The following is a 56,858-nucleotide window of genomic DNA, read 5'->3' as shown; positions in this document are numbered from 1 at the left end:
CTTGGCGACACAAGAATCGTCATCTCCAACGTGCATAGCCACATTCAAACCTCCATAGGCTCCACTACTGTATCCGCCTTGCCGGACAGAGCAATAGGCGAAAACGCCCTTGGGAAACAGCAGGTCTGGGAAAACAACTGCCATAATTATACGTCATCCAAACCGTGCTCTGCAGTATCTTCACGGACCGCTGTGATCAACGACACCATATCCGCCGGCAACGGCGCTTGCCACGTCATCCACTCCTCCGTTTCAGGGTGAAATAACGACAACTGCGCAGCGTGAAGTGCTTGTCGCTGAAAACTGCGCAAAGCATTTACACAAGCATCCGATGCACCTTTGGGCAATCGGGGACGACCGCCGTAAACAGGATCACCAACTAAGGGGTGTTTAACATGGGCCATGTGAACACGGATCTGATGGGTGCGTCCCGTTTCCAACTTTAACCTCAGGTGAGTATGCGCCCGAAACTTTTCCATAACCCGATAGTGGGTCACCGCAGGCTTCCCAAATTCGCGAACCGCCATCAGTGTACGCTTAGTGGGATGTCGTCCAATAGGCGCGTCTACGATGCCTCCCGCAACCATTGTGCCATACGCAAGCGCCTCATACTCGCGACTCATCACCCGTCCCTGTAACTGATTGACCAAGTGAGTTTGCGCAGGTACTGTTTTCGCCACGACCATCAGCCCCGTCGTATCTTTATCAAGCCGGTGCACTATGCCCGCTCTGGGCACCACATCGATATCGGGAACATGAGAAAGTAACGCATTCAACACCGTGCCGTCCGGATTACCAGCCCCCGGATGTACCACAAGGTCGGCAGGTTTATTAATGACCAAAATCGCGTCGTCTTCGTAGACAATGTCTAACTCAATATTCTGAGGTTTACTGGAAATCTGAACTTCCATAATGGCGGCAATCTGTATGTACTCTTCACCCAACATTTTGTGCTTAGGGGTCGTCAACACATCGCCATCAACCATAACGTTACCGTCCAAAATCCAACTTTTTAACTTTGAACGTGAATATTCAGGGAACAAATCAGCCAAAACCTGATCTAACCTCATACCATAGTGATGTGGCCCGGTGTTCGCTTCAAGCTTGACAGTGTTTTCAGGCTGGGTCATAAAACTCTTTCGCTGTTACAAAAAGCGTATTATACCAACTTTACGGTAGCGGGAAGGAAACTTTCCTGTTTTTATGTGGAGTTTCCGTGTTTGAGTGCGCTAGAATGCCGCAACAAATGCAAAAATGCGTATCAGTCGGTTAAGCAGGAATAGACAAAGATATGAAATCAATTCGATTAATGATGCCTGTCGTCCTTGGTGTCATGGTGAGTGTGGCAGGATGCAGTTCTAATGAGGATACTCAGGAACGCGTTGCCCTTGCCAATATGGGTGCGCAACAAATGTACGACAGCGCAAAACGCAACATGCAAAACGGTAACTTCGGGTCTGCGTCTACCATGCTTAGTGAGCTGGACTCCCGCTATCCTTTTGGTCCCTTATCCAATCAGGTACAGTTGGATTTGATCTACAGCTACTACAAATCCGGACGTATTGATGAAACACTGGCGACAATCGACAGGTTTGTTCGCTTGAACCCCAATCACTCTGACGTCGATTACGCATTTTATATGCGCGGACTCACCAACATGGAAGCTGATTCCAATATGTTTCAGGAAATCATGCAAATAGATCGCTCCGATCGGGATCCGTCTAAATCCAGGGAGGCATTTGAAGATTTCCGTCGCTTGATCCAACAATTTCCAGACAGTAAGTATGCTGCTGACGCAAAAAAACGCATGCTCTTTATTAAAAACAGGTTGGCAAAATATGAAATTGCTATTGCCAGATTTTACATGCGCAGAGAAGCATACGTAGCCGCCGCAAACAGAGGGAGATATGTGCTCGAGCACTTCCCAGATTCTGAACATGTTCAGGAAGCACTGGAAATCATGGTATCCAGTTATGAGCAATTGGGTTTAACCGATCTAAAAAATAACGCTATGAAAACGTTGCAGCTGAATTTCCCGGAAAGTGATTTTCTCAGTTAACATTCAGGCACCGCTCGGTGCCTTTTTATTTGAAAAACAAGTGACTGAAGGGATTGAGCAAGCGAGCTATGCCCGATGTGAAGTGCAAAGGCTGATCGAGAACGCTAAATACCAGACACCCAGAGTGATAAGACGTCTGAGGCGCATGGGTATGCTCTCCATCCATTTTAATAAAATCGCCAGTGCGATAGTGGTGCAAGCCGTCGCCAAACTCGCCATCGAGGACTAAGGTGTATTCCACGCCCCGGTGAGTGTGTTCAGGCACGCTGCCTCCTTTGGCCATGTATATAAAATTGGCCGCTCCCGAATAACCCAGGTCAACAGGCGCCTGCCATAATTTACCAACCAGCCCGCTCCAGTTTCCAGTTTTACCAGCCAACACTTGCAATGTACGCGGGATGGTAAAAACCTTACCGTCTAACTCGATTTCCTCAGCGGAAGGGCGCGTTTCGACCTGGCCACCAATACCGACGCCTGAGGCAGCAGGAAGTTGCGTGATGTCAGCAAGCATAGCACCAAGGCATTCGTCAAAGACGACAGTCTGAGAAGGAAAGTCAAAGACCTGAGTAGCCAAACTTTCTGTGGCCTCATGCACAATCTTCCTGCATCGCGTGCACATGTCGCAATGCGCTGACACCATAATCGATTCAGCAGGAGATAAAGTCCCCTGAGCATACTGCGTTAACTGCTCAGTGCTCGGGTGAAACCTAATCATGGGTGTGAAGCATACCCTTAAGACGTTGTATTGCTAACCGCGTTCGAGATTTTACGGTACCAAGGGGGATACTGAATTCATCGGCCACTTCTTGTTGAGACTTTCCATCGATATAAATGGCTTCAATTACGGCTTTCTGTTTTAAAGGCAAGTCGTCAAACATAAATCCAATCTGCTCAAGTGTAATTTGCTCGTCGAGGGACGTTTCATTGGCATCTGCGGTTTGTTCGCAAAGCACCGGCCACAAATCGTCAGCACACACATCTTCTTTCCTGTTTTGAAGCTTGCGAAGCATGTCAAAACGAATGTTCCGTGCAATGGTAAAAATCCAAGTGGACGGGCTTCCTTTTTCAGCGTTGAACAAATGGGCTTTCTGCCACACGTTCGACATCGTATCCTGAACAAGCTCCATGGCCAGCGCCTCATTGCCCATCTGCTTCAATGCATACGAGCGCAGCCGGGGAGCAAAATAACCAAACACTCTGGCGAAAGAGCATTTACAACGGCTTTCGGCAACCTTTACGATATAGTCTGACATTTCTGTCGCACAATCTTTTGGTTTGGTAACGCTGTTCTTTTGGTCCACAGGAATTCCAACTAACATAAATATTGTCCATATCCTATCAGGTTAATAGTTACTACAGACCACGAAAGCAAGAAAATGACAGAAATGTAATCTTAACCAGCCCACCCTGTAAATTTTACACAATGGACTATTGAACCAGGGCAGCGAGATAATTCAACAACTTGTTGCAATCGCCCTGCTCCAGAAAATACTGTTTCTGTTTGGCATCTACCGGTAACAACTCAAGCCAGCGTTGCATAACCCAAATCGGGTCATCGTAATGAAGCTCATCATAAAGCTCAGCAAGCTCAGGGTAGCGCTCAAATATTTCCTTTAATCTGTCGTCTATAGGTGAAAGTTGTTGAGGTGACACGTGACACTGCCAAGGAGACAAGTTCTCGCAACACGCTGTGCGAAGACCGTCTTGCTGCGTTTCAATGTTACTCACCTCTACATTCACTAAACCAGCAACCTTTATGCCAAGCAATCCATCATCGAGTAAATCAAAGTCAATAACCGTCGCCAGGGTACCTATGGGATAGATATGTTGATTAGTTTCTTTGTCACCTTTCGCATTGAGCATGCACATCACCAAATGCCCACCACTGGCGCACACTTCCTTTACCATCCTGACATAGCGGGGCTCAAAGATGCGCAGCGCCATTCGGCCGCCGGGAAGCAGGTGAGCGGACAGCGGAAACAAGGGATATTTGTCGGTAGTCATAACTCAGTAATTCAGGCTAATTCTCAAATTCATTACGCAGGCCAAAACTTTTGGATCGAAGAAAATTGTTTGATGCTTAGGCCTGTCATTTTCTGTCTCTGATCCATGTATGGGTAAAATTGGTATACAACTGGGTCGATTTTACACAGTAGCTACCATGACTATTATTCAGCGTTTTTGTAATTTATACGAAGCACTCCACACCATTTCTCCAGATGATCTCGAAACTATCTATTCCAGTGATGTCACATTCATCGACCCCATAACCACCCATCACGGCATAGCAAACGTGAAAAATTACTTTTCACAACTACTGGCGGAAACAGAGTTTTGCCGCTTTTCCATTTTATCCATTACAGAAGCGGTGTCACACCAATCTGTAAATTACACCGTGACCTGGAACATGTCCTTGGTCCTAAAAGCCCGCAAACATCCTATTGTGTTAGAAGGGGCAACGCTTTTGAAAGTTGACAATGATCGCATTGTTTATCACCGGGACTACTATGACTTAGGCGCGATGGTATACGAAAACATCCCCATTCTTCGCTGGTTGATCTTGAAAATAAAACAGAGGTTAGCATCATGAAAACTATGTTAATTACCGGCGCGACTTCCGGTATTGGACAATCACTTACCATGCATGCTCTTGGAAGGGGTTACCGGGTCATTGCATGCGGCAGAAACGATGCAGCGCTAGCGTCTCTTGCTTCATACCGCAACGTTACCACGGCAAAGTTTGACCTCACTAACCGCAAAGAAACCTATCAAGCTCTGGCAGACCTCAATTTCGACATAGCGGTATTAAATGCAGGTAACTGTGAATACGTTGACGTTGACGCGTTCGATGCAGACCTGTTCAGACGCGTTTTTGAAATCAATTTTTTTGGTATCGTTCACAGTGTAGAAGCGCTGCTTCCCCATCTCCGCAGCGGTAACCAACTGGTTATCGTTGACAGTATGGTACGGCTTTTCCCCTTTACCCAGTCTCAGGCGTATGGTGCCAGTAAAGCAGCCGTTCATTATTTCACGAAAAGTCTGGAAGTGGATTTAGCCCACAAAGGTATCACCGTACAGGCTGTCTCTCCCGGCTTTGTCCAAACTCCCTTAACAGACAAAAACACCTTCGACATGCCAATGAAAATTTCAGCAGATGAAGCAGCAAAGTCTATGCTTAGGGGAATTGAGAAAAAGCAAAGCAACGTATTTTTCCCTATGAAATTTGGGTGGATCATGCGGGTGTTAAGCATCCTGCCAACCGGACTTCAAAAGTGGCTATCATTAAAAATGCGAAACCAGCAGTAAGGAAAAAACATGCAACGTAACATTGCAATTATTGGTACGGGGATCTCTGGCCTCACCTGTGGTTACTTGCTGAGCAAGGAGCACAATATTACCCTTTTTGAAGCCAACGATTACATTGGTGGACACACAGCAACTAAGCGCGTTGAAGTGAAAGGTCAGTCTTACGACGTGGACACGGGGTTTATTGTTTTTAATGACTGGACATATCCCAATTTTATTAAATTAATGGACATTCTGGGCGTGAGAAAACAGCCTACCGAAATGAGCTTTTCGGTGCGCAGCGAAAAAACAGGCCTAGAATACAACGGCAATAACCTAAACACCTTATTTGCTCAACGTCGCAATCTCCTCAGGCCTTCCTTCTGGCGGCTGGTAAGGGATATCCTTACTTTTAACAAAGCCTGTAAAGCCAGAGCAGCTGAAGCCCGAGACGAAGATTTTGACATGACTTTATTTGAGTACATCGAGTCACTTGGCTTAAGTGATACCTTCGCCAATTACTATATTCTACCGATGTGCGCTGCCATCTGGTCTGCCAGTCTTGAACAAACCAAGCGCTTTCCGCTGGCTTTTTTTCTACAATTTTTTGAAAACCATGGCTTATTAAGCGTGAGTAACCGCCCCCAATGGTACACATTGATAGGCGGCTCACACAGCTACATTCCCCCTATCACCAAAGGTTTTAAAGACCGTATTTTATTGTCGACGCCGGTTAAACAGGTATACCGGCAAAACGGAAAATGGCAGGTTGAAACTGAGCGCAAAGGTTTGACTGAGTTCGACGATGTTATATTTGCTTGCCATTCTGACCAAGCGTTGGCCATGCTAGCCTCGCCTACGACTGAACAACAAGCCATTCTTAGTGCCATTCCCTATGCGGGCAATGATGTGGTGTTGCACCTCGATACCACCCAGCTACCTGAGCGCAAACTGGCGTGGGCTAGCTGGAACTACAGATTAAAAGAAACGCCGGGGGAAAGCCTAGCGCCAGCTGCCGTAACCTACAACATGAACATTTTGCAGCGATTCGAGAACACGCCTGTGACATTTTGCGTCACGCTAAACAATACTGACGCCATTAACCCGACACGCGTACTTAGCAAATACCAGTACGCTCACCCGCAGTACAGTGCAAACATGGTAGCGGCACAACGCCGTCGACAGGAAATCTGCGGGGTGAGCAATGTACATTTCTGTGGCGCATACTGGTATAACGGTTTTCATGAAGATGGTGTGCGCAGTGCTCTGGATGTCTGTAAACGCTTTGGAGCCGTCTTATGAGTAAGCTCGAAAGCGCCTTGTATTACGGTCGGGTATTTCACCAACGATACTTGCCTGTTCAACACAAATTCAGCTACGACATTTATTTATTTTGGCTAAAGCTGTCCGAAATCCCTCAGTTGGAAGCATCGCTTTCCCGCTTTTCCGTCAATAAAGCCAACTATGTGTCGTTCAGACCAAAAGATTATTTGAACAACCCGGCACTCCCTCTTAACGAGGCAGTGATAAATAAAATGTCAGAACTTCATGGTGCTCCACTTCACGGAGAGATCTTTCTTTTGGGGCAGGTTCGCACGTTGGGAATTTACTTCTCACCAGTAAACTTTTTCTTTTTACGCACGGCTGAAGGGGCGTTCACCCATATGCTTGCTGAAGTGAGTAACACCCCTTGGAACGAGCGGCATTATTACCTGGTTGATCTCGCCGTGCAGGCAGATACTGCTAAAGCCTTTCACGTGTCGCCCTTCAATCCCATGGAAATGACTTATAAGTGGCATATCAAAATGCCTTGTGACAGTTTCACCATGACGCTGGATTGCCACCGCGAAAACAAAGAATTTCGCGCTGGGCTAAACATGAAAAGAATTTCATTAACCAACCGAAATCTCAACCGTATGTTAAAACGTATTCCTAGCATGACCATAAAAACAGTGGTCGGAATATACTGGCAAGCGTTAATACTATTCGTAAAACGCACGCCTGTATACGGTCATCCTAAAAGTCAGGGAAATCAGTAATGTCGCACGGTGAAACCACGTTTATTTTTAAGCACGGGGGCAACGCAATAGATCGCGCGTGTCGAAGTGCTTTTCTCAATGTTTTGGCCATGTTACCGGAAGGACACATGGTGATAAAAGAAAACGGCGCCCCCGTAGGAGAACTCGGTACTCCCGGACACCCATTAAGGGCGGATATCAACATCGTGGATATCAAAGCGTACCGTGCATTATTATTCGGCGGTAGTGTAGCAGCAGGCGAAACCTACACCAATGGTTTGTGGACCACCAGTGATTTAACTTCCGTCATTAGAATCTTTGCCAGAAATCTTCCCATGCTCGACAAGTGGGAAGAGAAGTTTCGCTGGCTACTCCTCCCCCTTCACAAATTGCAGCACTTTTTACGCAGAAATACAAAGAGTCAGGCCAAAAAGAATATCGAGGCTCATTATGATTTAGGAAATAAGCTCTACACGCGGTTTCTCGACCAAACCATGATGTATTCCTCTGCCATTTACCCTGATCCAAATGCTTCCTTGTCTGATGCTCAAACCCACAAGCTCAAAACCATTTGCGACAAACTTCAACTGACTGAACACGATCACCTCATTGAAATTGGTACCGGTTGGGGAGGCCTGGCCGTTTTTGCCGCCAAACACTACGGTTGTCGCGTTACCACAACAACTATTTCTGAAGAGCAGTTTGCTTACGCCGAGGCTTGGATCAAACGTGAAAACCTTGATGATCGGGTGACACTGTTGAAACAAGACTACCGATCATTGGAAGGTGAATACGACAAACTAGTATCGATAGAAATGATAGAAGCCGTTGGTAAACGTTATCTCGGCCAGTTTTTTACAAAATGTGCTTCACTGCTAAAACCCGACGGCCTCATGTTATTGCAATCCATAACTATTGATGATCGCCGCTTTGACACCTACAGCAACAGCGTGGATTTTATTCAAAAATACATTTTCCCTGGTGGTTTCCTTCCCTCGCAGTTAGTGATCAACGACTACCTCAAACGGTTCAGTGATTTGTCAATTCGCGACTTGCAGGATATTGGACTCGACTACGCAAAAACCTTGGATGACTGGTATAAAGCCTTCGTGAATGCCCGTGAACCACTCTTGCAAGACGGTTACGACGAGCATTTCATTCGCATGTGGACATACTACCTGAAGTATTGTGAAGGAGGCTTCCTTGAGCGTACGATTTCCACTGTTCAGTTAGTACTTAGCAAGCCTCACTTCAATGCTCCAATTGGTCGAGGGTGAGACTCACTACTGTTTTGGAAAGGTAAAAGCACAGCGCTAGTCATCTAACACTGATACTGGGTTAGAATATAAGGGTTTGCCCTGATTAATGTTAATTTCTACCCGGCGATTTCTCGCTCGATCGGCGGGTGTGTCTGCGTTTTCAACTAAGGGACGGGTATCTGCCAGCCCAACCACTGACATTCGCGATTCATCGAAACCCGGCGCCGTACGAACTTCCTCAGCTACTGCCACTGCTCGCTGAGCAGAAAGATCCCAGTTCGAGCGGTAAAGTTCATTAGCAATATGTTGGCCGTCACTGTGTCCGGATATTTCAATTTCTCCAGGCATATCCGCTAGCAGCGCGCCTATTTTTTGTAAAATAGGTTTAAACTGAGGTTGCAGGAAGGCTGAGCCTGCTGAGAAGGAACCATTTTCCCGGATGCGAATAGTAAGCTGCTGCCCGAGGGATTCCATCTCAATTGAACCATCTGCAATTTCTTTTTGTAGTTGTTCTGCCACTTTTTTCATCATTTCGTTGTCTTGTTCCTTATCGGAACTTTGCTGTGACGAAGATGCTGAATCAGAAGCGGTTTGTTGGGCTTGCCCACCCCGTAGATCACCTCGTTGTTTTTGTCTGCCACCGGACGAATCTTCATCACCAGCCTGAAACTCGAGCATTTGTTGAGTCATTTCAATTGTTTGTTGTTGAATGGTTTCAATAGGCGTCGGTTCAGGTCGCCCCGGACGAAACTCCATGGCAATAACGCTGGTACCCTTGGGAATATCCTTCACTTCTATTTTATTTTGCACACCAAATGCAAACTTCATAGAACCGGCAATTTGCTTAAATTTCAACACATCCATTTCTGAAAATGCCAGTAACAGAACGAAGAAGCACATCAGCAACGACATCAAATCGGCAAAGGTGCCCATCCACGCAGGCAAGCCCTCTGGTGGACACTTGGGACATTCCTGATCAGCCATGCTGATTACTCCTCATCTACCCCTCCGCGCTTACTCGCCGCGAGATAATTCTTTAATATTCCTTCGATAACTTTGGGATTCTGACCATCTGCGATTCCCACAATACCATCTAATACCAGCGACTGATTCAGCTTTTCCTCTTCCTTTCTGTTGACCAACTTAGCAGCAATGGGAAGACATATAACGTTGGCGAGAAACGCACCGTATAAGGTAGTTAACAAAGCCACAGCCATGGCTGGCCCTATCGCTTTAGGATCATCCATGTTCGACAACATGGCAACCAAACCAATCAGCGTGCCTATCATTCCCATGGCAGGCGCTACATCACCCAACCCTTTGAAAATTGAGGCTCCAAATTCATGGCGCTCCGTGGTCATGACAATATCTTTATTGAGTGTTTCTCTCACCACTTCAATATCATGACCATCCACCAGCATATCTACACCTTTTTGCATAAACGGGTTTTCTATCTCCGCTTCTTCCAGCGCCAGAAAGCCCCCTTTCCTCGCTGCATCTGCCATTTCAACAATTTTTTCAATCAGCACGTCTGGTGAATCGATTTTAAACATGAATGCTTTACCAGCCACTTTTCCTGCACCGAAAAATTGACCAAGCGTAAATTGAGACATTACGACAAATAACGAACCGCAAAATACAATCAGAACTGACGGGACGTCCATAAACATACTCAGGTCGCCGCCCAGAATCATGGCCATTACGATAAAACCAATCCCACCGAGCATGCCAATGACTGTTGCTAAATCCACTTATTGCTCCTCACAGAAAATCCTTACACCGAAACTCAACTGAGCCGTACTGAATGAATGGATGCCCCCTGTCGTACGGAGAATGGCACCGTTACGTATTCTATCGGCTGACTTTTTCAATTCTATAATCAAATTGTAAGAATACCAGCCACACAAATGATTTATACGTATAGTTAATAAAACCAAACAGATACATCCTTACTACTCAATAGTCTGTCAGACAAAGCAATTGACCCCGCGCATCCCCTCAGTTAATGTGCGCGGTATTCTCGAAAACAAACAACAGGTAATTGATGTGAGTAACGATAAGACCCCATCACCCACTTCCTTTGAAGCCTCTCTTTCAGAACTTGAAGCCATCGTGAAAGAAATGGAATCTGGCGAGTTACCGCTCAATGAGGCATTGGAAAAATTTGAACGAGGTATTGCGTTATCACGTCAAAGTCAGCAAGTACTGGCTCAGGCTGAACAGAAAGTTCGCATTTTGCTTCAGGAACAAGGGCAGGAAACCCTGCGTGATCTTTCTGAAGATAGTGAACTGAAATAACACCAGTCCCTTCACAAGCCTCCTTTTACAGGTACACAATGACAAATTTTGATGCCCTTCGTCAGCAAGTAAAACAGCGAACTGATGACGGTCTTTTACATTACGTAACCAGCCTGCCTGATCATGCCCCAACGTTAAAAAGTGCCATGGCGTATGCATTAACCGCAGGAGGGAAACGCATGCGACCGCTACTGGTTAATCTCATTGGCAACGCGCTTGACATCCCACAACAAGATCAGCTCGCAATAAGCATGGCCATAGAGTGTATACACGCGTACTCATTAGCACACGATGACTTACCAGCCATGGACGATGACGATTTACGTCGCGGCCAACCAACGTGCCACGTGAAATTTGATGAAGCAACGGCAATTTTAGCCGGCGATGCTTTGCAGACTATGGCCTTTTCTATTCTGGTTGATTTACCCATGAGTGAATACGCAGACAAACACCGTGCAAAACTGGTGAGTATTCTAGCCCGAGCATCAGGCTACCTCGGTATGTGTGGCGGACAAGCTATTGACTTAGCCGCCACAGGTACAGTTATTTCTCCTGAAGCCCTAACGACTTTACATACCCTGAAAACAGGTGCTTTGCTTAAGGCTTGTGCAGAGATGATCACGCAGGTCAGTGATGGCCTTCCAGCGAAACATCGCCAAGCGTGGATAGATTATGCCAGTTACATCGGGCTAGCATTTCAAATCCAGGATGACATACTGGATGTGGAAGGTGACGCTGAAATCATTGGAAAACCCCAAGGCTCCGACGTAGCGCAGGGAAAAAGTACATTCCCTGCACTTCTGGGTATGGACGAAGCTAAGTTTGTGTTAAGCCAACTTCACGACAGCGCGCTTCAAGCTTTAGCGAGTTTGCCTTACAATACCGACACTTTGTCAGCGTTTACTGAGCTAATGGTCAAACGCACATTCTGAGTATGACCCACTCAACACTATAAATGAAATAAGAACAATGAGTTTAGACATATCGCACTATCCCACCCTGGCCCAGGCCTTAACGCCGGAAGCCTTGAGACTTCTGCCACAAGAGAAGCTTAAGGCGCTGTCTGACGAGCTCAGGCAATACCTGCTTACCTCTGTAAGTCAGACAAGCGGGCATTTTGCTTCCGGCCTGGGCACGGTAGAGCTAACGGTGGCTCTGCATTACGTTTACAACACTCCATTTGACCGTCTTATCTGGGATGTGGGCCATCAGGCTTATCCCCATAAAATTCTCACGGGGCGCGCTGAGCGCATGTCGACAATCAGACAAAAGAACGGTCTGCACCCATTTCCGTGGCCGCCGGAGAGTGAATACGACACCTTTGCCGTTGGCCACTCATCCACCTCCATCAGCGCAGCTCTTGGTATGGCTGTTGCTGCTGAAAAGGAAGGCAAAGACAGAAAAGTCGTCGCCGTTATCGGTGATGGTGCAATGACTGCTGGTATGGCGTTTGAAGCCCTTAACCATGCGGGAGATATCAAAAAAGACATGGTCGTGGTGCTCAACGACAATGAAATGTCCATTTCGGAAAACGTAGGAGCGCTAAACAGTCACTTAGCCCGGCTCCTCACGGGTAATTTTTTCAACAAAATCCGCGATGGCGGAAAGAAACTTCTGAGTAATGTTCCTCCTATCAAGGAGTTTGCCAGTCGAGCAGAAGAACATATCAAAGGCATGGTGGTACCCGGCACCATTTTCGAAGAATTGGGCTTCAATTACATCGGTCCTATTGACGGCCATGACGTAGACGGCGTTGTCGACACACTGCGTAATATGCGTCAGTTTTCTGGCCCACATATACTTCACGTAGTCACGCGCAAAGGAAAGGGTTACCCCCAGGCAGAAAAAGATCCCATCAAGTTTCACGCCGTACCTAAATTCAATCCAGCAGAACACGCCTTGCCGAAGAGCAAACCTTCGGCCCCTACGTTTTCGGCCATTTTCGGCCAATGGTTGTGCGACATGGCCATGGCGGATCCAAAGTTGATGGCAATTACTCCCGCAATGCGTGAAGGCTCGGGAATGGTTGCTTTCTCACAACAATTTCCAGAACAGTATTTCGACGCTGCTATTGCCGAACAGCACGCTGTAACCTTTGGTGCCGGTTTGGCTAAGGAAGGCTACAATGCTGTTGTTGCAATTTATTCCACCTTCCTGCAACGGGCTTATGATCAACTCATTCACGATGTTGCATTGCAAGATCTGCCAGTGTTATTTGCTATCGACCGCGCTGGAATTGTAGGTGCAGATGGTCCTACCCATCAAGGGGCATTCGATATAGCATTTTTGCGTTGTATTCCCAATATGATCATTATGACACCTGCAGACGAAAACGAATGTCGTCAAATGCTGTATACCGGTCACAAAGCGCAAAAACCGGCTGCCGTGCGTTATCCCCGCGGTGCCGGAAAGGGCGTTGTGCCGGAAAAACAAATGATGGGTATTCCACTTGGCAAGTCACGTACATTAAGAGAAGGCAAGGCACTGGCCATTTTGAACTTCGGCACATTATTACCCTTCGCGGAAGAAGCTGCAGAAGCCCTTGATGCAACGTTAATAGATATGCGTTTTGTAAAGCCCCTTGACACTGATGCTATCGACAACGTGGCAACGTCACACAAAGGCATTGTGACTGTGGAGGACGGCTGTAAAATGGGTGGAGCAGGTTCCGCCGTAAGTGAGTACCTGCAGGCGTCGCGAGCCCTCGTTCACACGCTGCACATAGGGCTGCCTGACGCGTTCGTGTTGCAGGGTACGCAGCAAGAAATGTATGAAGAACTCCACCTTGACGGCAAGGGTATTATTGACCAGATAAAAGCTTTTTTCGAAATGTAAAAGGCAAAATCACCATTTAAACTAGCCGCAAAAAAAACGGTATTACTATACCGTTTTTTTGCGGGAGTGAGGCCAACAGGGCGACCTGTCAAAAAACAGCTAAAAACAACAGAACGTGCAAGCATGCACACGCCATCATACCAGCCACTATGTCATCGAGCATAATACCTGCACCACCCTGCAAGGTTTTGTCGATAGGACCAATGGGCCAGGGCTTGAGAATATCAAACACCCGAAACAACACGAAGCCTGCTACAAGTGAAGAAAAAGACAAGGGTACAAATATAAAGGTGATGAGTATACCGGCTACTTCGTCCCATACAATGGAACCGTGATCGTGAACCCCCATGTCTTCGGCTGTCTTACCACACAAATAAATACCGACAACACTCGCCACCAATGTAAGCACAATATAGGTCACATCCCCAAACAACGCGCATAACACCACAAGCGGCATCGCAGCCGCCGACCCAAAAGTGCCAGGCATTAGCGGGATCAGGCCGGAGCCAAAACCCAGTGCGCAAAAATGTACTGGGTTTCGCAAACTTACTTTAGCACGGTACTCAGGCTGCATTAAAATTCGTGCTCGTAACCCACTTTGTCGCTCAGGACGTAAGGGTCATCATAAAGTTTTAAATCAACCTTGCCCTTGTGCCCAGTGACCTGACCAATACACGTAGCTTTAACTCCTGTGCTTGCCAGCGATGTTTCCAGGTTACCCCGTTGTTCTTCGTTGACTGTAAAAATGAGTTCGTAGTCATCACCGGCGGTTAACGCATAACGGTATGCATCCTGAGCCCCCACGGTGGAAAACAGTGCCGAGGAAACCGGTAATCTGTCGACATGAACGGTTGCACCGCACGAAGAAAGAGCAAGAATATGATTGAGATCTGCCAGCAAGCCGTCAGAAACATCAATGCACGATGAGGCAATTCTTCGCAAAGCGGTTCCAACGGCGACTCTTGGGGTTGGATACAAGTGGCGTTTAACCAGATAAGCTTCATCATTTTCTTTCGCCGACAACTCACCTTTTAACAAGGCGAGTCCGGCTCCGGCGTCACCCGTTGTGCCCGTGACATAAATCCAGTCACCGGGTTTGGCTGTACTGCGCTTTAATGCCACATCCGGGGGAATAAATCCCTGGGCGGTAATTGTCATGGCCAGAGGTCCGCGAACAGTGTCACCACCTATGAGCTGTACTGAATAGTAGCGGGTTAACTCATACAAACCTTTTACGAATTCTTCGAGCCATGCCTCGTCTACTTCTGACATCGACAAAGACAAAGAAATCCACGCTGGTTCTGCTCCCATGGCAGCAAGATCACTTAAGTTCACAGCAACGGCCTTGTACGCCACTGAGCGAGCAGGCGAATCTCTAAGAAAATGCACACCGGACACCAGAGTGTCTGTTGTGATGGCGAGTTGCTGATTGGAGGGAACCGATGTCACGGCGCAATCGTCGCCAATCCCGATAATGACATCTTTCCTTTGGTGGCCGCCATCAGCAAAGTAACGGCCAATTAAATCAAATTCTTTCACATTATACCGATTGATCAGTGTCGTCGTGTAGTTGCAGATAAATCCGCAACGGGATCGATGTTAACGCTCGTGCTGACGAAGGGTTTTAACCGCTTTGTCGAGAGAGCCGTTAATGAACTTGTGACTTTCTTCCGCTCCGAACGATTTAGCCAACTCTATCGCTTCGTTAATGATCACGCGGTAAGGCACGTCCATGCGCTGTGTTAATTCATAGGTTGCTATCCGCAGAATCGCTTTCTCGATAGGATCAAGCTCTTCCGGGAGCCTTCCCAGATACGGCTTGATCTTTACATCCAGTTCACTAACCTGCTCAGCTACACCGCGCAGTAAAGCTTGGAAGTACACCATATCCACTTTTTGCATGTCGTTACTTGTCGCCAGCATTAACTCTACCTGAGCAATGTCGTTCTGACTCATTTGCCAGGCGTAAACCCCCTGGACAGCAAGCTCTCGTGCTTTATGACGTGCCGATACTTTCACATAGCCCCCGGATCAGAGATCGTTAAGTGCGGCAACAACGTTCACCATTTCCAGCGCGCCCAGCGCAGCTTCTGCACCTTTGTTGCCAGCTTTGGTACCTGAACGCTCGATAGCTTGTTCAATGGAATCGGTAGTAATGACACCAAAGGAAACAGGAATGCCGAATTCTAATGATACTTGAGCTAACCCCTTATTACACTCGCCGGCAACGAAGTCAAAATGCGGCGTACCGCCTCGGATGACAGCGCCTAAGGCAATAATGGCATCAAACTGCCCTTTCTCAGCAAGCTTTTTCGCCACAACGGGTAATTCATAAGCACCGGGTACACGTACCAGGGTAATGTCGTTATCGCTCACTTCGCCGTGGCGCTCAAGCGTATCAAGGGCGCCCTCTAACAAGCTCTCTACCACAAAGCTGTTAAAACGCGACACCACAATGGCGAATTTTTTACCTGTCGCCCGAATATTACCTTCAATGACTTGCATGGATATATGCCCCTATGAAAAAACGGCGCGCAGTATAGCACAAATGCGCGCAAACAAAATTGCTTGTTTAACAACTAAACACGTCGCTAATGGTGAATGTATTCCACTACTTCAAGCCCAAAGCCAGACAACGCGTGATATTTAACGGGTTTACTCAGCAGCCGCATTTTCTTCACCCCCATAGAGGCCAGAATTTGACTGCCTACACCTACAGTTCGGGATGAGCCCGTCCAAGTCTTGCCTTCCGGTTGTTCGCCCCGATCTTCAGCGGCGAATCGCCTAACCTGGCTTTCAATGTCTTCTTCTTTGCCTAATACAACCAGCACACCGCCTTCTTCTGCAATGCGTTTCATGCCATCAGGTAGGGTCATTGTTCTGTTGATAGCTCTGGTTGAACCGAGAAGATCACTCAACGTATTGTGTAAATGTACCCTTACCAGCGTAGGCGTATCTTCCGAGATTTCACCTTTTTTCAGCGCAAAATGAATCTGGTTATCAATAACATCTTTAAATGTGTGTAACTCAAAGTCACCGAACTCGGTAGGCAGTTGACACTGTGCCACTTTTTCAATAGTGGTTTCATTGAGGTTACGGTATTCAATAAGATCGGCAATAGTGCCAATTTTCAAATCGTGCTTTTTAGCAAACGCTTCCAATTCTGCCCGTCTAGCCATAGAGCCGTCTTCGTTGAGCACTTCGACAATCACTGCGGCGGGTTCCGCTCCTGCCAATCTGGCCAGATCCACTCCAGCTTCTGTATGACCCGCTCGATTCAATACACCACCTTCTTTGGCGATGAGCGGAAAAATGTGACCTGGCTGAACAATATCTGCAGCCACGGCGTCGGCTTTTACAGCTGCCAAAATCGTAGTCGCTCTGTCTGCAGCCGAAATACCAGTAGTAACGCCTTTGGCAGCTTCAATAGAAACGGTGAAATTGGTGGAAAACTGAGCGCCGTTTTTGTCGACCATAAGAGGCAAATTCAGCCGTTTACAGCGCTCTTGGGTCATTGGCAAACACACCAATCCTCTGGCATGGGTGACCATAAAGTTGATGGCCTCCGGCGTAACATGCTCCGCCGCCATGATGATATCGCCTTCGTTCTCACGATCTTCGTCATCCATGAGGATAACCATTTTACCCTGACGGATGTCGTCTATAAGTTCTTGCGTTGTGTTGAATGCCATAGTGTCACTTCTGTAGGGTTTACTTCTTTAAAAAGCCATGTTCAGCAAGAAAAGCCATGCTGATATCTGACTGACTATTTGGCTCCGCCGCTTTGTCTCCCAACATCAAACGCTCTAGGTAACGCGCTACCACGTCAACTTCGAGATTGACTTTGCTGCCCGGCCTATAGGTACCGATAACGGTTTCCTGTAACGTATGCGGAATAATCCAAAGCATAAACGCGGCACCGTCCACGTCGTTAACGGTGAGACTGACGCCATCCACCGTAATGCTGCCTTTGTGCGCAATATACTTAGCCAACTGAGTGGGGGCTTTAATCCAGATTTCAACGTAATCGGCGTGTTTATTAATCCGCGAGACTTCCCCTACTCCGTCTACATGGCCAGACACAATATGCCCTCCGAAGCGATCGGTGGGGCGCATGGCTTTTTCGAGATTCACCCTGCTACCCGCTTGGTAATGGGCAAAGCCCGTATATCGGATGGTTTCCGCCGACACATCAGCACAGTAATAGTCTTTGCCAAAGGCCGTCACCGTTAAGCACACGCCGTTAGTTGCAATACTGTCCCCCAGTGCAACATCAGACATATCCAGTTTTTCTGAAGCAACCGTTAACCTGATATCCTCACCGCGATTCTCCAGCGAGCGAATAGTACCCAACGCCTGAATAATGCCCGTAAACATAGTAACAACCTCGTAGTTTAAGTCTTTGACACCGTGTAAGTCATTTTCACATCGTCGCCAACCTGACGAAGATCTGTCAGTGACAGGGACGGTGCACTTTCTAACCGTGTATAATCCGGCAATGTCATCATGCTTCTTCCTTTGTCACCCAGCATTCTGGCAGCCTGATACACAATGAGTTCATCAACCTCACCGGCTTGTAACATTGCCCCTGCCAGCTCAGGTCCGGCCTCTACCCACACTTCGTTAAATTGTGCTTGCCCCAATTTGACACACAACGCGTTTAAATCGATATGTCCGTTTTTCATCGCAACCGACATCACCGGCGTACTGGAGTCCGGGCCCTGAAGTTGACCTGTCACTCTGATGGTCGCCTCCGAATCATTGAAAAGCGCAAGGTCCGATGGCAACCGGTTATGGCTATCCAGCACAAGTCGAACAGGTTGCCGGATGGCGTCAAGGGGGTAGTCAGTAAACCTGGCTTCTTCAGCTCGTACCAGTAAACTGGGATTATCGGCTAGCGCGGTGCCACTACCGGTGAGAATGGCGCAACTTTGGGCCCGATGCTGTTGAACATCCCGCCTGGCTTGAGCCCCTGTAATCCATTGACTGACTCCGTTGCGCAAGGCAATTTTGCCGTCTATACTCGTTGCCAGCTTCACTGTAACCCACGGTTTACCCGCCACCATGCGTTTAATGAATCCGCGATTTAGTCGGGACGCTTCTGCAGCCATTACATCGGTAATAACTTCGATACCCGCTTGCTCTAAACCTCTGATTCCCCGTCCGCTAACCTGGGGATTGGGATCCGTCATGGCTACCACTACTCGACGGACTTTCGCAGCGACCAGTGCCTCAGCACAAGGCGGCGTGCGCCCGTGATGACTACAAGGCTCGAGGGTAACGTAAGCTGTGGCCCCTTGAGCTCTGGCACCTGCTTCACGCAATGCATGAACTTCAGCGTGAGGCGTACCGGCCTGAACATGAAAACCCTGACCAACAATGTTGTTGTGTTTATCTACGATAATACATCCCACGCGGGGATTAGGCGACGTGGTATATTGCCCGCGTTTTGCCAGTTTCAGTGCCGCGGCCATCCACTCGTAATCTTCTACATTAGCAGGTCGCGGTGAATAAGAAGGGTTCATAATTGCTCGTTAGTCTCCCAGTCGCGCAATTTCCTCGCCAAACTCCCGAATGTCCTCAAAAGAACGATACACAGAGGCGAACCTTACATACGCCACCTTGTCGAGGTCTTTCAATGCATTCATGATGAGATTTCCCAAAAACTCACTGGATACCTCGCGTTCACCTGTCGCTCTTAGCGCAGACTTCAACGAGAGGATAACCTCTTCCACACGCTCGGTGCTCACCGGGCGCTTTTCCAGTGCCCGTTGCAATCCCGCGCGCAATTTATCTTCATTGAAGGGTTCCCGAGAACCATCCCGCTTGATCACCCGGGGCATAACCAGCTCAGCACTTTCAAATGTGGTAAAGCGCTCATGACAAATTACACACTCTCTTCTGCGGCGCACTTGGTGACCTTCTGCAACGAGACGGGAATCAATGACTTTAGTTTCCTGGGCGGAACAAAACGGGCAAAACATAAGATGTCCTATGACAACAAAGCCGTCAGGTAGCGTTTGCTACACCAACGGCATCTGTAACTTTCTTTTAGTATTCGGGCTTAGCCGTAAACCGGGAACCGCTCACACAATGCAACGACTTCTCTTTGCACGCGTTCAACGACACTTTCGTCGCCCATATTGTCCAAAATATCACAAATCCAGGTGGCAACCTGTTTCGCCTGCTCTTCTTCGAAGCCACGGCGCGTAATTGCAGGGGAACCAATGCGTAAACCACTGGTGACAAACGGTGAGCGGGGGTCTTTGGGCACTGAGTTTTTATTCACGGTGATGTTCGCTCGGCCCAGCGCCGCGTCAGCATCTTTACCTGTGATATCTTTATCAATCAGGTCAAGCAGGAACAAGTGATTCTCGGTGCCTCCGGATACCACTTTGTATCCACGCGCCTGCACAACAGCAACCATGGCCTTGGCATTTTTAACAACCTGCTGTTGATAAGCTTTAAATTCGGGCTGTAGCGCTTCCTTGAATGCCACGGCCTTTCCAGCGATAACGTGACACAAGGGTCCGCCTTGGTTTCCAGGAAAAACTGAGCTGTTCAATTTTTTGTAAATTGTTTCATCACCACAAGACGACAAAATAAGTCCACTTCTTGGGCCAGCCAGAGTCTTGTGCGTGGTAGTCGTTACCACGTGGGCGTGTGGAAGCGGGTTAGGATAAACACCTGCAGCAACAAGCCCTGCAACGTGTGCCATATCCACCAGCAGGTATGCGCCTACTTTATCGGCAATCTTCCGAAAGCGCGCCCAATCGACAACTTTAGAATAAGCAGAAAAACCGCCAATGATCATTTTAGGTTTGTGCTCAAGCGCCAGAGCTTCCACCTGATCATAATCGATTTCGCCCGTTTCTTCGTCCAACCCATACTGAATGGCATGGTAGGTTTTACCGGAGAAATTAACGTGGGACCCATGAGTTAGGTGACCGCCTTCTGACAGGCTCATGCCCAATACAGTATCACCAGCGTCTAACAGGGCCATAAAAGCAGCCGCATTCGCTTGTGAGCCCGAGTGAGGCTGAACGTTAGCGTATTGGGCTCCAAACAGTTCTTTTGCGCGATCGATGGCCAGTTGCTCAACCACGTCCACGTGCTCGCAACCACCGTAATAACGCTTACCCGGATAACCTTCAGCATACTTATTTGTCAACTGGGAACCCTGCGCTTCCATTACGCGGGGGCTGCAATAGTTTTCAGATGCAATCAATTCAATATGGTGTTCCTGACGTGCGTTTTCTTTGGCCATGGCATCTGCCAGTTCAGGGTCAAAATCGGCAATCGTCATTTCGCGAGGTAACATGGAGGCTCCTTACACTGCGTTGGGGGATAGCTATAACTAAAAGAAGGCATATTCTAGCCATTTTCGACTACATGTATACCGCTTTATGCCTTGTGACAACAGATCGGAGCTGGGAAAACATGTTTTTATCCCCAAACCCCGTTTGCACTCAGCGATTCATCCCAGCTATCGAAAAAATTATATTTCTTACACTATTGTTGCTTTTCCAATAACTTCACTCGGTTAAACAAGTCATCAATTTGCTTGGTGCGAATTGTCACTTTACGCCAGTCGCGATTCTTCATTGCAGGTTGCCCTGACGAATACAGCCCCGACTCGGTGATGTCCTGTACAATCATGGTATACCCGGTAACCTGAACGTTGTCGCATATGGAGATGTGACCATTGATGCCGCAGCCGCCGCCAATAATGACGTATTTACCGATGCTACAGCTACCAGCGATACCTGTGGCTCCGCAAATACACGAATGATCGCCAATAATACAATTATGTCCAACCTGTACCTGATTATCGATAATCACATTTTTTCCGATAACGGTGTCTTCAATGGCTCCCCGGTCTACAGTACTCGACGCGCCGATTTGTGTGTCATCTCCTATTATCACACTGCCGGTTTGCGGAATAGGTAGCCAGGTCCCCTTGTCATTAGCATAACCAAAACCAGCCGCACCAATAACAGTCTGACTGTGAATGGTTACTCTCTTTCCTACCGCAATATCGTGGTATATCGTTACGTTAGGGTATATTGTGGAACCCTGTCCAATTCTAGTTCCTTTGCCTATAACACTGTTAGCGCCAATACTGACGTTGTCGCCTAACACCACGTTATCCTCTATGATCACATTGTGACCAATAGAGACGTCGGCACCAATTGATGCCGACGCTGCCACCACTGCACTATCTGCAATGCCTTCTGCCACCGGCGGTGTGTTGTCAAAAAGTTGCGCTACCCGGGCAAATGCCGCATGGGGATTGTCGTGGATAAGTGCAGGGACGGGACTCGCAGGAGCCGTCTTTTCATTTAAAATAACTGCGCCTGCTGATGTGGTTTCTAACTGGGATTTGTACTTGATATTGGTCAGAAATGAAATCTCATGACCTTTTGCGCCGGCCAGTGTGCCCACACCGCTCACCTTAACACTGCCATCACCACTTACTGTGCCACCCGTATGTTCGGCCAGTTCTGACAGGGTAAAGAAACGTCTGGAATGTGCTGTCATGGTTGAACCTGTAAATTAAAAAAATCTCATGGGCTAATGCTACTGTAAATTCCTCTTGTAGTCCTGACCCTTGTCACTAAAAACTGTTAATTTGACACGACAACGATGATTTTTGCAGCGAAAAAACAAATTCTCTGTGCACTTCCCTAGCCAGTTCATGGGAAAAGCGCGTAAAATACCTGGGTTACTTTTCATTTTATCAGGACATTACAACGCTTATGTCACAATACGTCTATTCCATGCATCGGGTGGGGAAAATCGTACCGCCCAACAGACACATATTAAAAGATATCTCTTTGAGCTTCTTCCCCGGCGCCAAAATTGGTGTACTGGGTTTAAACGGTGCCGGTAAATCGACTCTGCTGCGCATTATGGCCGGTGTAGATACCGACATTGAGGGTGAAGCACGCCCACAACCCGGGCTGAAAATTGGCTATTTGCCTCAAGAACCCAAGCTGGACGAAACGAAAGATGTGCGTGGCAACATCGAAGAAGCCGTTGCCGATGTTAAACACGCACTAACCCGCCTTGACGAAGTATATGCGGCCTACGCGGAAGCTGATGCTGACTTCGACGCACTGGCCAAAGAGCAAGGTGAGCTGGAAGCGATCATTCAGGCTAAAGACGGTCACAATTTAGACAACGCCCTTGAACGTGCCGCCGATGCCCTGCGTTTGCCACCGTGGGACGCCAATGTCTCCACATTGTCTGGAGGTGAACGCCGTCGTGTTGCCCTGTGTCGTTTATTGTTAGAAAAGCCAGAAATGCTTTTGCTCGACGAACCTACCAACCACCTCGACGCTGAATCCGTAGCCTGGTTAGAGCGCTTCCTCCACGATTACGAAGGGACTGTTGTCGCCATTACCCACGACAGGTACTTCCTCGATAATGTAGCTGGCTGGATTTTAGAACTCGACCGCGGACAAGGTATTCCATGGGAAGGCAACTATTCTTCGTGGCTGGAGCAGAAAGAAAAACGCCTGGAGCAAGAAGAACGCGCAGAAAATGCCCGTGTCAAATCAATGAAACAGGAACTGGAATGGGTTCGCTCAAACCCTAAAGGTCGTCAGGCCAAATCCAAGGCTCGTATGAACCGCTTTGAGGAAATGTCCACTTCTGACTATCAAAAGCGCAACGAGACCAACGAACTCTTCATTCCACCCGGCGAACGTTTGGGTGATAAGGTCGTAGACGTTGAGCACCTCAGTAAATCCTACGGCGATCGCGTACTTATCGACGACTTGAGTTTCTCAGTTCCCAAAGGTGCTATCGTTGGTATTATCGGTCCTAATGGCGCGGGTAAATCCACGCTCTTTCGAATGCTCTCCGGTCAGGAAACACCAGACAAAGGTGCTATCGATATTGGCGATACTGTGCACATAGCCAGTGTTGAGCAATTCCGTGACCACATGAATGAAAACAATACCGTGTGGAAAGAAATTTCGGATGAACAGGACATCATTCGTATTGGCAACTTCGAAATTAATAGCCGCGCCTATTGCAGTCGATTCAATTTCAGAGGCACGGATCAGCAAAAATTCATTAAAGATCTGTCCGGCGGTGAACGCAACCGTGTTCACCTCGCCAAACTGTTAAAGGCTGGCGGGAATATGCTGCTCCTTGACGAACCGACCAACGACCTTGACGTTGAAACACTGCGAGCACTGGAAAATGCGCTGCTGGAATTTCCCGGTTGTGCCATGGTAATTTCTCACGATCGCTGGTTTCTCGACCGTGTGGCTACCCATATCTTGGATTACCGTGACGAAGGAAAAATTAATTTCTTCGAAGGAAACTATTCTGAATATGCTGCATGGTTGAAAACCACATTTGGTCAAGATGTAGTAGAGCCACACCGTTTGAAATACAAAAAGATGTCTAAATAGCAAGAATATAAAACCCCGCGCTCGCGGGGTTTTTCTTATCGTGAAGAAATAATGGCAGAACTAAGACACATTTTTTGCAACTGTAAGTTGACCTAGGGCTTTTACCTGCACTAATAATAGTGAGGGACATAATAATGAATGAGACCACTGTGGATAAAAGACAATTTCAAAGAGTCGAGCTAAGCGTACCTGGGGAACTGGGTATACACGGCGATCATATTCCGGTAACGATTGAAGATGTCTCGTTACAAGGGCTCCGGTTGAGCGCGGCGGAGACTATGCTGGATATGCTTCCCTTCGACAGCCACGACCCATATCGCGTCTTGTTTAAAGTCAATCCCGATAGCCCGTTAATTACGCTACACCTGACGCAACTTTATCGTCAGTCGCCGCCAGGCAAGCCCCATGTTTTCATGGGCTGTAAAGTAGCGCATATTGATGTTGGCAGCCTCGCAGAGTTGCGTCGCTTAATCAATCTCAACAGTGGTAATAATCAGCTCAGCGAACAAGACATGTCATCACTCATAGACGCCATTTATGGTAAAGCATCCAAGGCTTCCGACAAGTGAGAAACCGGCACAACGTCTAAGCCAGCTATCGGCTGTTTGGGGGCATTAGCTTTTGGGACAATGGCCCGTTTAAAGCCGTGTTTCGCTGCTTCTGTGATGCGCTCCGTACCATTGGGCACAGGACGAATTTCCCCCGCTAATCCCACCTCACCAAAGACAATAAGCTCTTTGGGCAAAGGGATGTTTTTAAAACTACTCACCATAGCCATCAGTAATGCCAGGTCAGCACCCGTTTCATTGACTTTAACGCCACCAACGACATTCACAAAAACGTCCTGATCATTCATCTGTAAATTACCATGGCGGTGTAATACTGCCAAGAGCATGGCTAGCCGGTTTTGTTCTAGACCTACAGCAATGCGTCTGGGGTTTGCCATTTGGGAATAATCCACCAGCGCCTGAATTTCCACCAACAAGGGACGCGTCCCTTCCCAAACTACCATCACGCTGGAACCCGGCGATTGATTTTCTCCCCTGCTGAGAAAAATTGCAGACGGATTACTTACTTCTTTGAGGCCCTTCTCGGTCATGCCGAAGACCCCTAACTCATTCACTGCACCGAAGCGATTTTTATGGCTGCGCAGCGTGCGAAAGCGACCGTCGCTCTCTCCTTCCAACATCATGGAGGAATCGATACAGTGTTCGAGTACTTTAGGGCCAGCGAGATTGCCGTCTTTGGTTACGTGACCGACAATAAACATAGCGATATGGTGTTGCTTAGCGAATCGAGTTAAATACGCTGCGCTTTCCCGCACTTGTGATACGCTGCCGGGCGCTGATTGTACGTCTGCAACGTTCATTACTTGAATGGAGTCGATAACCATCAATTTAGGTTGTCGGGTCAAGGCCAATTCACAAATTGTTTCGACGTTTGTTTCTGCCAGCATCATGAGCTTGTCATCGGGTAACCCGAGTCGTTTGGCCCGCATTGCCACCTGTTGTAAAGATTCTTCCCCGGTTACGTACAAGGCGTCCCGACTTTGCGCCAACTTGCACATTACCTGGAGTAAAAGGGTACTCTTACCTGCGCCAGGCGAGCCGCCGATTAACATAGCAGCACCGGGAACAATACCTCCGCCCAGTACTCTGTCGAGTTCTCTAAAGCCTGAACTAAAGCGGGGCAAAGCTTCTAAATCAATTGCATTTAGGGTTTCGATTTTCGCGTTTGTCTGACCAGCATATCCCGTATGAGCAGACTTCGCTGTGCGCGCACTGGATATGACAAACTCTGAAATGGTGTTCCAGGATTTACATTCACTGCACTGTCCCTGCCAGCGAGGAAACTCTGCCCCACAATCGGAACACACATAAGCTGTCTTGCGTTTTGCCATATAACTATTTTCACAGGGGATTTTTCAGAGTATTCTACACGTAAATTCGAATTACTGCATATTGGCAATGCAATCGAGATATACTTTTGCATTTTATTGCAGACTCTGAAATGCTTGCCGATAACACAAGTGTAATGCCGATCAACAAAACTGGTTGCAATGGATAAAGAACTACAGCAATACGCTGAAATAATAGAACAATTAAAACCTGCAATTAGCTCTCCACAGTTCAGCCAGGTATTACTTCAGCTCACACAGGACGTTCCACCTGAAAAGCGCTTCCTAATTAAAATGGAACTTAAACGCATGGCTAAGCCTTGTATGCGCTCTATAGATTTGCGCGGTCAGGTCGATGGAGAATGTCAGCTATTCGAATATAACAGCAGAAAGCACTACCTCGACGATATCGCCATTACTGAGTTTAAAAAGCAGATAAAAATATTCGGCCATTATTGTTTTGGTGTTTATGAAGCTGTTATGTCAACGGAAAATAATTTCCGCGTCATGCGAAACATAGCAGAGAAAAAAGGGGCCGACGAACAAAGAGCGGCAAGCGACACTGGTAAGACTGTCTCCCTCGATCAATATACCATCCCTGCGGTCAATCTGTTGTCGTACGCGCACCGCAGTCATGAGCGAATGAATTTCGCTATTGCTGTCGAGGTGCAGGACGAAAACCACGATAGTTATCAGGCGAGCAGCGTGGATATTTCCATGGAAGGTCTACGCCTTAAAATAGCCAAAGAATTCCAGTTTTCCCGAGATCAGCGTCTCTACGTTTATTTTCGAGGCCTGGAAGATGAGTTTGCCATGGACAAGCGCAATGGCATCGCATACTCAGTTATTACCAGTAAATTTGAAAAAGGTCATCAATATTTGATCCTCAAACGAGAAAATCAAATTCCCTCACCGTCCTTTGACAAATTTCTACAAAAATTTATTCACGGTAACAAGCGTCGCTACAAAGTCAACCTGGCTAACACGATTGATGCCATCATCAACAAAACGGCCGAACTGTATGTATCTCCCTGCAGCGCTTCCCTGCCCGTTTTTCTCAGTGAAACCAAGGATACCTTGGTTCCCTGCTACGCCATGATCAACAGTGTAAACTCAGAAACCTTGGCATACTGGCAAGATGAAACCGCGCAAATCACCCTCGGGTACTTACTCAAGCCCGCCCGCCTGCAATGGCTAAGAGCCAATATGCAGCGGTTTCCAGAAATGTATGTTTATTCGTTTACACACATTCAAAATGGTGCCGTATATTTTTATTCTGCATCAGCTCAGGAATTGAATCACAAAGAAGTCCTGAAGAATGTGTATTTGGGTTTTGGCTCACGAAAAGTGAGTTGGCGAGTATTCAAACTAACCATGAGCGCAATGTCACCGGATCAAGCATATACGCCGTTATCTATTCCCAGTGACGCAAGTAGTAAAGCGAAAAAGCTCAATCAACCACCTTCTGCCCGCCTCATGGGAAAACTCAAAAGCCTGCGTTATATCGTGCACATTACTGACGTTACGTCTGAAAGCGGCCAACGGCAATACGCTCGGTATAAATTTAATCGCAACAACCTCACCCATTTGAGAGTATTTGCTCACCCAAGAAATAAGCCACCAGCAAACATAAAACCATATCGGTATCGCTTCCAGGAACAACGCATGGAAACCCGGTATCTATTGCGATCGCCTATAACCCTCACTAATTACAATGACGAGTTACCCGTTGCTGGGATCAGCGAGGACATATCAGTTTCCGGGCTGCGATTAGAGATCGCCGGAGAGTTTTTAGGCGAAACCGGATCGCTAGTCAAGATTTCATTTCCAAAGCTTCAGGAAATGACCGATAAGTACGTGGTTACTGGGCTTATTTACGAAGTGATTCATTATAACGACGAAAGAAATATTTTACATTTGCGCGCAGCAGAGGGCGAAGCCGGAAAATTAGCCAAAAACTTTTTTGACCACTTGATTAAACAAAACAAGCAGTCCCTTAAGACCTATCCGGAAGAAGAAGACGTGCCGGGGATCGGCCACGCCTTGCGCTGTATCAACGCAAGAAATACTCCAAATTTCGCTTTTTTACTGGCCAAATCGGGAGTCAAATACCACCCTGAGATGGCGGTTATCGGCGACCGGGATACACTATTAAACCGCGTAGCAAGTCACTACACTGATAATGGTTTCGTCAATGTTGAATTTCTGTTCAGAGACAGAAACCTTGAGACACCACTTATTCAGCAAGGCATAAAAACCATGCGCGTGGAAAACATGCCCATAAGGCAAGAACTTTATATCGCCTATGACAGCAGTAAGCAAGGCAGCAGGTTGGCTGTTCTTCCCCACTTAGACAACCGTTTCAACAACGACGAGAGCCGGAAAAGTTTTATCAACGATGCATTGTCCAGAGGACACTTTATTGCTGTTCAGGTACTACTCACTACCACCGGTAAGCCCGACATGGATATGTTACAGGCAGAACTTAACTACGTAAGTACGTATGCGCTGCACAAAGCGCGGGAATTGGAAGAGAAAATCTGGAGTATTGCTACGTCGGTACACTTAATTGACATGACCAGTGAAGTACTAATGCGGTTTGGATACGATGGAAGTGTAATTGAGAAAAACCGCCAGCCTCAATCGGTTAGCCAGGCGGCTTCTCAAGTGCAACAACTGTTAGACAAATAACACCAGGCGCAGATAATGCTGGTAATGTTACCGAGCAAGTAAATATAACATCGTATGCAGGCCCCCAAAGCGCACGGCGGTATCCGCTTTCTTTCTCACCAAAGGTTTTGCATGACAAGCCACACCGAGCGCCGCTTTGCCCATCATAAGCAAGTCGTTTGCACCATCGCCCATCGCCACAGTTTGCGACATCGGGATTACCCATTTTTGAGCCAGTGCTCCTACAATATCTGCCTTTGCCTGTGCATTCACAATATCGCCAACCACTCGGCCGGTTAGCAGGCCATTATCCACTTCCAGCGTATTTGAAAAAGCCTCATCTAACCCTAAGCGTTCTTTCAAGTGGTCAGCGAAATACGTAAAACCGCCTGAGGCGATAGCAATTTTCCAGCCGTATTTTTTCAGTATCGTAATCAGGCTAACCAGGCCGGGCATCAGTGGAATGCCATCGCGTATTTGCTGCATTTGCGCAACCGGCACACCGGCGAGACAGGCTACCCGAGAAAGCAGGCTTTCATTAAAATCTAGCTCACCGCGCATTGCCTTTGCCGTGACCTGTGCGACCTTGTCACCCAACCCGGCCAATTTGGCTATTTCATCAATACACTCAATCTGAATAACGGTACTGTCCATATCCATTACGAGTAATCCGCCCGCTGACAACGACGGTTTATCCTTTTGAAGTGCAATGTCTACGCGATATCGTTGTGCCAGGGTTTCTAACGTGTCGTTGAGATTGGCGTCACAGTTTAGCTGCACGGCACAACACACTACTCCTTCATGGAATACACCATGTAGTGAGTGACGTTGAACACAAATAATTTCCAGCGACGGCTGCAATGCGGTAAAAATCTTTTCCAGCTGATACAACGACAATGCTGGAGCACTGATGGTTAGCTCCCAGCCGGTGTATTCTGATCCGCTAGCTTCTGTGGCGCGCCACCGTCCGTTTTCATAACACACACCACTAGGATATTTTTCTAAAATACGATCTAAAACAGCATAGCTGTACTCTGAAGATACGGTAATGTCTAACACAATATGACCTTTAAACTAAAAGTAGCAATATCCTAACGAATTGAACAGTAATGGCAAACGGTGTTTGCGTTATTTATGCCCTCGCGTATTGTGTGATAAAGTTTCTGTTCTTCGTTTTTTCTCGTGGTTGGTAGTCAAAACATGCAACACAAACCCTCTTCTTGGGATATGCCACCAAAGCCGCGCAGGCATTGGTTTGCATGGATCCACCATAAACCTTGCCAACTGGCGATTGCCGTAGGTATTTTCTTCGGCGCAAGCATCCTCGTCTGGCGTATGTGGTCGGTTAACCACGCCTTGCCATCCCTTTATGTTGCAGAGCCCGCAATAAGTTTGGCACAGCAATCTGCCCGGTTTCTCAGTATTCCAATGGCACAAAACAACACCAAAGAAATTGAGAGAATGGCAGACACCATCGCGAAGACAGATAACGTATTAAGTGTCATCGTTTATCGTGTTGACGGGCAAAAGGTATACTCATCAGTGGCTTCGTGGAACAGTGTCAGTTACCTGAATCAACATGTCGCGCCGGCTCAAACACTCATGACTCCTATCACCACACAAAACGGGAACACCTTGGGGATGTTGCAACTGAATATCGATGTACAAACCAGACTTGCACAGCTTCACCCGCTGCTCACAATTCATATGAGGTTGATATTATTGGTTGTTTTGCTCAGTATAATTAGTGGTGGGTTCGGTGAGCTGGCAATTATTCGCTATCGCCCTTCCTGGCCTTACGTAAAACGTGCACTTAAAGAGGCAGTTTATGCAGGGAGACGGCCAAATAATTGATAGAAATTGTCCGTAGTCTTATCAATAATTTCACGTTCACCTACGTCAAATAAATCGCTCATCACCTTTACTATCTGCCCCAACCTGGCAGGTTCATTTCGCTCTCCCTGGAAACCACACATGGGCATATCAGGAGCATCGGTTTCGAGCAACAGCGACGCCAACCCTATTGAACGCAAAGCTTCACGGGTTTTACCTCCTCTCGGGTAGGTAATGGTGCCTCCGATACCCAATTTAAAGCCCAGCTCAATATACTTTGTGGCCATAAGAGTGTTACCCGAGTACGCGTGAATTACACCGCCGTAAGAAAAGCCACTTTGTTTAATTAATGCAGGCAACCTGTGATGCGTTTTCAACTGATGAAGGATGACTGGCAGTTTGTACGCCTGCGCAAGGTTCAACTGTTCTAACAGCCAGTTTTCCTGGATCTGCATAGGAATGTCAACCGTGGCATCCAGCCCAATTTCCCCTATGGCGACAATGTGCTCCCGGTGTTTAGAAACGACCTCCGCCAACGTCTTTAAGCCTGAAGATATAGATCCTGGGAGAAACCACGGATGCCAACCGAAAGCCAAAAATACCTCCCGATACTGAGCCTGGATGGCCAGTTGTCTTTGCCACCCTTGTGCAGTGGTTCCAGGAACAAGAAACCCCTTTACGCCTAGCTCCCGCGCCTTTTTAACTACAGCGTCTAAGTCATCGCGGAAAGCGGGTAAGTCGAGGTGACAATGGCTGTCAATCACGGGAATTACTTATGGCATGAGCCGCTGGGAAGACCAGTTACCATCGGTATCGAGATTAAACTCAAACCGATCGTGAAGCCTGTCTTCACCACCCTGCCAAAATTCAATCTGATGAGGAACCACGCGATAGCCTCCCCAGAAATCAGGAACGGGTAATTCTTTGTTGGCGAACTTTGCTTTGAGTTGATGAAATTGGGTCATCAGCAATTCCCGGGTTGCAATAGGCTGACTTTGCCTAGACGCGAATGCTGCTAACTGACTATCTTTAGGACGGGAAAAAAAGTACTTGGCATTTTCTGCCGCACTAAGTTTTTCAGCTATGCCACACACTCTCACCTGTCGTTCCATAAAAAACCATGGAAAATGAAGAGAAATACGGTGATTGCCTGCGAGTTCTTTTGCCTTTCGGCTACCTAAATTCGTATAAAATAAAAAGCCTTTGTCGCTGACGTCTTTTAGCAGAACAATGCGCTGTGACGGCTGGCCTTGTTCGTCTACGGTGGCAACGGTCATGGCTGTGGGATCGGGTATGTTTGCCTCAATGGCATCTTGAAGCCAGGTTTTGAACATTGCTATCGGGTTATCAGTCAGTGATGTTTCTGACAGTTTTCCCATGGAGTATTGTCTTCGCATATCTGAAAGAGACATACCTTCTCCCTAATCTTGCCCAATGAGATTAATCGTCGTTATAGCCCAATGATCGCAGCGCGCGGTCGTCGTCCGCCCATCCCTGTTTTACTTTTACCCAAAGTTCGAGAAATACCTTATTGTCGAACAGGTTTTCCATATCTTTTCGCGCCTGTTCACCAATAGTTTTAATGTGCGTGCCGGCCTTGCCGATAATCATCCGCTTTTGGCTTTCCCGTTCTACTAGGATTAAACCGTTAATTCTGTACACGCCATTTTCCATCAGCTTGAACTGCTCAATTTCTACCGTAGTAGAATAAGGCAGTTCATCCCCGGTAAAACGCATAAGCTTTTCCCTGATAATTTCAGCAGCCATAAAGCGGCTCGAACGATCAGTAATGTAGTCTTCAGGAAAGTAGAATTCGCTTTCTGGCAAAGTTTTCCGAACAGTCTCTCTAAGGGCGTCAACCTGTTTACCGTTTTTCGCGCTCACGGGGAAAATATGTTCAAAGTGGTGTAACGCAGACAGATTTTGTATCTGCGCCATCAACGCAGACTTATCCTCTACTTTATCGACTTTATTTATTACCAGAAAACTGGGTAGCCGGCTTTGCTTGACCTTTTCAAGTACCATTGTGTCTTCATCTGTCCAACGAGTACCTTCAACGACAAACAATACGAGGCCCACTTCAGCTAAAGAACTGGAAGCGGCCCGATTCATATAACGATTTATCGCACGCTTTTCGTCCTGATGAAGCCCAGGCGTATCAACAAACACGGCTTGAACGTTATCTTCAGTGTCGATCCCCAAAATACGATGGCGCGTTGTTTGTGGTTTACGGGAAGTAATACTGACCTTTTGCCCGAGCAAACGATTGAGCAATGTGGATTTACCCACATTCGGCCGGCCTACAATGGCTACCAGGCCACAATGTGTAATGGTCTCATCACTGTGTTGCATTTTCGAGCCTCTCTAGTGTTTCTCTAGCAGCTTGTTGCTCGGCTTTTCGTCGACTATTTCCCACTCCCGTTACCGGCTTTTTCAATTGTGAGACAAAACAACTCACCCGAAACGTCTGAGCGTGATCCTTACCGCTTATCTCCACCACTTCATAAACAGGAAGGGGTTCACGACGGGATTGTAGATATTCTTGCAACCGGGTTTTACTATCCTTTGGATGTTCATTGGGGTCTAAATTATCAATTCGCCCAGCCCACAGAGCAAGAATAACCCGGCGTACCGTTTCAATGCCTGCATCCAAATAAATGGCACCTAGAATGGCTTCAACAGCATCCGCTAATATTGAACTACGGCGGTGACCGCCACTTTTGAGTTCACCTTGCCCGAGTTTCAGCAACTCGCCCACTCCCGCTTCTTTCGCCATCTCTGCCAGGGTATCCCCCTTAACCAGGGTTGAGCGCATGCGAGTGAGTTTTCCTTCTGGTACAGAAGGAAAACGCGTATAGAGTGCATCGGCAATAACCATTCCCAACACAGCATCACCCAAAAACTCGAGGCGCTCGTTATGCTTTTTTGCAGCACTGCGATGGGTCAGCGCTTGTTGCAGCAACTCAGTATCGTTAAACCGATAACCGAGTAGCTTGCTCAAGCGGGCATATTTATCAATACCCTGCATTATTGAATGCCACCTACTCGATCAAATCGCACGCCTGTGGGAATCCAACTGGGTAACCAACTGTCCGGACTTCTTTCGAATTCAAAACTTATCCAGATAGCAACCGCTTTTCCTACCAGATTCTCATCTGGTACAAAGCCCCAAAAACGGCTATCGCGACTGTTTTCACGGTTATCGCCCAACACAAAATACTGACCTTCCGGCACTATCCATTCATTGCTTCTCGTGCCGGGTTGTGTGTAGAACGCACTACTGGGAATAGATCTGCCAGGATTGCGCAAGATATCGTGCTCCACATCTCCAAGTTGCTCACTGTAGCGCAATAGGGGCACCATATCCTGGACAAATTCACCACGTTCCTTAAACGTCAAAGTCACAGGTGCTAGTTGTGGGCAATCACTGCCCCCAGATTCACAGTGGGGCTTAATAAAGATCTGCTTATTCTGATACACCACGGTATCTCCGGGTAACCCAACCACCCGCTTAATATAGTCAATATTTGTGTCTTCCGGGTATTTGAACACCACTACATCACCGCGTTCCGGCGCTCCGGTTTCCACAAATTTGGTACGAAAAACCGGATCTTTTAAGCCATAGGCATATTTTTCTACAAGTATAAAATCACCGACCAACAAAGTGGGCATCATTGAACCGGAAGGAATTTGAAAAGGTTCATAAAGAAATGAACGCAATACCAATACAAAGGCGATCACTGGAAATATTTGTTGCGAGGTATCTACCAGCCAAGGCAACTGCTGACTGCTCTCAGCAGCTTCAGGGAGTGCCGCACTGTCACTGGCCTGGCTTTTACGAGCAGGCGCCCACAAAAGTGAATCCAGCAACCAGATGAAACCTGTGACCAATGTAAGGATAACCAATAATATCGAAAAATAATTTGCCATTACTTACCTACCTTGAGAACAGCAAGGAAGGCATCCTGAGGAAGTTCGACGTTCCCCACCTGCTTCATCCGCTTTTTCCCTTCTTTTTGTTTTTGAAGCAGCTTTTTCTTACGGCTTACGTCACCGCCGTAACATTTCGCAATAACGTTCTTGCGCAGCTGCTTCACCGTGCTCCTTGCTATAATGTGATTGCCAATGGCCGCTTGGATAGCAATATCGAACATTTGACGAGGAATGAGCTCCCGGAGTTTTTCAACCAATTCCCTTCCACGCCCCTGACTGTTTTCCCGGTGCGTGATCATAGCAAGGGCATCTACCCGCTCACCGTTGATCAGGATATCAACGCGAACCATGTCAGACTGCTGGAATTTTTTAAAATTGTAGTCCAGTGAGGCAAAACCGCGACTGGTTGACTTCAATCTGTCAAAGAAATCCATTACTACTTCCGCCATGGGTAGTTCATAAGTAACAGCAACTTGCTTTCCATGATACGTCATCGCAGTTTGTACACCGCGCTTTTCGACACAAAGAGTAATCACGTTACCCAAAAACTCCTGTGGTACCAGAATATTTGCTTCCACCACAGGTTCGTGAATTTCGTCAATATCATTCACGGGCGGCAGATTCGAAGGATTGTCTACCTGTACCGTTTCCCCTTTGGTGGTGACCACCTGATAGATTACTGTAGGAGCCGTAGTGATCAAATCGAGATCATATTCTCTTTCCAGGCGCTCCTGTATGATCTCCATATGCAACATGCCCAAAAAGCCAATCCGGAAACCGAAGCCCAGTGCCGCCGAACTTTCCGGCTCATAAAACAGTGACGCATCATTGAGGCTCAACTTCGACAACGCATCGCGGAAGTCTTCGTAATCGTCCGAGCTTACCGGGAAAACACCGGCGTAAACCTGTGGTTTAACCTTTTTAAAACCAGGCAGTGCTTTTTCTGCAGGGTCTCGTGCCAGGGTAATGGTGTCACCCACAGGTGCACCGTGGATTTCCTTAATGCCGGCAATAACAAACCCCACTTCGCCTGCACGCAATACGCCAGTATCCGTTTGTTTGGGTGTGAAAATACCGACTTTGTCAGCCTGGTGTGTCTGCCCATTTGACATAATTTTGATCTTGTCTTTGACGTTCAATTCGCCTTCAACAATTCTGACCAACGACACAACGCCTTGATAGTTGTCAAACCAAGAATCCACAATGAGAGCTTTGAGGGGCGCTTTACGCTCTCCCTCTGGAGGAGGAACACGATTGACAATCACTTCCAAAACATCTTCAATGCCCACGCCGGTTTTAGCAGAACAGCGCACAGCATCAATAGCGTCAATCCCTACAATGTCTTCGATTTCTTCAGCTACTCGCTCAGGTTCAGCCTGAGGGAGGTCTATTTTATTCAGAATGGGCACAACTTCCATATCCATATCAATGGCGGTATAGCAGTTTGCCAGTGTCTGCGCCTCTACTCCCTGACCGGCATCCACTACCAGCAAAGCACCTTCACAGGCTGCCAGGGAACGGGAAACCTCGTAGGTAAAATCCACGTGTCCCGGTGTATCAATGAAATTCAATTGGTAAGTTTCGCCATTCCGGGCGGTATAATTTAGCGTTACGCTTTGCGCTTTAATGGTTATGCCGCGCTCTCTTTCCAAATCCATAGAGTCGAGCACCTGTTCCGCCATTTCCCGATCAGTAAGCCCCCCACAATGATGGATGAGGCGATCCGACAACGTGGATTTCCCGTGGTCTATGTGGGCTATAATGGAGAAATTTCTTATGTGCGACTGTTGCATAGTGCTGGAAAGTGTCCTGCGATATAGATAAACAATAAAACCAGGGAAGTCGCCCTGGACCACAATGCCGAATGCCAGAATAATACGGCATCACAAAGCGAGCGGATTTTACCTATTTCTTCGGCGAAAAGCGAATATCCGCACACATTCTCTGCTGATTAACCAGTCAAACGGGTCAACTTACCTTTCGGGCGCCGTAGAATGGGAGATTGCGGTGAGAATGACGGGTTTATATTTGGTCGTATCCGCCCGTTTAAGAAAACCAGAGATCACGACAAAAGTGATAAAGGTAATGATTGCACTGCAGGCTAACGTCCATAGCTCGTTTACGAAACCTGCAACAGGCAATAACGCATCAAAGATAATTGCACTGGTTAGTAAAACCACTAGCGGTACTACGTACAACCACGCTGACGCTGACATGATGCCGGCTTCAGGTACGCCAATAGTGACTAACTGCCCTACGTGACATGGCACGGGAGAATGAAGGGTTAACCGTTGGGTGCGGGGGGACATGGCTCTGGAGATAGCACCTGTGCCACATTCTGATTGCGCCTGGCAGGTAGAACAGGTTGTTTTAACTGCAGCTTCCACCGTTACTTCATCACCTTGCACCGCTACAACAACGGCTGACTCTTTAATCATTACTCTTGCTCTTAAGTCGCAATGACGTCGCTATCGCATTTGCAGTCTGAAGTGGAATTTCCCCAACTACAGTCACCTGAACTTTGCCATCGGTAAGGGTAAGAAAAGTACTCAGTTCATGCCGCAGCACTAAATCGGAGCCTACCGCGTCTTCTGCCGGTTGAACATATACCGATACATCCACCAGACCGTCAGAAAACAGCTTGTACTCCACAACTTGCCCGGTCAGTGCCAGACGACGCACATCCTGTTTTATCTCTTTCATACCCTCTGGTAAATATTCAACTACCCAATGCTGTGGAGGGGCGCTGCTAACAGATAATGCCAAAGGCTCGGGTAACGAGTGTCGGTTTACTTTAGAGAAATAACTAGGCGCAGTGTCGGTAATGTTCATCGCCGTGACCTGGATCTGCTCAAGCATGTTACCTTGTAAATCTAAGGTATTGAGTTTTAACAACATACCAGTGGCTTCATCCAGCCACAACTGATAACTAAAACGGGTATTGTCGCGACTCACTACCCGCAACTGCTGAGCAGGCCGGCCTGCCACGCGGGCCCGCCCAACTTCGACAAAGGCGTAACCTTCTGCCAATGATTCAGGAGAATATAAAAGCTCAAAAGGAATTGGACCGCTAATGGCACGGGAATGTAAACTGTATGGTCTAGTGTCGGGCTCAAATACGCTCACCACGTCGTCAACACGAATGAGTTCACGGCCCGGCCCATTTTGCATGTTGAGTTGTTCCATTTGAATGCCATCCACAATGCCATGACGCCAGAGATACGGCACAGTTTCATTGTTGATACGACTCACCACAAAAGCCACTTCGAAGTTTAAGTTCTGGGCAGCATCTGACAATTTCGCCAGCCAAGCACCTGCCGATTGGGGCGATACTTCAGCATGATTGCCCTGAGGGGATTGCGCCTGACTATCCGCAGATGCCTCAGATGAAGGTTCGATGCCGATCTGTGCAGCGTTAGCAACTGCTGCAACTAAAACAGCCCATCCCAGAAACAAACGTACCAGCCCTACAAAGGCTGGTACGAAATTTACATAGTTAATTTTCATTTGCTATTAATTTGGTGCAGACCCAGTATCTTCAGTTTTATCTGTCGACGTTAACTCTTCTTCAGCCTGCTTAAGTTTAACTTGTTGTTCATGGTCTGCTATTAACGCGTTAATTTTACGCTTTTTCTCCAGTACCATGTCCATGTCATTTCTCGGTAGTGTTCGCGTTTGCTCAAGACTCACCGGTGCCATACCGCCAAACTGGGCACGGGTTTCAAACGTTGAGAACGGTTCCGTGGCTTCTGGCTTATTCATTTGCTGAACACCGAGAACAACGGCCACGGCAACAGATGCTGCAACGGCGAACTGCCCACCTTGTTTAGCGAAGGGAACGACATTGCCCACCAGTGGAAGCGAACGCCAGCGGGAAGGTTTAGGCGCCATAACCGTGGGTTCATCGGCTAACGCTTCAGCAACTGCTGCGGTTATATCCATATTCGGGGCCACGGTGGCTTCTTTTCTCAAACCACTGCGAATAACATGATATCGCTGCCACTTTGTTTTCAGCGCTTCATCACGGAGAATGTCATCCATGATATCTGCACTGTGTGTCTCGCCATCCATGAAGGCGGACAATTTTTCTTGCTGTTGCGTCATATTATAAAATCCTGATCCAAACGATCGATAACTACCCTATCACAGCTTATTAGTTCATTTCATCTCAGAAAAGTTCAATTTCGTCGTGAAAAAATAATCAATTTTCCAACATCGGCTGTATTACTTTATCAATTGCTTCTCGTGCACGGAAGATCCGCGATCGAACTGTGCCAACCGGGCAGCTCATAACACTGGCAATTTCTTCGTAGCTCAGACCTTCTATTTCCCGCAACGTGATGGCCATTCGCAAATCGTCCGGCAACTTTTCCACTACCCTAAAAAGGGTCGCTTCGAGCTCTTCTGATAACAAACTTCTTTCCGGAGTCGATTGCTCTTTAAGTGCATCACTCCCCTCGTAATAATCTGCTTCTTCTGCATCAACGTCACTTGCCGGCGGTTTTCGACCTTGGGCCACTAGGTAATTTTTCGCACTATTTACGGCAATGCGATACAACCATGTGTAAAACGCACTGTCGCCGCGAAAATTCGGTAATGCCCGATAGGCTTTAATAAATGCATCCTGCGTAACATCTGCAACATCACCCGAGTTCTTTACATATCGGGAAACGAGATGCATAACTTTGTGCTGATAACGGGTTACCAGCAAATTGAATGCATTTTTATCACCTTGTTGGACCTTTTCAACAATTTGTTGATCGGTAATCTGCTCGCTCATTCGAGCCATTTCTCCTTAACATCTACTACATAAAACAGCTCATGCAAGCTACCAGTAGACCGTTTTGAATCTAAAAAGTTCTTAAAAAAGTGCGGCCATATGACATTTTATCAATAAATGGCAGAAAAATACTCAGTAAATAAACAGGGGTCTTTGCCTTTTTGCTTTCATCCTTTAGACTTGCCGAACGTTAGCCTACCAGAGCAAGTATGCAAATTATGACATCAGAGGCTTCAATTCACACGCCACCATCTCAGGATATACAACATCAGTGTGATGTGCTTATCGTCGGCAGCGGTGCCGCCGGTCTGAGTCTCGCGTTAAAAATGGCAGACCATTGCAGTGTACTCGTTTTAAGTAAGAGTGACCGCAATGAGGGGTCTACCCGCTATGCTCAAGGCGGCATTGCCGCCGTGTTCGATGAGCATGACTCAGTAGAAGCTCACGTAGCTGACACTCTCAACGCCGGTGCAGGGTTGTGTGAAGAAAAAGCCGTGCGCTTTACGGCCGAAAATGCCAAACCAGCTTTGAACTGGCTTATTGAGCGTGGCGTCCCTTTCGATACCGAGACGGACGAGAAAGGCAAAGAGCGTTTTCATCTGACCCGGGAAGGCGGGCACAGTCATCGTCGAATATTGCACGCTGCTGACGCCACCGGAGAAGCGCTGCAAATTACGTTAAATGATGCCGTAACTGCGCATCCAAATATACGTTTTCTCGAACGTTATAACGCCATCGATTTAGTAAAGTCACAAAAAGACAATGGCCGTTGTACCGGAGTTTACGTGTGGAACCTAACCCGCTCTCATGTGGAAGTCATTAAGGCCCGCTTTATCGTACTGGCTACCGGTGGCGCCAGTAAGGTTTATCAGTACACATCCAACCCGGATGTGTCCAGTGGCGATGGTATCGCCATGGCATGGCGAGCGGGTTGCCGGGTTGCGAATATGGAGTTTAATCAGTTTCATCCGACCTGCCTGTACCATCCACAGGCGCGCAACTTCCTCATTACCGAGGCATTGCGGGGGGAAGGAGCAAAATTGTGTCACCGAGACGGCACGCCCTTTATGCATCGCTTCGATGAGCGTGCGGATCTCGCGCCACGGGATATTGTGGCCCGGGCTATTGATTACGAAATGAAACGCCTTGGTGCAGATTGTATGTACCTGGATATCAGCCATAAACCCGCAGAGTTTATCGTCAAGCACTTTCCGAATATCTACCGAAAATGTCGCTCAATTGGCATCGACATTACCAAACAGCCTATACCTGTGGTACCTGCGGCGCACTATAGTTGCGGTGGCGTGGTAACAGACTTTAACGCCCGAACAGATATTGAGAATGTTTATGCCATTGGCGAAGTGGCCTATACGGGCTTACACGGGGCAAACCGCATGGCGTCAAACTCCTTGTTAGAGTGTGTTGTTTATGCCGCGGCCGCCGCAAAACACATTCTAAAGCACCTCAACGACCCCTGTGAAGAGGAAACCATCTTGCCCTGGGATGAGTCGCAAGTCACCGATTCAGACGAAGAGGTGATTATTCAGCACAACTGGCATGAGTTGCGACTATTTATGTGGGACTACGTGGGTATTGTTAGGACCAATAAAAGGCTGGAGCGAGCGTTGCGCCGAATACAATTGTTAAGCCAGGAAATTCAGGAATACTACGCCCATTTCAGAGTCAGCAACAACCTGTTGGAGTTGAGGAATCTGGTCACAGTAGCAGAATTAATTGTTCGCTGTGCTATGCAGCGCAAAGAAAGTCGCGGTTTACATTACAACCTAGACTACCCAAATCTTCTGCCTGAGCCCAAGGTCAGCATGCTCATCCCCAACCATCAAAAGCAACAAACAGAACCGGGTACATTAGGTACTTCCTGAGACCCGGATTCTCATTTACGATTTGTTGCCTGGTGGAGGAATTAGCAAATTACCGCTTTGGCTCAATGCTTATTTTCCCTTCAAGATAGGGAGTTTTGTCAGTGCTGCTAACCAGGTTAAACCCCGTGAGGTGCGCTTGTTCATCGCGGCGAAGTAAGGCCTCGCCAGGCAAGAAAAAGGGCGTTTTGAATCGACAGCTAATAGTGACATGCTCGTTAGTTTGCGGCTTATACACATAGCTGACAGAAGTTGCCAGTGACCACATTCCATGGGCAATCGCGCGAGGGAAGCCAAATAGTTTTGCTGTTATTCCGTACAGGTGAATAGGATTGCCATCGCCCGACACCTTGGCGTATTTTCGCCCAATATCCGCGTTGGCAGTGATTGTCACAACTGGTTTTGAGTGAGATAGTGCTCCATCTTGCTCGTTGCGGATAGACTCTTGGTTGGACTTTGTCGGTTGACGATCCACATGGGGCGCCCTAATACGCACCAAATACGTCGCTTCCGCCTCATAACAGCACTGACCATTTTGAATGGCTTGCGTATACATGATGACGTCCCACCCCAACTTGTGCGCAATAACTCGCTTGAAACCGACATTTAGTGTTACCGCATCGCCCAATGACATTGCTGCCTTCATACGGATTACATTCTTGCGATGTACAAGACCCAATACAGGGAACGGACTGCGGGGGTGAGACAAACAGGCTAATTGCATGGGTAAGCTCAGTACTTGCAAATAGCATGGGTGTAATGTGCTGTACGTCCACTGAGTCAATTCACAATATTTCAGGTAGTGCTTGGGATCAATAGTAACGACTTCGCTTTGCGTCAAGTCGGGCAGCATTGGCGGCTTAAATTGTTTTAATCGATTGGCATTAGGACGGTGCAAAAGCGCACTTAAAAAGAGTGATAGCATGTCAACCTGCTACAAACATATCGAATGGGAATACGGCAACTATATCATTTAACATGGGAGTTAAGCACTAGTCTGGCCAATCGCCTGTAGCTTTTATCATCACACTCACCGGGCAAAATCCATCTGCGATGCAATACTCCATTTTCATCTTTCATGCATATTAAAATACCAAACGGCGCAAGCATCCCGCCCTCGCAAAGCGTAAAAACAGCCGCTGGGCCAGTATTTGAATATTCATTCCAGAGTGTATTCGACACAGATACCCGAGATGTGAACGTGGGCATTGTCATTCTTCTAATACCGAGACACACAAAGAGCACTGTAGCAACTAGGCCTAACGCAATAATGACCTGACCGGACAGCCAAGTCTTGGCTGCGGGAGACAGGGAATACAACGTCAATATAAAAGCCACCAGCAAAATACCGTGAGACCAGCATCTCAGGTGACTGTGTGTGTAGCTGAAACTAAACTTTGACACGGTGAAGGATAATACTCACCATTTCAGCCAATGCAGGATCTTCACATTTCTGATGCCCCATGAACCAGGCAAATAAATCAGGGTCATCGCATGTGAGCAGACGCTCAAAAAGTATCTGTTTTTCTTCGCTTAATTCGTCAAACGCCTCTTCTACAAAGGGAAGAAACAAGACATCCAATTCCAGCATACCACGACGACACGCCCACTTAAGGCGGTTTTTTCTCTTCTCAGTGAACATACAGTTACAACCTCTTTCACGAATACGGGCACTATACCATGACCTATTTTTAGACTCACTGACCTTTTTGCCAGAATTTCCACACCTTGTTTAATGAAAAAGATCCCCCACACTATGGAATAGATGGGTTTCCAGCAGTTAATCTGCATTGTAGAAAGCCCCCTTAACTCAACGTTTGTCTAAAGGAATTCGCATGCAGCGGTTAGATCACCTGTCAAACATAGCCCGGGATTTCGTTGTCCCGTTGCACCACCTGTCTGTGCTTTCCGTATCAGGAGAGCAACGGGACGACTATCTGCATGGTCAACTCACTGTCGATACAAAAACACTCAGCGATAGCACAGCGAGACGCACTGCCCACTGTGATTTTAAAGGTAAAACGTGGTCACTGAGTATATTGTGCCGATATGAGGACGCTATCTGGCTTTGTATGAACGCCGACTGTGCCAGCCATTCGCTAGCCCAGCTCAATAAATACGGCGTATTCTCGAAAGTTGATATTATTGATACATCTGACACGATAAAGGCCTACGCCCTGTGCGGTTCCCGCGCCAGGGAATGGATAATCGGGCAATTTGGCTCACTACCCAATGCCCCTTTATCTGCGCAGCAAAGCAACTTAGGTGTGGTGATAAAGCTGGAGTTTAACAATGACTTGTTTATGGTTTTGCTTACCGCAGAGGGGCAGTCTTCGCTTCAGGCTTGGGCAAAAGAGATGGATATTACTGAATATGGCCCTGAAATCTATGAGGCATTGAGCATTCAGCAAGGCATCCCCGATATATCAGGTTCCACGATAAATGAATTTGTGCCGCAAATGATGAACTTTCACCTACTCGATGGCATCGATTTTAACAAAGGATGCTACATGGGGCAGGAAGTCGTCGCCCGTACTCGTTATCTGGGAAAAAATAAACGGGCGGCGTTTAGCTTCTGCTTGCCCGAAGCTCTGGATGTTTCCCCGGGTGATACGATTGAAAAATCATTGGGGGAAAACTGGCGGCGAGGCGGAACGATAATCCGAAAAGCCGTGCTCGGCAGTGAAACCTGGCTAATGGCGGTGTTGCCAAATGACACAGCCACAGATACCCTTCACAGGTTATCTGCAACACCACAAATCGAATTTAAACCTTTGGCGTTGCCGTACCCTATCGAGGCAACATCAACGTGATAGTTTATTTATCACGATTACTTTCATGTGCGAGAGCACCAACAACACAGGAAAAGCTATGACGATTACCTCAGACAGCGTAGTCACCCTTCACTACACCGTTTCGACTGAAGACGGTGCCACACTCGACTCCTCTGATGGTAAGAAGCCATTAGTTGTTTTGCTAGGTAGACGCTTCCTCATTGAAGGTCTTGAAGATGCCCTCATCGGTAAAACTGTGGGAAACAAATTCAACGTTGATGTTCAACCTGAAAAAGCCTATGGGTTGCGCGAAGACGGGTTAGTACAAAGCGTACCTAAATCCATGTTTGACGGCATGGAAGTAGAGGTAGGTATGTCATTTCGCGCTTCGTCAGACGGTGGTGAACAGTCTGTTATCGTAATTGATGTAAATGATAACGAAGTGGTCGTTGATGGCAACCACCCTCTTGCCGGTATTCCCTTGCACTTCGATGTAGAGGTTGTTGAGGTACGGGAGGCCACACCTGAAGAAATTGCTCACGGCCATGTTCACGGCGAAGGCGGGCATGACCACAACCACGACTAACCTCTTTTAGCGCTTGGCCTTAGATACAATGGGCCTGCATAATTTGCAGGCCCATTGTAGTAGACCTCAAATGGCGTCTTCGTTGTGCTCACCGGTACGAATGCGTATTGCAGTTTCCACATTCGTCACAAATATTTTTCCATCACCAATCTTCCCAGTTTTTGCTGATTTTTCAATGGCTTCAATGGCCAACTCAACCTGTTCGTCTGCCAGTACGAGTTCCACCTTAATTTTAGGTAAAAAATCCACCTGGTACTCTGCACCGCGATAGAGTTCCGTGTGCCCCTTTTGACGACCAAAGCCTTTTACTTCTGTCACCGTCATACCCGCAATTCCAACATCAGCTAATGCTTCACGAACATCATCCATTTTAAACGGCTTGATAATCGCTTCTATCTTTTTCATATTCTGCTACCCACTGTTGAACGTTAATTTAAATTGAGACGATAAACATCAGCGCGCGAATTGCTTACTGTGCCTCAGGTAAACACCTGTATACATAAGGTTATTATAACTGACTGTTTATAAAAACAAACATGCTTTTATCTTTGAATATCACCCAAATTCAAGTATAGACTTAAACCTGTTTATCTTCATTTATATACCTAATCTAAAACTGAGATCAGTTACACTCACCTCACTAAGGTTATTGTGTGGGCATTATGCATTATTCTAAAGGACTGTCGCTGATAGAGTTAATGATTGCTGTTGCGATATCAGCCATATTACTCACCGTAGGTGCACCTAGTCTACAGACGCTATTGCAGCAAAACCGTGTCATTGCTGCCACGAATGACATCAGTAGTGCCGCAAGAACAGCGCGTTTTCAGGCAATTGATAGAGAACAGACGGTTATCTTTTGTTCCACGGCCGACTATGCCAATTGTTCATCTGACTGGAGCCTGGCAAAAATGGTTTTTGTTGATATCGACGATGATGGTGGTCGCGATGTCAATGAGCAGCTTATTTTAGCTACTGATCCAACGGGAAGCGGCATCGATGTTGTCGGTATTGGCAATGCGGTTATTTTTACGCCAGATGGCAGTGTCAGCCAATCAGGAACTGTAGTAATTTGTCCGTCTTCTGGAGACGTGAAGTCTGCCTCTGCAGTACTCATTAGCCTGTTTGGTCGAATTGCTGTAGCAACAGACAGTGATAATAATGGCGTAAAGGAAGACATCAATGGCAATGACCTCACCTGCAGTTAGTCGACCTCTACCAGCACTCTGGCGGACTAGTTTTGCCCGATTGATTTAGTGATATTTCATCACAACCGTCGGCCAATTTCTTTTTTCTTTTGGCCTTCATCTTATAGGTCACAGCAGTGACATTCTCTACGCTGAACTGAAACCCCTTTGGTGATGGCGTTGTAAGCAGCTTCTTCTCTGCATACTTATTGTTACCGAGGCGATAACGAACTTGCTCCCCTTGCCAAAGCAGCAGTTGGCTCCTCGCTTTATGCAATTCACTGCGGTGAAAAAAATGTGTAAAGCCCGGGATGGCGCTAGACGCTAAAATACCTGCAATGGTCACCCCGATCATTAACGACAACAGTGACATGCCCGTCTGTGTTTTTCTCATAACTATTTCCTTTCTTTTGGTCAGCTTACAGTGCGGGTTAAAACCGCTAGCATGAGCACAATGTATCAGGATGAACAGCCATTTCTGCTGGTTAAAAGGACAGACTGTGAAACAATTCGGATTTTCACTAATAGAAATGCTTATTGTACTGGCCATTGTACTAATTGTATTTTCTATGGCCGCACCCGCTTTTCAGCACCAGATCAACTTGGGCAAAATCAGCCGCGTGCTTGACAGCGTGAGTAGTCAATTTAGCCGCGCACAACTCGTTGCTATGCAATCTAATCAGGCGGTTCACGTCTCTTTAAATCACAGCGGACACTGGTGCTTGCATGTTTCAATGCTGCCTTGCAATTGTCAGAAGCCCAGTACTTGTTCCAGTGTGGTAAGTATCCCCACGATTAATTACTACAACCACAACCCAGTGAAGATTGTGAACAACACCTTCAACCCCGCCGGGTTCACTCGTTTCGCTCCTTCTACAGGCTTAACAGCTGGTCACGCCGGAGCAATTACCTTTAACGCCGGCGATGTAACAGGAAAAGTCATCCTCAGTAACATGGGCAGGACAAGAACATGCCTGCTCAACCAACAGTACGGACATATAGAACAATGTTAAGGGCGACATCGGGTTTTTCACTTCCTTTATTACTTATCGGCTCTGCTATCGGCGTTGCCATGCTTGCAGGTGCATCAACTGTCATTGCCCATACGTTGGTATCGCACAAACAACTACTCAACAGTATGTACCTGGATGTAGAGTTAACCAAATTATCTGCGCTTATCACCAACCGTGTTAGCAAAAGTGGTTGGCACGGAAAAGCAAAATCTCAGTATCTCAGTAAGGCTGTCATTCCCAATGATTTTGCAAACCAATTTAGCATCGGCCATCACCCCAAAGAGGTAAAAAACTCCTGCATACTATTTGCGTCAGATCTCAATGATAATGGCACTCCCGATGTGGGATCGCCAGAAGAACGCATGGGCTTCAGACTTAGAAAAAAAGCCCTGGAAATGCGATTATCAGGAAAACCGTGCAATGCAAACGGATGGCAAGACATCACCGCCGACACTCGACTGGAGATAGACGATCTTACCTTCCAAGCTATGCCTCACGGGCAATTTACACTTATTCAGGTATCAATTTCCGCACACGCTAAACCCTTTCGCCACCTTAAGCGAAATGTTTCATTTTCTTTGGTCGTCAATCATGAAATATAGTCAATCAAGATCGGCTGGCGCCGTGTACCTGACCACTATAGCCTTATTGTTGGCACTGGTTAGCGTATCAGTAACTGCTATTAGTCTGTACTTCATTGCACAATCAGAAAGTCTACTTTGGAAAAATACCAATACAACACTTTCTGCACGTAGCGAGGTATATATGGCCGATATTGGCGCCCGCCTGTTGCATGCTCCGGCCTGGGACAACACCCTCCCCTCGCAAGTTTTTTCTACCATGAGCAATGTCACAACGACTCCTCTTACTGGAGGTGAAATTACTTCTGCAACTATTTCCAGAAGTGATACTGACGGTATTTTTACCGACACTAAAGTGCAGAGCCTGGTGCGCTTTCCGCTACTAATAAACCTTCCACCCGCAGCATTGGTTATACATGACAACCTTCATCCTCTGGCAGCATTTCACTTATACGTTCCAACCGCTAGAGCTCACCCGCGCTCTCCCCTTGCAGTGTGGTCAAATACCGAAGTAAACCTGCTATCAGCACCGCGTTTTACTTGTAAAGAAAGTGCAATTCATCCTCCGCAATGTCAAGCCAATGCCGTAAGCCATGCCATGGTGAAAAAGAGTGATGTTAAAGACAAAGACAGCGCATTGCCGCCAGATGCACTTACCTATTTATTCGCTAGCGACATAGGCAACACACCACTGTCTGCGTTTAAACGAATTGCCTGGAAGAAAATGACGAATTGCAAATCTCTGCCAACTGCTAGTCCCTTTATTTGGATAGACGGCCATTGTGAAATCACTGCCGGCAAAACACTTGGCAGTCCCAACTCACCGGCTCTTATCATTGTGCGCAACGGAGACATTCAACTGCATTCGAATACACGCATGTACGGTTTGGTAGTAAGCTATAGAGAAAAGACAAAATTTACACAGCGGGTGTTGATGGCTCCCGATGCAGCAATCGTCGGGAGCCTCGTGCTGAATCACCCTGCATCAGCAGACAGCGCAATACAAGTTATGTACGACTTCGCAGTACTGAGTACTTTGCGCTCTTTACCCGCGTTGCAACAAATTAGCCTTGTCCCTGGGAGCGTTCAATGAGTGTGATACAGCCTTCTCCAAGGTCGGGCATGGTTTTGCTAGAGGTGCTCCTGGCAATGATCATGATGACCTCGGTGCTACTTGGTTGCATAGCGGTTGTGCAGAACTTTCAGCAAACCAGTATCGCGACGTCCTTGTACGGTGCAGCGATGAACACTGCGCAGCGATATCGAAGTCACTTCTCACTGGTAGGAAAAAAGGGGTTCGCCGACCTCCCTATATTTGTACAAATTGCTCCAAATGCAGGCGGACTGCTTCCACCTGGGAACAACACGGTCAATCTCGGACCTCATATAGCGCCCCATGGGTATAGTGTCTCTTGGCATTCGACCGAAAAATACACCCAAAATGCGAATGTGTATACAACCGCACAGTCATCTGGTTGCCCCTATCCACTGATAAAACACATTGACATTACCGTCAGTTGGCAGAATTTAGATGGAAATATGCTTAGCTACTCAACGCAAACCGCGATTTCACACCCTCTTCTTTCCGCCCATCCTGACAAGCTATTCCGCCTAGATGCTACCGTGCCCACTCCGTAGATAGCCGCGATCAACTAGCATGACCAGCAATACTCACTACCATCTAAACCACCAGAGTTGTTTTCGTCCCATCCTTTGCGGCCATCACTAAAATAATAGATGTCGCCATCTCCCGCTTGCGTGCTGCCAGAGACCGGTGATGCCTTGATTTCGTAGTCTACACCTGTGGCACTGACAATAGTGAGATTGTACCGCTTTTCAGAAGCGGGTTCAGAAGCCGGAGACCAACTGGCAAAGACACCTGGCTTACCTGTGTCACTGCCACCCGCCCCAGCGCCTTTATAGGTGAAGTTACCCGCGTGATGGCGCTCCATGGCGGCAGCAAACGCCATGAGGTCAGATTGCGCCGATTTCCGATAACCGCTTTTGATTACACCTTGATAAGCAGGATAACCCACCGATATAAGAATACCCGCGATCGCCACAGCAACCATAAGTTCAATCAGTGTAAAGCCTGACATTAAAGTAAATTTTTTATGCATGACTATTGACGCTCTTTCTCTGTTGACCAACTATCTTGCAGGACCCTTTCGAACCGTCCAAATATATTTTGCGCTAAACACGCAAATCCAGATAAACACTGTTGTTCATTTCCGTTTTCATCAACATCAATAACCGCAGACGCACACTCCGTACCAAGACACACAACTGGCTTCACGACTTCTTCTATCAGTATTTTAGTTTCAGGTGCAATGCCCGTCTGCTTGAGTTCGGCATATCGATCTTTTTTGTCCACGTCACCATTGTTGTTGAGATCATCGACTGCGTTGCCATTGAACATGCTTACCAGATATGCACGGCTGTTCCCGCTTGGTGGGGCACAAGCGCTTTCAGAACTGGCTGAAGGCACATAGGTGGTAAAAAATATTTTGTAATCAATAATCAATGGAGACGACAAGGCTTTTTCGCCCTCTGTTTCCAATTTGATATACCACCCAGCTTTACCAGCAAATTGCGATGTAGCTAAGCTTTGAGTGGTTGTGTCACTGCTGCTCAAAAGCGATTCTGTTGCGTCATATAAAGTCGACTCAGTATATAAAGGTGGCAGAACATAGTTACCATCGCTATCTGTCTGGAACACGCCTTTGTCTTTTAAAAAGTAAAAGCGGTCATTAACCACAAGATCCAATGGCGAAGCGCGCCAGCCTGAGCCTATGGCTACACCGTAATACAACTCTTCGCCAAGGGCTACTTCAGTCACGTCAGCGCCGTAAAAGAAGCGGCGATTGCTCTGTTCTGTATCGCCGCCCAAATCAGCAATACGTGCCCCTTTAATAAAATCTGTACCGCTCTTACCATTGTAGATGTCAAAGCGAAACAGTTGCCCGCCCATATCGGCAACGTACATGTGGTCAGCAAATCCATCATTGTCGCGGTCAATAACAGAAATACGACCCGGAATGCTGTACTTCATTTGGCTGACATTCACCGAGGCGTTCTGATCGCTGGCTGACCAAAGCAAACTGCCATTGTCTGCATCAAACATGAACACCGCATTGCCTATAACATCGTCGCTCCGGGTCGTTTTTGTATCGTGATCATCGCTGTAACCGCCACCTACAATCATAACGTTTTTGACAGTATTCCCCATTTTCACTTTCGTAATAGTAGGTCTGGACCAGGTCTGACCTAACTTTTCCAAACCTGAATCGCCACCTCGAATAGCAAAGACGAGTTTGGGGGCGGTTTTTGAACTCACATCGAACACGTAATAATTTCTACCACCGCGTCGCATGCCTACATAAAGGTAGGTTTTGTTGCCTACTGTTCTGAGAACCATATCGCCATCAAGACCGTAAATGTGATTGAAGGTAGAATTATTTTGATAAAAATCATACATATTCTTCAGCAGTTCTTTGGGAATAATGGCAAAGTTCTCTTTTCCGGTTTGTGTATCAAAAGAGTGCAGGAAGCCATGATTCGTCGCCACGAAAATAGCAGATTCAGTTTCGCTATAGTTCACGATAACTGGCTGTGAATGAATAGGATCACCCATTTGTAATCTTACGTCCGATGTACTGCCATCGCCGTCAGCGTCCCGCACATCTACGCCCCTGGCCCACTTAAGCAATTCGCTTCTCAGCGTCACTGCTCCAGGCACAGTACTGATGGCCAAATCGTTGGTAGTGATCAGTAAGTTGTTCTCATGAAGCTCATTGAGACTGTGAATAATCGTCGGGTCATCCTCAAAGAAGTAAACGTTGCGATTGTTCGTCATTTGGCTTGCCGCCCCGCCCTCTCTTACGTCATTGCCATCTGCCAGGGTCGACCAATAACTGTGAGAAGTATCTGAGAAAAAACCAGTAGAAGAATCGATGGCATCCTTACCTTTTTGATCCAAAATAGTCTCGCCACTTATTTTGTATTTTTTTAGATTGCCTGGCCATATAGTGCCTTCACTTGGTTTAAACAATGCAAAATAGAGCTCATCTTTGTGGGTGAGTCGATTTAACTGGTTTACCGCAACCCCAGGCGAAACAAACGTTGCATTCACATCTTTTACAGATCGCAAGATTGCCTGAAATGCCTTTACCAAATCAGCGCTGTTGTCTGCCTGATAGAATCCCCCACCACTTTGTAATGCGATCTGATTGAGGAAATTGTTTGCATTGTTGTTTGCCGCAAACCCTATGGTATGCGTAATCACTCGTCTGTCTATCGCAGAGGTTTCGGCTTTGCTCAAATTTTTGACTAAATCCAGGCCACATTTTTCTCCACCGCTACCTGAACAATTTGCACCAAGTAGAGACTGAATCTTTGATACGCTGTGGTTACTGTTTGCTTCACCATCCGATAACAACACAATGTGGTTGTTTGTTTGGCACTGTAAATCACTTACTGGGGAAATATACTCAGCCCCGCTGGGAATGTATTCAGAAATACAGTCACTGTCACTGAGGTTACTCTCATCACATCCGTATCCGCGAACCGCATCTGCGCCTACATATGAGCCACGGTGACTAACCCGGGTATTTTTTCGTACCGAGTTCGATACATTGCTGTTCCCCCTCGTTAACCCGTAGTCAACGGAAAGACCACCGTAATATCGGGTTGCTTCATACAGTGTATCGACTATTGGGGTGTATCCGCTGGCGGTAAGCTCATCCACTTTACTAATCAAATGCTCTCTGACCGTTGCCGTTACGCCAGGTGTGGCATCGCCTTTAAACTTTATTACCAACTGCGGGGCTCTGGACTGGCTGCCCTTGTAGGTATACGCACCGCGGTCACCTACGAAATCACTCAATATGAGCATAACGTCATTGCCGGCATTCCAACCGCTGCGGTTGAACACTTCTTGTAACATGCCAGAGATGTTCGGCGTTTGGTATTCATACCGATAGTAAAACGTAGGAGGCGTCCAGGTCACACCGCTGGTTTTAGGCATGTTTTTCAACATGTAACGGGTGTAAGGGCTAAAGCTAACGGCATCGTCTACAGCCGCTGCCTGTATCTTCATCGACGCATAACCACCATGATATTCAAAGCCGTTAAAAACCAAATAAGCTTCTGACACCACAGCACCTTTAGGTACATTAACGTTAGTAAACCGCATACCTAGATAAGCGTTACTGCTCGCATTCATAGTAAGTTCAGTGCCTGTCGATTGCTTACCATTATTTTTTTCTTCAGCGTTGTTTTCGTTGCCAGAAACCTGATAAACGCTTTCGCCACTGATACAACCTGTGGCGGTCGATTCATCGTACGTAACGACCAACTGCGGAGACCCTGTTGTTCCGTAGTCTGCAGATTTAGCCCGGCGAGCACTGGCACTGTTGGTACTGCTGCCTTCTATGATAAGGCTCAATGCGTTGCCACCACACCACCCAGGCTGATCTACCACTTCCTGAATAACAGCAGAGAAATCCGGTGTGGTTACAATCTCATCCGTTATCGGAAAGCCGTTGTCGGAGCTCCACTCTACTTCACTGCCAGTGGTCGCCCGCTTAGATATGTTTGAAGAAGTAGACGCAAAAGCCTGACTGTCAGCCGACAACTCTCCTCGAATCTTTAACGTCGACGCTGCAGTATTCAACTGTGTAGAGGTCAACCGCAATGTGGCACTGGTAATGGTTGCCCCTTGGGGAATATTCACTTCCTGATAACGCAGCCCTGTGGTGACCGTGGCTGTGCCACTGGTTAGTTGTAGAGAATTACTAGTCAGATCCACACTTCCACTAATTTCTACCGCGTCGTCGGCACTCTCCGCTGTCGAGGTGATAATTTCCGGATTGATCGAATCGTCGATAGGACGCAACGGAAACAGCACAGGACCGCCGTAGTCAGAAAAACGCATCAAACCGGCATTGATGTTGGTAGCACTTTGCAATGCGTCTTTCAATGCGTTTTGGACACGAAGCATACGGGACTGACTCGTGTTATCGTAGGCCGTCATACTACCAGACGTATCCATAATAAATAGGACGTTGGGATTGTAGGTGACAGAAGCATCTGCAGTTCCCAGATAGATATCTAAATCATCAGCCCAGGCTGCGCTTCCAATGCAAACCCATAATGCACATGAGATGGCATAGCGAATGAAATCCTTCATAACTCTGGTACTCCTACTGCGAAGCCGGTGCCATAACGGCAGCGGTAACGGTATTGGCAACAACGGTGCTTCTCTCAGAAACTTTTCCGCAACCTCTCACCACGAACACGTGGCAATTTACATTACTTCCACCTATAACATTACTTGAACCACGACACGCCTGTTCGCGAATAAATGCAGTTCGCGACCAACTTTGCGTTCTCATATCTGTTTGGTAGTTTCCACTATTCTTATGTTCAGTACCCGCCGACAAACCCGTACTGGTAACACTACGCGCCGTCCAGCCGTTGTCAAAGCAACTCATGGCGTCATTATCCGGATCAAACTGCAGACCTTGTCTGGCTTCAGTAAGTGGGTCTTTTTTGGTATTGTCTGTGAGCACTATCTTATCTTCTGCTTCAAAAAAAACGCCGGCCAAGGCAGCTTCAGCAGCATCAAAAGCCATACCGGAGCGCTGCATAGACATCGCCATTTTATTCTGGCTCAGGCTTGACGACACTGCGCTCACCCCTAAAATCGTCAGTGATAATAAAATCAGCAATGCGAGAACTAACACCATTCCTTGTTGGTGATTAACTTGATTAACTGCCTTCATCTCAAGCTCCTTACGAAGTTCTTCATGTTGCGCAGGGCCAATGTCTGGTTAAACACCTGGAAGTAATGTGCATCATCCGTTTTCACAGGTTTCTCGTTTAACACCGCCAATTCATGCACCGGCATATTCGCAACCTGAGCACCGTCACTTTTGAGCATGACGCCAATCCTAATGGCAACCACCTGCCTGTTTGCTGCGCGCAACGCTGACAACTGACTGGCAGTTACATATTGCACAGCTTGTCCCTGAGAGGCGCTGGCGAGATCTGTAACCCCGTATTGCACTTGAAAACTCTCTACATTGTCCATTAGGATCACAGACCGAGACCCGACAACCGGAGAGCGAAGCCCCCGTAGTACCCGACCATCAAATCCCGTACAATAAAGTTTGTTGTTTGCCACATAGTATTTGTTAACAACGTGGAATTCTGTATCTGCCGGATAACCAAAACGATTGCCTGTGCAATCTTCTTTACCTAATAAATTAATGACTAAATCGTCATTTGCTCCATTTGTTCCCTGACTCGAGCCTAAGCTAGCGTTACTGGTATAATCTCCTGCAAGGCCTACCGGCCTATTTTGAATGAACGCAGCTTCGACGAGATGATCCACAGTCGCATCGACATTGCTGACAATTTGGTCAAATCTACCGGCTTCCATAATGTCGCGGCTTAAACGGAGCATGACAAAACGCCCGGCTTCCTGTACCTGAGACACGGCCTGATTAAGAGAATTCGTTACCCGCGCGCTGATCATGGTTTGTATCACTGCACCGCTAATGATTAGGCCCAACACGAGGGCGATCATGAGTTCTACCAGTGAAAAGCCTCTTTGTTTCATAAGGTAATATCCTTAACAACGCAGGCATTGCTATCGCCGGATTTGGAATTACACCGGCTGTTTAAAGTGTATTTTTGGGTCGTGGATTTGGTAACTGGCCACATCAACATCACGTGAATTCGCGAACCTGCCGAACAGCTATCGGCGTCGCCTGCATTACTGTCAGTGCAGGTTACCTGTATGGTAACATCACGGTTGGTTTGAATAGCCGAACATGAAAGCGCCCAGCTGTCATATGTTGCCATTTGAGCTTCTGTACAGACGTTGCCCTCACAGTTAGGAATACCTGAAGGCAACGATAAGCAGCAGCTGTATGGGTCAGTCGAACCACAGGAAAGAGAAGCAAAGTTGTAGTTGTTGGCATTGAAATAGCCATTATTGACAACCAATCCGTCGCCAACCAAAGATGGACGTGCCGCTGCGCGAAGGCGTTCTGCAACCTGTTCGGCAACCAGTTCAGATTGCGTTCTGCTAATCGCATCACGATTAGCAAATGAACCGACGAACTGTAACGATGCCACTCCTAGCAAGCCGATGGCGAGTATAAACAGGGTAATGAGCACTTCAATGAAGCCTACTCCTGTTTGGCGTTGCTGCAACGTATGCTGACGCATAACCTTAATACCTACCTGAAATTAAACGGATCCCGCAATTATCCTAACGCAGCGGACCAGATAAATAAGTATCGGCAAGCAAGGTTTAGTATTGAATATTATAATTCGGGGGGGAAATTCCCCCGCAGAGGGCTTACATCACTTGTTTTACGCGAAGCTCTTTTGGCACGGCAAATTCAACATTTTCTTCCCGACCTGCACGTTCTGACGCAGACTGTGCCCCCCAGGAGATGAGGCGATCCACAACCCGCTGAACCAGTACTTCCGGTGCAGATGCGCCTGCAGTTACACCAATGTGCTCCACCCCTTCAAGCCACGCTTTCTGGATACAGTTTTCATCAGCAATGAGAAATGCCTTCGCGCCGACCTTTTCTGCCAGTTCACGTAACCTGTTAGAATTTGAACTGTTCTGCGCGCCAACAACTAAGAGTATTTCGCAATCAGATGCCAGGTCGCGAACGGCATCTTGGCGATTTTGCGTGGCATAACAAATGTCGTCTTTTCGCGGGCCGTGAATAAACGGAAACTTCGCCCGCAAAGCATCAATGACGTCTGCGGTATCATCCACTGATAATGTCGTTTGACTACAAAAATAAAGGCGTTCCGGGTCTTTCACTTCCAACGACGCTACATCTGCGCTGGACTCTACCAGATAAATTCCCCCTTCGGCGTTGTCATATTGACCCATAGTGCCTTCTACCTCTGGATGTCCAGCGTGTCCAATTAAAATACATTCCGTACCAGTCTTGCTGGCCCGGGTGACTTCCATATGTACTTTTGTCACTAATGGGCATGTGGCATCAAACACTTTCAACCCGCGCTCGCTGGCTTCTTTGCGTACCGCTTGCGACACTCCGTGGGCAGAAAAAATGACAATACTATCGTCAGGCACCTCTTCGAGTTCGTCGACGAACAACGCGCCACGCTCTTTGAGACCATCAACAACAAATTTGTTGTGAACCACTTCATGGCGCACGTATATAGGGGGATTGAACATCTCAAGTGCCCGCTCGACAATAGTGATAGCTCTGTCTACACCGGCACAAAAACCACGGGGATTAGCGAGGTGAATTTGCATGGGGTCTCCTTAGTGTGCAGCAGAAGCATTGTTGATGACGTCCACGATTTCAACGTCAAAAATGACAGTTTGCCCCGCCAAAGGATGGTTAAAATCAACGGTAACTGAGTCACCAGCGACACTTCTGATGATACCGGGTACTTCACTGCCATCGGGCTGAGCAAACGCGACAATGACCCCTTCTTCCAGAGTCAGGTCGTTGCTAAAGCGATTGCGATCCATATGAT

62 protein-coding genes (2 of these 62 running past the window's edge) are annotated in these 56,858 nt (G+C 47.3%); 21 read left to right on the top strand and 41 right to left on the bottom strand.

Features of this window, described 5'->3' with window-relative positions; all coding sequences use genetic code 11:
* A protein-coding gene (pgeF, locus tag KO518_RS08790; RefSeq protein WP_216025437.1) for a peptidoglycan editing factor PgeF crosses the window boundary here: on the bottom strand, nt 1-144 show its 5' portion. 576 nt of this gene lie to the left of the window's left edge; only the first 144 of its 720 coding nucleotides appear in the window; it begins with the start codon at nt 142-144; its stop codon lies off the left edge, out of view.
* A gap of 2 nt (nt 145-146) precedes the next feature.
* Nucleotides 147-1,130, bottom strand: coding sequence for a 23S rRNA pseudouridine(1911/1915/1917) synthase RluD (gene rluD / locus KO518_RS08785; RefSeq protein WP_216025436.1), 984 nt, complete (start codon nt 1,128-1,130; stop codon nt 147-149).
* Between the two features lie 161 nt (nt 1,131-1,291).
* On the opposite strand from rluD, the gene KO518_RS08780 reads away from it, so the two are divergent.
* Nucleotides 1,292-2,059: an outer membrane protein assembly factor BamD gene (locus tag KO518_RS08780; RefSeq protein ID WP_216025435.1), complete on the top strand. Its 768-nt coding sequence runs from the start codon at nt 1,292-1,294 to the stop codon at nt 2,057-2,059.
* A 25-nt stretch (nt 2,060-2,084) separates the two neighbouring features.
* Here KO518_RS08780 and KO518_RS08775 read toward each other — a convergent pair whose 3' ends face one another.
* The 3 genes from KO518_RS08775 to KO518_RS08765 form a co-directional block, all read right to left on the bottom strand.
* On the bottom strand, nt 2,085-2,774 hold the full coding sequence (locus KO518_RS08775) for a ChrR family anti-sigma-E factor (RefSeq protein WP_216025434.1): 690 nt from the start codon (nt 2,772-2,774) through the stop codon (nt 2,085-2,087).
* Nucleotides 2,767-3,378 carry a sigma-70 family RNA polymerase sigma factor gene (locus KO518_RS08770; protein WP_216025433.1) on the bottom strand — a complete coding sequence of 204 codons (612 nt, stop codon included), beginning with the start codon at nt 3,376-3,378 and terminating at the stop codon, nt 2,767-2,769. Before KO518_RS08770 ends, KO518_RS08775 begins: the two co-directional genes overlap by 8 nt.
* A 109-nt stretch (nt 3,379-3,487) precedes the next feature.
* The gene (locus KO518_RS08765) at nt 3,488-4,063 is read right to left on the bottom strand and encodes an LON peptidase substrate-binding domain-containing protein (RefSeq protein WP_216025432.1); all 576 of its coding nucleotides are present in this window, start codon (nt 4,061-4,063) and stop codon (nt 3,488-3,490) included.
* 157 nt (nt 4,064-4,220) lie between these two features.
* On the opposite strand from KO518_RS08765, the gene KO518_RS08760 reads away from it, so the two are divergent.
* From KO518_RS08760 to KO518_RS08740, 5 genes are read left to right on the top strand one after another with little or no spacing between them, the layout of a single operon-like run.
* Nucleotides 4,221-4,649, top strand: a complete 429-nt coding sequence (locus KO518_RS08760; protein WP_216025431.1) for a nuclear transport factor 2 family protein — start codon at nt 4,221-4,223, stop codon at nt 4,647-4,649.
* The gene (locus KO518_RS08755; RefSeq protein WP_216025430.1) at nt 4,646-5,365 is read left to right on the top strand and encodes an SDR family NAD(P)-dependent oxidoreductase; all 720 of its coding nucleotides are present in this window, start codon (nt 4,646-4,648) and stop codon (nt 5,363-5,365) included. Before KO518_RS08760 ends, KO518_RS08755 begins: the two co-directional genes overlap by 4 nt.
* Before the next feature lie 9 nt (nt 5,366-5,374).
* Nucleotides 5,375-6,646 (top strand): NAD(P)/FAD-dependent oxidoreductase, encoded by a 1,272-nt coding sequence (locus KO518_RS08750; protein ID WP_216025429.1) that lies wholly within the window; start codon nt 5,375-5,377, stop codon nt 6,644-6,646.
* Nucleotides 6,643-7,383, top strand: a complete 741-nt coding sequence (locus KO518_RS08745) for a DUF1365 domain-containing protein (RefSeq protein ID WP_216025428.1) — start codon at nt 6,643-6,645, stop codon at nt 7,381-7,383. Before KO518_RS08750 ends, KO518_RS08745 begins: the two co-directional genes overlap by 4 nt.
* Entirely contained in the window at nt 7,383-8,639 is a 1,257-nt protein-coding gene (locus KO518_RS08740) for a cyclopropane-fatty-acyl-phospholipid synthase family protein (protein ID WP_216025427.1), read from the top strand. Before KO518_RS08745 ends, KO518_RS08740 begins: the two co-directional genes overlap by 1 nt.
* Nucleotides 8,640-8,675: 36 nt before the next feature.
* Here KO518_RS08740 and KO518_RS08735 read toward each other — a convergent pair whose 3' ends face one another.
* Entirely contained in the window at nt 8,676-9,605 is a 930-nt protein-coding gene (locus KO518_RS08735) for a flagellar motor protein MotB (protein WP_216025426.1), read from the bottom strand.
* Nucleotides 9,606-9,610: 5 nt separating this feature from the next.
* The gene (gene pomA / locus KO518_RS08730; RefSeq protein WP_216025425.1) at nt 9,611-10,372 is read right to left on the bottom strand and encodes a flagellar motor protein PomA; all 762 of its coding nucleotides are present in this window, start codon (nt 10,370-10,372) and stop codon (nt 9,611-9,613) included.
* 295 nt (nt 10,373-10,667) lie between these two features.
* On the opposite strand from pomA, the gene xseB reads away from it, so the two are divergent.
* Genes xseB through dxs form a run of 3 tightly spaced genes read left to right on the top strand, consistent with a single transcriptional unit; the run spans nt 10,668 to nt 13,754 of the window.
* Nucleotides 10,668-10,919: an exodeoxyribonuclease VII small subunit gene (xseB, locus tag KO518_RS08725; RefSeq protein ID WP_216025424.1), complete on the top strand. Its 252-nt coding sequence runs from the start codon at nt 10,668-10,670 to the stop codon at nt 10,917-10,919.
* 38 nt (nt 10,920-10,957) lie between these two features.
* Nucleotides 10,958-11,851 carry a farnesyl diphosphate synthase gene (locus tag KO518_RS08720; protein ID WP_216025423.1) on the top strand — a complete coding sequence of 298 codons (894 nt, stop codon included), beginning with the start codon at nt 10,958-10,960 and terminating at the stop codon, nt 11,849-11,851.
* A 37-nt stretch (nt 11,852-11,888) separates the two neighbouring features.
* Complete coding sequence (dxs, locus tag KO518_RS08715) at nt 11,889-13,754, top strand: 1-deoxy-D-xylulose-5-phosphate synthase (protein WP_216025422.1); 1,866 nt, start codon at nt 11,889-11,891, stop codon at nt 13,752-13,754.
* Nucleotides 13,755-13,842: 88 nt separating this feature from the next.
* On the opposite strand, the gene KO518_RS08710 is transcribed toward dxs, so the two are convergent.
* The 10 genes from KO518_RS08710 to lpxD form a co-directional block, all read right to left on the bottom strand.
* Nucleotides 13,843-14,328, bottom strand: a complete 486-nt coding sequence (locus KO518_RS08710) for a phosphatidylglycerophosphatase A (RefSeq protein WP_216025421.1) — start codon at nt 14,326-14,328, stop codon at nt 13,843-13,845.
* A complete protein-coding gene (gene thiL, locus KO518_RS08705; RefSeq protein ID WP_216025420.1) occupies nt 14,328-15,293 on the bottom strand; it encodes a thiamine-phosphate kinase in 966 nt (321 codons plus the stop codon). The genes KO518_RS08710 and thiL overlap by 1 nt, the downstream gene beginning before the upstream one ends.
* Before the next feature lie 60 nt (nt 15,294-15,353).
* Nucleotides 15,354-15,773 carry a transcription antitermination factor NusB gene (nusB, locus tag KO518_RS08700; RefSeq protein ID WP_216025419.1) on the bottom strand — a complete coding sequence of 140 codons (420 nt, stop codon included), beginning with the start codon at nt 15,771-15,773 and terminating at the stop codon, nt 15,354-15,356.
* A gap of 12 nt (nt 15,774-15,785) precedes the next feature.
* Nucleotides 15,786-16,259, bottom strand: coding sequence for a 6,7-dimethyl-8-ribityllumazine synthase (ribE, locus tag KO518_RS08695; protein ID WP_216025418.1), 474 nt, complete (start codon nt 16,257-16,259; stop codon nt 15,786-15,788).
* Nucleotides 16,260-16,345: 86 nt separating this feature from the next.
* Nucleotides 16,346-17,446: a bifunctional 3,4-dihydroxy-2-butanone-4-phosphate synthase/GTP cyclohydrolase II gene (ribBA, locus tag KO518_RS08690; RefSeq protein WP_216025417.1), complete on the bottom strand. Its 1,101-nt coding sequence runs from the start codon at nt 17,444-17,446 to the stop codon at nt 16,346-16,348.
* 19 nt (nt 17,447-17,465) lie between these two features.
* Nucleotides 17,466-18,131, bottom strand: a complete 666-nt coding sequence (locus tag KO518_RS08685; protein ID WP_216025416.1) for a riboflavin synthase — start codon at nt 18,129-18,131, stop codon at nt 17,466-17,468.
* Nucleotides 18,132-18,148: 17 nt separating this feature from the next.
* The gene (ribD, locus tag KO518_RS08680; RefSeq protein WP_216025415.1) at nt 18,149-19,279 is read right to left on the bottom strand and encodes a bifunctional diaminohydroxyphosphoribosylaminopyrimidine deaminase/5-amino-6-(5-phosphoribosylamino)uracil reductase RibD; all 1,131 of its coding nucleotides are present in this window, start codon (nt 19,277-19,279) and stop codon (nt 18,149-18,151) included.
* Nucleotides 19,280-19,288: 9 nt separating this feature from the next.
* Complete coding sequence (gene nrdR, locus KO518_RS08675; RefSeq protein WP_216025414.1) at nt 19,289-19,738, bottom strand: transcriptional regulator NrdR; 450 nt, start codon at nt 19,736-19,738, stop codon at nt 19,289-19,291.
* Nucleotides 19,739-19,818: 80 nt separating this feature from the next.
* Nucleotides 19,819-21,075, bottom strand: a complete 1,257-nt coding sequence (glyA, locus tag KO518_RS08670) for a serine hydroxymethyltransferase (RefSeq protein WP_216025413.1) — start codon at nt 21,073-21,075, stop codon at nt 19,819-19,821.
* 191 nt (nt 21,076-21,266) lie between these two features.
* Nucleotides 21,267-22,295 (bottom strand): UDP-3-O-(3-hydroxymyristoyl)glucosamine N-acyltransferase, encoded by a 1,029-nt coding sequence (gene lpxD, locus KO518_RS08665; RefSeq protein WP_216025412.1) that lies wholly within the window; start codon nt 22,293-22,295, stop codon nt 21,267-21,269.
* A 218-nt stretch (nt 22,296-22,513) separates the two neighbouring features.
* On the opposite strand from lpxD, the gene ettA reads away from it, so the two are divergent.
* Complete coding sequence (ettA, locus tag KO518_RS08660; RefSeq protein ID WP_216025411.1) at nt 22,514-24,181, top strand: energy-dependent translational throttle protein EttA; 1,668 nt, start codon at nt 22,514-22,516, stop codon at nt 24,179-24,181.
* A gap of 134 nt (nt 24,182-24,315) precedes the next feature.
* Nucleotides 24,316-24,750, top strand: coding sequence for a PilZ domain-containing protein (locus KO518_RS08655; RefSeq protein ID WP_216025410.1), 435 nt, complete (start codon nt 24,316-24,318; stop codon nt 24,748-24,750).
* Here KO518_RS08655 and radA read toward each other — a convergent pair.
* A complete protein-coding gene (gene radA, locus KO518_RS08650; protein ID WP_216025409.1) occupies nt 24,717-26,081 on the bottom strand; it encodes a DNA repair protein RadA in 1,365 nt (454 codons plus the stop codon). The two genes, KO518_RS08655 and radA, sit on opposite strands and share 34 nt — an antisense overlap.
* A gap of 159 nt (nt 26,082-26,240) precedes the next feature.
* On the opposite strand from radA, the gene KO518_RS08645 reads away from it, so the two are divergent.
* The gene (locus KO518_RS08645) at nt 26,241-28,769 is read left to right on the top strand and encodes a PilZ domain-containing protein (RefSeq protein WP_216025408.1); all 2,529 of its coding nucleotides are present in this window, start codon (nt 26,241-26,243) and stop codon (nt 28,767-28,769) included.
* A gap of 27 nt (nt 28,770-28,796) precedes the next feature.
* Here KO518_RS08645 and serB read toward each other — a convergent pair whose 3' ends face one another.
* Complete coding sequence (serB, locus tag KO518_RS19905) at nt 28,797-29,807, bottom strand: phosphoserine phosphatase SerB (RefSeq protein ID WP_371742276.1); 1,011 nt, start codon at nt 29,805-29,807, stop codon at nt 28,797-28,799.
* A gap of 141 nt (nt 29,808-29,948) precedes the next feature.
* Here serB and KO518_RS08635 point away from each other — a divergent pair, with 141 nt between their 5' ends.
* Nucleotides 29,949-30,602 (top strand): hypothetical protein, encoded by a 654-nt coding sequence (locus KO518_RS08635; RefSeq protein ID WP_216025407.1) that lies wholly within the window; start codon nt 29,949-29,951, stop codon nt 30,600-30,602.
* On the opposite strand, the gene KO518_RS08630 is transcribed toward KO518_RS08635, so the two are convergent.
* From KO518_RS08630 to rpoE, 10 genes are all read right to left on the bottom strand, one after another.
* On the bottom strand, nt 30,575-31,345 hold the full coding sequence (locus KO518_RS08630; protein WP_216025406.1) for a TatD family hydrolase: 771 nt from the start codon (nt 31,343-31,345) through the stop codon (nt 30,575-30,577). The genes KO518_RS08635 and KO518_RS08630 overlap by 28 nt on opposite strands.
* A gap of 9 nt (nt 31,346-31,354) precedes the next feature.
* On the bottom strand, nt 31,355-31,993 hold the full coding sequence (gene pdxH, locus KO518_RS08625) for a pyridoxamine 5'-phosphate oxidase (RefSeq protein WP_216025405.1): 639 nt from the start codon (nt 31,991-31,993) through the stop codon (nt 31,355-31,357).
* 28 nt (nt 31,994-32,021) lie between these two features.
* Entirely contained in the window at nt 32,022-32,933 is a 912-nt protein-coding gene (gene era, locus KO518_RS08620) for a GTPase Era (protein WP_216025404.1), read from the bottom strand.
* Entirely contained in the window at nt 32,920-33,609 is a 690-nt protein-coding gene (gene rnc / locus KO518_RS08615) for a ribonuclease III (protein ID WP_216025403.1), read from the bottom strand. The genes era and rnc overlap by 14 nt, the downstream gene beginning before the upstream one ends.
* A complete protein-coding gene (gene lepB, locus KO518_RS08610) occupies nt 33,609-34,511 on the bottom strand; it encodes a signal peptidase I (RefSeq protein WP_216025402.1) in 903 nt (300 codons plus the stop codon). Before lepB ends, rnc begins: the two co-directional genes overlap by 1 nt.
* Nucleotides 34,511-36,307, bottom strand: a complete 1,797-nt coding sequence (gene lepA / locus KO518_RS08605) for a translation elongation factor 4 (protein ID WP_216025401.1) — start codon at nt 36,305-36,307, stop codon at nt 34,511-34,513. Before lepA ends, lepB begins: the two co-directional genes overlap by 1 nt.
* 180 nt (nt 36,308-36,487) lie before the next feature.
* Nucleotides 36,488-36,952, bottom strand: a complete 465-nt coding sequence (locus KO518_RS08600; RefSeq protein WP_216025400.1) for a SoxR reducing system RseC family protein — start codon at nt 36,950-36,952, stop codon at nt 36,488-36,490.
* Complete coding sequence (locus tag KO518_RS08595; protein WP_216025399.1) at nt 36,945-38,021, bottom strand: MucB/RseB C-terminal domain-containing protein; 1,077 nt, start codon at nt 38,019-38,021, stop codon at nt 36,945-36,947. Before KO518_RS08595 ends, KO518_RS08600 begins: the two co-directional genes overlap by 8 nt.
* A 6-nt stretch (nt 38,022-38,027) precedes the next feature.
* The gene (locus KO518_RS08590; RefSeq protein ID WP_216025398.1) at nt 38,028-38,618 is read right to left on the bottom strand and encodes a sigma-E factor negative regulatory protein; all 591 of its coding nucleotides are present in this window, start codon (nt 38,616-38,618) and stop codon (nt 38,028-38,030) included.
* 97 nt (nt 38,619-38,715) lie between these two features.
* Complete coding sequence (gene rpoE, locus KO518_RS08585; RefSeq protein WP_216025397.1) at nt 38,716-39,294, bottom strand: RNA polymerase sigma factor RpoE; 579 nt, start codon at nt 39,292-39,294, stop codon at nt 38,716-38,718.
* Nucleotides 39,295-39,512: 218 nt separating this feature from the next.
* Between rpoE and nadB the strand changes: the two genes are divergently transcribed.
* The gene (gene nadB / locus KO518_RS08580; RefSeq protein WP_371742282.1) at nt 39,513-41,177 is read left to right on the top strand and encodes an L-aspartate oxidase; all 1,665 of its coding nucleotides are present in this window, start codon (nt 39,513-39,515) and stop codon (nt 41,175-41,177) included.
* A gap of 49 nt (nt 41,178-41,226) precedes the next feature.
* On the opposite strand, the gene KO518_RS08575 is transcribed toward nadB, so the two are convergent.
* From KO518_RS08575 to KO518_RS08570, 3 genes are read right to left on the bottom strand one after another with little or no spacing between them, the layout of a single operon-like run.
* Complete coding sequence (locus tag KO518_RS08575) at nt 41,227-42,099, bottom strand: MaoC/PaaZ C-terminal domain-containing protein (protein ID WP_216025395.1); 873 nt, start codon at nt 42,097-42,099, stop codon at nt 41,227-41,229.
* A 44-nt stretch (nt 42,100-42,143) separates the two neighbouring features.
* Entirely contained in the window at nt 42,144-42,578 is a 435-nt protein-coding gene (locus tag KO518_RS20220; protein WP_371742275.1) for a protein YgfX, read from the bottom strand.
* Nucleotides 42,565-42,816, bottom strand: coding sequence for a succinate dehydrogenase assembly factor 2 (locus tag KO518_RS08570; protein ID WP_216025394.1), 252 nt, complete (start codon nt 42,814-42,816; stop codon nt 42,565-42,567). Before KO518_RS08570 ends, KO518_RS20220 begins: the two co-directional genes overlap by 14 nt.
* A gap of 193 nt (nt 42,817-43,009) precedes the next feature.
* On the opposite strand from KO518_RS08570, the gene KO518_RS08565 reads away from it, so the two are divergent.
* Entirely contained in the window at nt 43,010-43,987 is a 978-nt protein-coding gene (locus KO518_RS08565; protein WP_216025393.1) for a folate-binding protein YgfZ, read from the top strand.
* A gap of 58 nt (nt 43,988-44,045) precedes the next feature.
* On the top strand, nt 44,046-44,534 hold the full coding sequence (locus KO518_RS08560) for a peptidylprolyl isomerase (protein WP_216025392.1): 489 nt from the start codon (nt 44,046-44,048) through the stop codon (nt 44,532-44,534).
* A gap of 66 nt (nt 44,535-44,600) precedes the next feature.
* On the opposite strand, the gene KO518_RS08555 is transcribed toward KO518_RS08560, so the two are convergent.
* Nucleotides 44,601-44,939 (bottom strand): P-II family nitrogen regulator, encoded by a 339-nt coding sequence (locus KO518_RS08555; protein WP_216025391.1) that lies wholly within the window; start codon nt 44,937-44,939, stop codon nt 44,601-44,603.
* A gap of 257 nt (nt 44,940-45,196) precedes the next feature.
* On the opposite strand from KO518_RS08555, the gene KO518_RS08550 reads away from it, so the two are divergent.
* Nucleotides 45,197-45,742 carry a GspH/FimT family pseudopilin gene (locus KO518_RS08550; protein WP_216025390.1) on the top strand — a complete coding sequence of 182 codons (546 nt, stop codon included), beginning with the start codon at nt 45,197-45,199 and terminating at the stop codon, nt 45,740-45,742.
* A 7-nt stretch (nt 45,743-45,749) separates the two neighbouring features.
* Here KO518_RS08550 and KO518_RS08545 read toward each other — a convergent pair whose 3' ends face one another.
* A complete protein-coding gene (locus tag KO518_RS08545; RefSeq protein ID WP_216025389.1) occupies nt 45,750-46,115 on the bottom strand; it encodes a type IV pilin protein in 366 nt (121 codons plus the stop codon).
* A gap of 106 nt (nt 46,116-46,221) precedes the next feature.
* Here KO518_RS08545 and KO518_RS08540 point away from each other — a divergent pair, with 106 nt between their 5' ends.
* Genes KO518_RS08540 through KO518_RS08525 form a run of 4 tightly spaced genes read left to right on the top strand, consistent with a single transcriptional unit; the run spans nt 46,222 to nt 48,953 of the window.
* The gene (locus tag KO518_RS08540) at nt 46,222-46,734 is read left to right on the top strand and encodes a prepilin-type N-terminal cleavage/methylation domain-containing protein (protein WP_216025388.1); all 513 of its coding nucleotides are present in this window, start codon (nt 46,222-46,224) and stop codon (nt 46,732-46,734) included.
* Entirely contained in the window at nt 46,692-47,336 is a 645-nt protein-coding gene (locus tag KO518_RS08535) for a hypothetical protein (RefSeq protein WP_216025387.1), read from the top strand. Before KO518_RS08540 ends, KO518_RS08535 begins: the two co-directional genes overlap by 43 nt.
* Nucleotides 47,326-48,408 carry a hypothetical protein gene (locus KO518_RS08530; protein WP_216025386.1) on the top strand — a complete coding sequence of 361 codons (1,083 nt, stop codon included), beginning with the start codon at nt 47,326-47,328 and terminating at the stop codon, nt 48,406-48,408. Before KO518_RS08535 ends, KO518_RS08530 begins: the two co-directional genes overlap by 11 nt.
* Nucleotides 48,405-48,953, top strand: a complete 549-nt coding sequence (locus KO518_RS08525) for a hypothetical protein (protein ID WP_216025385.1) — start codon at nt 48,405-48,407, stop codon at nt 48,951-48,953. The genes KO518_RS08530 and KO518_RS08525 overlap by 4 nt, the downstream gene beginning before the upstream one ends.
* Before the next feature lie 14 nt (nt 48,954-48,967).
* Here the strand turns inward: KO518_RS08525 and KO518_RS08520 are convergent, their stop codons facing one another.
* The 7 genes from KO518_RS08520 to fkpB form a co-directional block, all read right to left on the bottom strand.
* Complete coding sequence (locus tag KO518_RS08520) at nt 48,968-49,435, bottom strand: type IV pilin protein (protein ID WP_216025384.1); 468 nt, start codon at nt 49,433-49,435, stop codon at nt 48,968-48,970.
* A 2-nt stretch (nt 49,436-49,437) separates the two neighbouring features.
* Nucleotides 49,438-53,505, bottom strand: coding sequence for a PilC/PilY family type IV pilus protein (locus KO518_RS08515; protein WP_216025383.1), 4,068 nt, complete (start codon nt 53,503-53,505; stop codon nt 49,438-49,440).
* 13 nt (nt 53,506-53,518) lie between these two features.
* On the bottom strand, nt 53,519-54,100 hold the full coding sequence (locus KO518_RS08510; protein WP_216025382.1) for a PilX N-terminal domain-containing pilus assembly protein: 582 nt from the start codon (nt 54,098-54,100) through the stop codon (nt 53,519-53,521).
* A complete protein-coding gene (locus KO518_RS08505) occupies nt 54,097-54,939 on the bottom strand; it encodes a PilW family protein (protein ID WP_216025381.1) in 843 nt (280 codons plus the stop codon). Before KO518_RS08505 ends, KO518_RS08510 begins: the two co-directional genes overlap by 4 nt.
* Nucleotides 54,936-55,553: a prepilin-type N-terminal cleavage/methylation domain-containing protein gene (locus tag KO518_RS08500; RefSeq protein WP_216025380.1), complete on the bottom strand. Its 618-nt coding sequence runs from the start codon at nt 55,551-55,553 to the stop codon at nt 54,936-54,938. Before KO518_RS08500 ends, KO518_RS08505 begins: the two co-directional genes overlap by 4 nt.
* Nucleotides 55,554-55,686: 133 nt before the next feature.
* Nucleotides 55,687-56,631, bottom strand: coding sequence for a 4-hydroxy-3-methylbut-2-enyl diphosphate reductase (gene ispH / locus KO518_RS08495; protein WP_216025379.1), 945 nt, complete (start codon nt 56,629-56,631; stop codon nt 55,687-55,689).
* Between the two features lie 9 nt (nt 56,632-56,640).
* On the bottom strand, nt 56,641-56,858 hold the end of the coding sequence (gene fkpB, locus KO518_RS08490) for an FKBP-type peptidyl-prolyl cis-trans isomerase (RefSeq protein ID WP_216025378.1). 241 nt of this gene lie beyond the right edge of the window; 218 of the gene's 459 nt are visible here — the last part of the coding sequence; the start codon falls outside the window, past its right edge; its stop codon occupies nt 56,641-56,643.

The sequence above is a fragment of the Aestuariibacter sp. A3R04 genome, from assembly GCF_018860805.1.
In the GTDB taxonomy this organism is placed as follows: Bacteria; Pseudomonadota; Gammaproteobacteria; order Enterobacterales; family Alteromonadaceae; genus Alteromonas.
Note: the sequence above shows the minus strand (reverse complement) of the source record. Positions and strands in the feature narration are given on the sequence as shown.

Bases quoted from the DNA above. Each gene is read 5' to 3' on its own strand.
- rluD (WP_216025436.1), bottom strand. From the start codon at position 1,130: ATGACCCAGCCTGAAAACACTGTCAAGCTTGAAGCGAACACCGGGCCA.
- KO518_RS08780 (WP_216025435.1), top strand. From the start codon at position 1,292: ATGAAATCAATTCGATTAATGATGCCTGTCGTCCTTGGTGTCATGGTG.
- KO518_RS08775 (WP_216025434.1), bottom strand. From the start codon at position 2,774: ATGATTAGGTTTCACCCGAGCACTGAGCAGTTAACGCAGTATGCTCAG.
- KO518_RS08770 (WP_216025433.1), bottom strand. From the start codon at position 3,378: ATGTTAGTTGGAATTCCTGTGGACCAAAAGAACAGCGTTACCAAACCA.
- KO518_RS08765 (WP_216025432.1), bottom strand. From the start codon at position 4,063: ATGACTACCGACAAATATCCCTTGTTTCCGCTGTCCGCTCACCTGCTT.
- KO518_RS08760 (WP_216025431.1), top strand. From the start codon at position 4,221: ATGACTATTATTCAGCGTTTTTGTAATTTATACGAAGCACTCCACACC.
- KO518_RS08755 (WP_216025430.1), top strand. From the start codon at position 4,646: ATGAAAACTATGTTAATTACCGGCGCGACTTCCGGTATTGGACAATCA.
- KO518_RS08750 (WP_216025429.1), top strand. From the start codon at position 5,375: ATGCAACGTAACATTGCAATTATTGGTACGGGGATCTCTGGCCTCACC.
- KO518_RS08745 (WP_216025428.1), top strand. From the start codon at position 6,643: ATGAGTAAGCTCGAAAGCGCCTTGTATTACGGTCGGGTATTTCACCAA.
- KO518_RS08740 (WP_216025427.1), top strand. From the start codon at position 7,383: ATGTCGCACGGTGAAACCACGTTTATTTTTAAGCACGGGGGCAACGCA.
- KO518_RS08735 (WP_216025426.1), bottom strand. From the start codon at position 9,605: ATGGCTGATCAGGAATGTCCCAAGTGTCCACCAGAGGGCTTGCCTGCG.
- KO518_RS08720 (WP_216025423.1), top strand. From the start codon at position 10,958: ATGACAAATTTTGATGCCCTTCGTCAGCAAGTAAAACAGCGAACTGAT.
- dxs (WP_216025422.1), top strand. From the start codon at position 11,889: ATGAGTTTAGACATATCGCACTATCCCACCCTGGCCCAGGCCTTAACG.
- KO518_RS08710 (WP_216025421.1), bottom strand. From the start codon at position 14,328: ATGCAGCCTGAGTACCGTGCTAAAGTAAGTTTGCGAAACCCAGTACAT.
- ribE (WP_216025418.1), bottom strand. From the start codon at position 16,259: ATGCAAGTCATTGAAGGTAATATTCGGGCGACAGGTAAAAAATTCGCC.
- ribBA (WP_216025417.1), bottom strand. From the start codon at position 17,446: ATGGCATTCAACACAACGCAAGAACTTATAGACGACATCCGTCAGGGT.
- KO518_RS08685 (WP_216025416.1), bottom strand. From the start codon at position 18,131: ATGTTTACGGGCATTATTCAGGCGTTGGGTACTATTCGCTCGCTGGAG.
- ribD (WP_216025415.1), bottom strand. From the start codon at position 19,279: ATGAACCCTTCTTATTCACCGCGACCTGCTAATGTAGAAGATTACGAG.
- nrdR (WP_216025414.1), bottom strand. From the start codon at position 19,738: ATGTTTTGCCCGTTTTGTTCCGCCCAGGAAACTAAAGTCATTGATTCC.
- glyA (WP_216025413.1), bottom strand. From the start codon at position 21,075: ATGTTACCTCGCGAAATGACGATTGCCGATTTTGACCCTGAACTGGCA.
- lpxD (WP_216025412.1), bottom strand. From the start codon at position 22,295: ATGACAGCACATTCCAGACGTTTCTTTACCCTGTCAGAACTGGCCGAA.
- ettA (WP_216025411.1), top strand. From the start codon at position 22,514: ATGTCACAATACGTCTATTCCATGCATCGGGTGGGGAAAATCGTACCG.
- KO518_RS08655 (WP_216025410.1), top strand. From the start codon at position 24,316: ATGAATGAGACCACTGTGGATAAAAGACAATTTCAAAGAGTCGAGCTA.
- radA (WP_216025409.1), bottom strand. From the start codon at position 26,081: ATGGCAAAACGCAAGACAGCTTATGTGTGTTCCGATTGTGGGGCAGAG.
- KO518_RS08645 (WP_216025408.1), top strand. From the start codon at position 26,241: ATGGATAAAGAACTACAGCAATACGCTGAAATAATAGAACAATTAAAA.
- KO518_RS08635 (WP_216025407.1), top strand. From the start codon at position 29,949: ATGCAACACAAACCCTCTTCTTGGGATATGCCACCAAAGCCGCGCAGG.
- pdxH (WP_216025405.1), bottom strand. From the start codon at position 31,993: ATGTCTCTTTCAGATATGCGAAGACAATACTCCATGGGAAAACTGTCA.
- era (WP_216025404.1), bottom strand. From the start codon at position 32,933: ATGCAACACAGTGATGAGACCATTACACATTGTGGCCTGGTAGCCATT.
- rnc (WP_216025403.1), bottom strand. From the start codon at position 33,609: ATGCAGGGTATTGATAAATATGCCCGCTTGAGCAAGCTACTCGGTTAT.
- lepB (WP_216025402.1), bottom strand. From the start codon at position 34,511: ATGGCAAATTATTTTTCGATATTATTGGTTATCCTTACATTGGTCACA.
- lepA (WP_216025401.1), bottom strand. From the start codon at position 36,307: ATGCAACAGTCGCACATAAGAAATTTCTCCATTATAGCCCACATAGAC.
- KO518_RS08600 (WP_216025400.1), bottom strand. From the start codon at position 36,952: ATGATTAAAGAGTCAGCCGTTGTTGTAGCGGTGCAAGGTGATGAAGTA.
- KO518_RS08595 (WP_216025399.1), bottom strand. From the start codon at position 38,021: ATGAAAATTAACTATGTAAATTTCGTACCAGCCTTTGTAGGGCTGGTA.
- KO518_RS08590 (WP_216025398.1), bottom strand. From the start codon at position 38,618: ATGACGCAACAGCAAGAAAAATTGTCCGCCTTCATGGATGGCGAGACA.
- rpoE (WP_216025397.1), bottom strand. From the start codon at position 39,294: ATGAGCGAGCAGATTACCGATCAACAAATTGTTGAAAAGGTCCAACAA.
- nadB (WP_371742282.1), top strand. From the start codon at position 39,513: ATGACATCAGAGGCTTCAATTCACACGCCACCATCTCAGGATATACAA.
- KO518_RS08575 (WP_216025395.1), bottom strand. From the start codon at position 42,099: ATGCTATCACTCTTTTTAAGTGCGCTTTTGCACCGTCCTAATGCCAAT.
- KO518_RS08570 (WP_216025394.1), bottom strand. From the start codon at position 42,816: ATGTTCACTGAGAAGAGAAAAAACCGCCTTAAGTGGGCGTGTCGTCGT.
- KO518_RS08565 (WP_216025393.1), top strand. From the start codon at position 43,010: ATGCAGCGGTTAGATCACCTGTCAAACATAGCCCGGGATTTCGTTGTC.
- KO518_RS08560 (WP_216025392.1), top strand. From the start codon at position 44,046: ATGACGATTACCTCAGACAGCGTAGTCACCCTTCACTACACCGTTTCG.
- KO518_RS08555 (WP_216025391.1), bottom strand. From the start codon at position 44,939: ATGAAAAAGATAGAAGCGATTATCAAGCCGTTTAAAATGGATGATGTT.
- KO518_RS08550 (WP_216025390.1), top strand. From the start codon at position 45,197: ATGCATTATTCTAAAGGACTGTCGCTGATAGAGTTAATGATTGCTGTT.
- KO518_RS08545 (WP_216025389.1), bottom strand. From the start codon at position 46,115: ATGAGAAAAACACAGACGGGCATGTCACTGTTGTCGTTAATGATCGGG.
- KO518_RS08535 (WP_216025387.1), top strand. From the start codon at position 46,692: ATGCCTGCTCAACCAACAGTACGGACATATAGAACAATGTTAAGGGCG.
- KO518_RS08530 (WP_216025386.1), top strand. From the start codon at position 47,326: ATGAAATATAGTCAATCAAGATCGGCTGGCGCCGTGTACCTGACCACT.
- KO518_RS08525 (WP_216025385.1), top strand. From the start codon at position 48,405: ATGAGTGTGATACAGCCTTCTCCAAGGTCGGGCATGGTTTTGCTAGAG.
- KO518_RS08520 (WP_216025384.1), bottom strand. From the start codon at position 49,435: ATGCATAAAAAATTTACTTTAATGTCAGGCTTTACACTGATTGAACTT.
- KO518_RS08515 (WP_216025383.1), bottom strand. From the start codon at position 53,505: ATGAAGGATTTCATTCGCTATGCCATCTCATGTGCATTATGGGTTTGC.
- KO518_RS08510 (WP_216025382.1), bottom strand. From the start codon at position 54,100: ATGAAGGCAGTTAATCAAGTTAATCACCAACAAGGAATGGTGTTAGTT.
- KO518_RS08505 (WP_216025381.1), bottom strand. From the start codon at position 54,939: ATGAAACAAAGAGGCTTTTCACTGGTAGAACTCATGATCGCCCTCGTG.
- KO518_RS08500 (WP_216025380.1), bottom strand. From the start codon at position 55,553: ATGCGTCAGCATACGTTGCAGCAACGCCAAACAGGAGTAGGCTTCATT.
- ispH (WP_216025379.1), bottom strand. From the start codon at position 56,631: ATGCAAATTCACCTCGCTAATCCCCGTGGTTTTTGTGCCGGTGTAGAC.